At 66.9% G+C, this 53,788-nt stretch carries 56 protein-coding genes and 1 tRNA gene (1 of these 57 only partly in view); 28 read left to right on the plus strand and 29 right to left on the minus strand.

Going from position 1 to position 53,788, the window contains the following annotated elements:
• The 8 genes from HMPREF3014_RS20735 to HMPREF3014_RS20770 form a co-directional block, all read left to right on the plus strand.
• Positions 1 to 1,514: conjugative transfer ATPase (locus tag HMPREF3014_RS20735; RefSeq protein ID WP_070753844.1), on the plus strand; the 1,514-nt coding region annotated here is incomplete at its 5' end.
• A gap of 13 nt (positions 1,515 to 1,527) precedes the next feature.
• The gene (locus tag HMPREF3014_RS20740; RefSeq protein WP_031688392.1) at positions 1,528 to 2,274 is read left to right on the plus strand and encodes a DsbA family protein; all 747 of its coding nucleotides are present in this window, start codon (positions 1,528 to 1,530) and stop codon (positions 2,272 to 2,274) included.
• A gap of 194 nt (positions 2,275 to 2,468) precedes the next feature.
• Entirely contained in the window at positions 2,469 to 2,963 is a 495-nt protein-coding gene (radC, locus tag HMPREF3014_RS20745) for a RadC family protein (RefSeq protein WP_006409205.1), read from the plus strand.
• Between the two features lie 156 nt (positions 2,964 to 3,119).
• Positions 3,120 to 3,566, plus strand: a complete 447-nt coding sequence (locus HMPREF3014_RS20750; protein WP_031688390.1) for a TIGR03757 family integrating conjugative element protein — start codon at positions 3,120 to 3,122, stop codon at positions 3,564 to 3,566.
• Positions 3,563 to 4,513: a TIGR03756 family integrating conjugative element protein gene (locus tag HMPREF3014_RS20755; RefSeq protein ID WP_006411714.1), complete on the plus strand. Its 951-nt coding sequence runs from the start codon at positions 3,563 to 3,565 to the stop codon at positions 4,511 to 4,513. The genes HMPREF3014_RS20750 and HMPREF3014_RS20755 overlap by 4 nt, the downstream gene beginning before the upstream one ends.
• A gap of 9 nt (positions 4,514 to 4,522) precedes the next feature.
• On the plus strand, positions 4,523 to 5,926 hold the full coding sequence (locus HMPREF3014_RS20760) for an integrating conjugative element protein (RefSeq protein ID WP_034067815.1): 1,404 nt from the start codon (positions 4,523 to 4,525) through the stop codon (positions 5,924 to 5,926).
• Positions 5,923 to 6,276 carry a hypothetical protein gene (locus HMPREF3014_RS20765; protein WP_006411722.1) on the plus strand — a complete coding sequence of 118 codons (354 nt, stop codon included), beginning with the start codon at positions 5,923 to 5,925 and terminating at the stop codon, positions 6,274 to 6,276. The genes HMPREF3014_RS20760 and HMPREF3014_RS20765 overlap by 4 nt, the downstream gene beginning before the upstream one ends.
• 15 nt (positions 6,277 to 6,291) lie before the next feature.
• Positions 6,292 to 7,809 carry a conjugal transfer protein TraG N-terminal domain-containing protein gene (locus tag HMPREF3014_RS20770; RefSeq protein WP_006411720.1) on the plus strand — a complete coding sequence of 506 codons (1,518 nt, stop codon included), beginning with the start codon at positions 6,292 to 6,294 and terminating at the stop codon, positions 7,807 to 7,809.
• 5 nt (positions 7,810 to 7,814) lie between these two features.
• On the opposite strand, the gene HMPREF3014_RS20775 is transcribed toward HMPREF3014_RS20770, so the two are convergent.
• The 3 genes from HMPREF3014_RS20775 to HMPREF3014_RS20785 form a co-directional block, all read right to left on the minus strand.
• Positions 7,815 to 8,186: a DUF3742 family protein gene (locus tag HMPREF3014_RS20775; protein ID WP_006411717.1), complete on the minus strand. Its 372-nt coding sequence runs from the start codon at positions 8,184 to 8,186 to the stop codon at positions 7,815 to 7,817.
• 86 nt (positions 8,187 to 8,272) lie between these two features.
• A complete protein-coding gene (locus tag HMPREF3014_RS20780) occupies positions 8,273 to 8,737 on the minus strand; it encodes a type II toxin-antitoxin system YhaV family toxin (protein ID WP_006411718.1) in 465 nt (154 codons plus the stop codon).
• Positions 8,737 to 9,054, minus strand: a complete 318-nt coding sequence (locus HMPREF3014_RS20785; protein WP_003454724.1) for a type II toxin-antitoxin system PrlF family antitoxin — start codon at positions 9,052 to 9,054, stop codon at positions 8,737 to 8,739. Before HMPREF3014_RS20785 ends, HMPREF3014_RS20780 begins: the two co-directional genes overlap by 1 nt.
• 313 nt (positions 9,055 to 9,367) lie before the next feature.
• Between HMPREF3014_RS20785 and mobH the strand changes: the two genes are divergently transcribed.
• Entirely contained in the window at positions 9,368 to 11,215 is a 1,848-nt protein-coding gene (gene mobH, locus HMPREF3014_RS20790; protein WP_031688389.1) for a MobH family relaxase, read from the plus strand.
• A gap of 26 nt (positions 11,216 to 11,241) precedes the next feature.
• On the opposite strand, the gene HMPREF3014_RS20795 is transcribed toward mobH, so the two are convergent.
• Positions 11,242 to 11,547, minus strand: a complete 306-nt coding sequence (locus HMPREF3014_RS20795; RefSeq protein WP_031688388.1) for a helix-turn-helix domain-containing protein — start codon at positions 11,545 to 11,547, stop codon at positions 11,242 to 11,244.
• Between the two features lie 104 nt (positions 11,548 to 11,651).
• On the opposite strand from HMPREF3014_RS20795, the gene HMPREF3014_RS20800 reads away from it, so the two are divergent.
• Positions 11,652 to 12,278: a substrate-binding domain-containing protein gene (locus HMPREF3014_RS20800; RefSeq protein WP_006411712.1), complete on the plus strand. Its 627-nt coding sequence runs from the start codon at positions 11,652 to 11,654 to the stop codon at positions 12,276 to 12,278.
• A gap of 22 nt (positions 12,279 to 12,300) precedes the next feature.
• Here the strand turns inward: HMPREF3014_RS20800 and HMPREF3014_RS20805 are convergent, their stop codons facing one another.
• From HMPREF3014_RS20805 to HMPREF3014_RS20845, 9 genes are all read right to left on the minus strand, one after another.
• On the minus strand, positions 12,301 to 14,154 hold the full coding sequence (locus HMPREF3014_RS20805) for a tyrosine-type recombinase/integrase (protein ID WP_006411704.1): 1,854 nt from the start codon (positions 14,152 to 14,154) through the stop codon (positions 12,301 to 12,303).
• Positions 14,155 to 14,394: 240 nt separating this feature from the next.
• Positions 14,395 to 14,468, minus strand: a tRNA-Gly gene (locus HMPREF3014_RS20810).
• 130 nt (positions 14,469 to 14,598) lie between these two features.
• A complete protein-coding gene (gene phaG / locus HMPREF3014_RS20815; protein ID WP_003098365.1) occupies positions 14,599 to 15,501 on the minus strand; it encodes a (R)-3-hydroxydecanoyl-ACP:CoA transacylase in 903 nt (300 codons plus the stop codon).
• Positions 15,502 to 15,952: 451 nt separating this feature from the next.
• Entirely contained in the window at positions 15,953 to 16,690 is a 738-nt protein-coding gene (locus tag HMPREF3014_RS20820; RefSeq protein ID WP_003085453.1) for a murein L,D-transpeptidase catalytic domain family protein, read from the minus strand.
• A gap of 79 nt (positions 16,691 to 16,769) precedes the next feature.
• Positions 16,770 to 17,813, minus strand: coding sequence for a L,D-transpeptidase (locus HMPREF3014_RS20825; RefSeq protein ID WP_003098363.1), 1,044 nt, complete (start codon positions 17,811 to 17,813; stop codon positions 16,770 to 16,772).
• A 135-nt stretch (positions 17,814 to 17,948) separates the two neighbouring features.
• A complete protein-coding gene (locus tag HMPREF3014_RS20830) occupies positions 17,949 to 18,641 on the minus strand; it encodes a pseudouridine synthase (RefSeq protein WP_003098362.1) in 693 nt (230 codons plus the stop codon).
• The gene (locus tag HMPREF3014_RS20835) at positions 18,641 to 18,853 is read right to left on the minus strand and encodes a cysteine-rich CWC family protein (RefSeq protein WP_003098360.1); all 213 of its coding nucleotides are present in this window, start codon (positions 18,851 to 18,853) and stop codon (positions 18,641 to 18,643) included. Before HMPREF3014_RS20835 ends, HMPREF3014_RS20830 begins: the two co-directional genes overlap by 1 nt.
• Positions 18,854 to 18,933: 80 nt before the next feature.
• A complete protein-coding gene (locus HMPREF3014_RS20840; protein ID WP_003098357.1) occupies positions 18,934 to 19,749 on the minus strand; it encodes a DUF4824 family protein in 816 nt (271 codons plus the stop codon).
• Positions 19,746 to 20,822: a DUF2157 domain-containing protein gene (locus HMPREF3014_RS20845; protein WP_003098356.1), complete on the minus strand. Its 1,077-nt coding sequence runs from the start codon at positions 20,820 to 20,822 to the stop codon at positions 19,746 to 19,748. Before HMPREF3014_RS20845 ends, HMPREF3014_RS20840 begins: the two co-directional genes overlap by 4 nt.
• 232 nt (positions 20,823 to 21,054) lie before the next feature.
• Between HMPREF3014_RS20845 and HMPREF3014_RS20850 the strand changes: the two genes are divergently transcribed.
• From HMPREF3014_RS20850 to HMPREF3014_RS20865, 4 genes are all read left to right on the plus strand, one after another.
• Positions 21,055 to 21,234 carry a hypothetical protein gene (locus HMPREF3014_RS20850; protein ID WP_003098355.1) on the plus strand — a complete coding sequence of 60 codons (180 nt, stop codon included), beginning with the start codon at positions 21,055 to 21,057 and terminating at the stop codon, positions 21,232 to 21,234.
• A 95-nt stretch (positions 21,235 to 21,329) separates the two neighbouring features.
• Positions 21,330 to 21,785, plus strand: a complete 456-nt coding sequence (locus HMPREF3014_RS20855; RefSeq protein ID WP_003114164.1) for a hypothetical protein — start codon at positions 21,330 to 21,332, stop codon at positions 21,783 to 21,785.
• A 116-nt stretch (positions 21,786 to 21,901) separates the two neighbouring features.
• A complete protein-coding gene (locus tag HMPREF3014_RS20860; protein WP_003085479.1) occupies positions 21,902 to 22,147 on the plus strand; it encodes a DUF1145 domain-containing protein in 246 nt (81 codons plus the stop codon).
• 122 nt (positions 22,148 to 22,269) lie between these two features.
• The gene (locus HMPREF3014_RS20865; RefSeq protein ID WP_003098351.1) at positions 22,270 to 22,458 is read left to right on the plus strand and encodes a hypothetical protein; all 189 of its coding nucleotides are present in this window, start codon (positions 22,270 to 22,272) and stop codon (positions 22,456 to 22,458) included.
• Between the two features lie 3 nt (positions 22,459 to 22,461).
• Here the strand turns inward: HMPREF3014_RS20865 and HMPREF3014_RS20870 are convergent, their stop codons facing one another.
• Positions 22,462 to 23,376, minus strand: a complete 915-nt coding sequence (locus HMPREF3014_RS20870; RefSeq protein ID WP_003098349.1) for a LysR family transcriptional regulator — start codon at positions 23,374 to 23,376, stop codon at positions 22,462 to 22,464.
• Between the two features lie 102 nt (positions 23,377 to 23,478).
• On the opposite strand from HMPREF3014_RS20870, the gene HMPREF3014_RS20875 reads away from it, so the two are divergent.
• Positions 23,479 to 25,455, plus strand: coding sequence for an alkyl/aryl-sulfatase (locus HMPREF3014_RS20875; protein WP_003159576.1), 1,977 nt, complete (start codon positions 23,479 to 23,481; stop codon positions 25,453 to 25,455).
• A gap of 34 nt (positions 25,456 to 25,489) precedes the next feature.
• On the opposite strand, the gene HMPREF3014_RS20880 is transcribed toward HMPREF3014_RS20875, so the two are convergent.
• From HMPREF3014_RS20880 to HMPREF3014_RS20910, 7 genes are all read right to left on the minus strand, one after another.
• Positions 25,490 to 26,131 (minus strand): NAD(P)-dependent oxidoreductase, encoded by a 642-nt coding sequence (locus HMPREF3014_RS20880; RefSeq protein WP_003110820.1) that lies wholly within the window; start codon positions 26,129 to 26,131, stop codon positions 25,490 to 25,492.
• Between the two features lie 115 nt (positions 26,132 to 26,246).
• Positions 26,247 to 26,891 carry a potassium channel family protein gene (locus HMPREF3014_RS20885; RefSeq protein WP_003085490.1) on the minus strand — a complete coding sequence of 215 codons (645 nt, stop codon included), beginning with the start codon at positions 26,889 to 26,891 and terminating at the stop codon, positions 26,247 to 26,249.
• A 56-nt stretch (positions 26,892 to 26,947) separates the two neighbouring features.
• Entirely contained in the window at positions 26,948 to 27,844 is an 897-nt protein-coding gene (gene mmsB, locus HMPREF3014_RS20890) for a 3-hydroxyisobutyrate dehydrogenase (RefSeq protein ID WP_009875968.1), read from the minus strand.
• Positions 27,845 to 27,955: 111 nt separating this feature from the next.
• Positions 27,956 to 29,059, minus strand: a complete 1,104-nt coding sequence (locus HMPREF3014_RS20895) for an enoyl-CoA hydratase/isomerase family protein (protein ID WP_003114169.1) — start codon at positions 29,057 to 29,059, stop codon at positions 27,956 to 27,958.
• A gap of 58 nt (positions 29,060 to 29,117) precedes the next feature.
• Positions 29,118 to 29,936: an enoyl-CoA hydratase gene (locus tag HMPREF3014_RS20900; RefSeq protein ID WP_003085498.1), complete on the minus strand. Its 819-nt coding sequence runs from the start codon at positions 29,934 to 29,936 to the stop codon at positions 29,118 to 29,120.
• A gap of 65 nt (positions 29,937 to 30,001) precedes the next feature.
• Positions 30,002 to 31,165 (minus strand): isobutyryl-CoA dehydrogenase, encoded by a 1,164-nt coding sequence (locus HMPREF3014_RS20905; RefSeq protein ID WP_009875969.1) that lies wholly within the window; start codon positions 31,163 to 31,165, stop codon positions 30,002 to 30,004.
• An 11-nt stretch (positions 31,166 to 31,176) separates the two neighbouring features.
• A complete protein-coding gene (locus HMPREF3014_RS20910; RefSeq protein ID WP_003116510.1) occupies positions 31,177 to 32,685 on the minus strand; it encodes a CoA-acylating methylmalonate-semialdehyde dehydrogenase in 1,509 nt (502 codons plus the stop codon).
• A gap of 132 nt (positions 32,686 to 32,817) precedes the next feature.
• Between HMPREF3014_RS20910 and HMPREF3014_RS20915 the strand changes: the two genes are divergently transcribed.
• The 3 genes from HMPREF3014_RS20915 to ung all read left to right on the plus strand — a co-directional run bounded on the left by HMPREF3014_RS20915 (position 32,818) and on the right by ung (position 35,372).
• Entirely contained in the window at positions 32,818 to 33,699 is an 882-nt protein-coding gene (locus HMPREF3014_RS20915; protein WP_003106441.1) for an AraC family transcriptional regulator, read from the plus strand.
• Between the two features lie 56 nt (positions 33,700 to 33,755).
• Positions 33,756 to 34,577, plus strand: a complete 822-nt coding sequence (locus HMPREF3014_RS20920) for a VanW family protein (protein ID WP_003106439.1) — start codon at positions 33,756 to 33,758, stop codon at positions 34,575 to 34,577.
• 99 nt (positions 34,578 to 34,676) lie between these two features.
• Complete coding sequence (gene ung / locus HMPREF3014_RS20925; RefSeq protein ID WP_003106436.1) at positions 34,677 to 35,372, plus strand: uracil-DNA glycosylase; 696 nt, start codon at positions 34,677 to 34,679, stop codon at positions 35,370 to 35,372.
• A gap of 126 nt (positions 35,373 to 35,498) precedes the next feature.
• Here ung and HMPREF3014_RS20930 read toward each other — a convergent pair whose 3' ends face one another.
• The 5 genes from HMPREF3014_RS20930 to HMPREF3014_RS20950 are packed head-to-tail and all read right to left on the minus strand — an operon-like array spanning position 35,499 to position 40,872.
• Positions 35,499 to 36,536 (minus strand): AbrB family transcriptional regulator, encoded by a 1,038-nt coding sequence (locus HMPREF3014_RS20930; protein ID WP_003114172.1) that lies wholly within the window; start codon positions 36,534 to 36,536, stop codon positions 35,499 to 35,501.
• Positions 36,529 to 38,046 (minus strand): tripartite tricarboxylate transporter permease, encoded by a 1,518-nt coding sequence (locus tag HMPREF3014_RS20935; protein WP_003116509.1) that lies wholly within the window; start codon positions 38,044 to 38,046, stop codon positions 36,529 to 36,531. The genes HMPREF3014_RS20930 and HMPREF3014_RS20935 overlap by 8 nt, the downstream gene beginning before the upstream one ends.
• A gap of 10 nt (positions 38,047 to 38,056) precedes the next feature.
• The gene (locus tag HMPREF3014_RS20940; RefSeq protein WP_023087764.1) at positions 38,057 to 38,527 is read right to left on the minus strand and encodes a tripartite tricarboxylate transporter TctB family protein; all 471 of its coding nucleotides are present in this window, start codon (positions 38,525 to 38,527) and stop codon (positions 38,057 to 38,059) included.
• 48 nt (positions 38,528 to 38,575) lie between these two features.
• Positions 38,576 to 39,559 carry a tripartite tricarboxylate transporter substrate binding protein gene (locus tag HMPREF3014_RS20945; protein ID WP_003085519.1) on the minus strand — a complete coding sequence of 328 codons (984 nt, stop codon included), beginning with the start codon at positions 39,557 to 39,559 and terminating at the stop codon, positions 38,576 to 38,578.
• 29 nt (positions 39,560 to 39,588) lie between these two features.
• Positions 39,589 to 40,872 carry an OprD family porin gene (locus HMPREF3014_RS20950; protein WP_003116508.1) on the minus strand — a complete coding sequence of 428 codons (1,284 nt, stop codon included), beginning with the start codon at positions 40,870 to 40,872 and terminating at the stop codon, positions 39,589 to 39,591.
• 210 nt (positions 40,873 to 41,082) lie between these two features.
• Here HMPREF3014_RS20950 and HMPREF3014_RS20955 point away from each other — a divergent pair, with 210 nt between their 5' ends.
• Both HMPREF3014_RS20955 and HMPREF3014_RS20960 read left to right on the plus strand, forming a co-directional pair.
• On the plus strand, positions 41,083 to 41,754 hold the full coding sequence (locus HMPREF3014_RS20955; protein WP_034016779.1) for a response regulator: 672 nt from the start codon (positions 41,083 to 41,085) through the stop codon (positions 41,752 to 41,754).
• On the plus strand, positions 41,747 to 43,129 hold the full coding sequence (locus HMPREF3014_RS20960; RefSeq protein WP_010793854.1) for a sensor histidine kinase: 1,383 nt from the start codon (positions 41,747 to 41,749) through the stop codon (positions 43,127 to 43,129). Before HMPREF3014_RS20955 ends, HMPREF3014_RS20960 begins: the two co-directional genes overlap by 8 nt.
• A gap of 8 nt (positions 43,130 to 43,137) precedes the next feature.
• Here HMPREF3014_RS20960 and HMPREF3014_RS20965 read toward each other — a convergent pair whose 3' ends face one another.
• Together HMPREF3014_RS20965 and HMPREF3014_RS20970 are read right to left on the minus strand one after the other, a co-directional pair.
• Positions 43,138 to 43,974, minus strand: a complete 837-nt coding sequence (locus HMPREF3014_RS20965; protein WP_003085528.1) for an HDOD domain-containing protein — start codon at positions 43,972 to 43,974, stop codon at positions 43,138 to 43,140.
• A 100-nt stretch (positions 43,975 to 44,074) separates the two neighbouring features.
• Positions 44,075 to 45,019, minus strand: a complete 945-nt coding sequence (locus HMPREF3014_RS20970; RefSeq protein ID WP_003101947.1) for a CAF17-like 4Fe-4S cluster assembly/insertion protein YgfZ — start codon at positions 45,017 to 45,019, stop codon at positions 44,075 to 44,077.
• 272 nt (positions 45,020 to 45,291) lie between these two features.
• Between HMPREF3014_RS20970 and HMPREF3014_RS20975 the strand changes: the two genes are divergently transcribed.
• On the plus strand, positions 45,292 to 45,546 hold the full coding sequence (locus HMPREF3014_RS20975) for an FAD assembly factor SdhE (protein ID WP_003085532.1): 255 nt from the start codon (positions 45,292 to 45,294) through the stop codon (positions 45,544 to 45,546).
• Entirely contained in the window at positions 45,530 to 45,982 is a 453-nt protein-coding gene (locus HMPREF3014_RS20980; protein WP_003454678.1) for a protein YgfX, read from the plus strand. The genes HMPREF3014_RS20975 and HMPREF3014_RS20980 overlap by 17 nt, the downstream gene beginning before the upstream one ends.
• Here the strand turns inward: HMPREF3014_RS20980 and nadB are convergent.
• On the minus strand, positions 45,951 to 47,567 hold the full coding sequence (nadB, locus tag HMPREF3014_RS20985) for an L-aspartate oxidase (RefSeq protein WP_003101954.1): 1,617 nt from the start codon (positions 47,565 to 47,567) through the stop codon (positions 45,951 to 45,953). The genes HMPREF3014_RS20980 and nadB overlap by 32 nt on opposite strands.
• Positions 47,568 to 47,975: 408 nt before the next feature.
• Between nadB and rpoE the strand changes: the two genes are divergently transcribed.
• The 6 genes from rpoE to lepA form a co-directional block, all read left to right on the plus strand.
• Entirely contained in the window at positions 47,976 to 48,557 is a 582-nt protein-coding gene (gene rpoE, locus HMPREF3014_RS20990; RefSeq protein ID WP_003085543.1) for an RNA polymerase sigma factor RpoE/AlgU, read from the plus strand.
• A 31-nt stretch (positions 48,558 to 48,588) separates the two neighbouring features.
• Positions 48,589 to 49,173: an anti-sigma factor MucA gene (gene mucA / locus HMPREF3014_RS20995; RefSeq protein ID WP_003101958.1), complete on the plus strand. Its 585-nt coding sequence runs from the start codon at positions 48,589 to 48,591 to the stop codon at positions 49,171 to 49,173.
• An 8-nt stretch (positions 49,174 to 49,181) separates the two neighbouring features.
• On the plus strand, positions 49,182 to 50,132 hold the full coding sequence (gene mucB, locus HMPREF3014_RS21000; protein ID WP_003101960.1) for a sigma factor AlgU regulator MucB: 951 nt from the start codon (positions 49,182 to 49,184) through the stop codon (positions 50,130 to 50,132).
• Positions 50,129 to 50,584, plus strand: coding sequence for an alginate biosynthesis regulator MucC (mucC, locus tag HMPREF3014_RS21005; protein ID WP_003110245.1), 456 nt, complete (start codon positions 50,129 to 50,131; stop codon positions 50,582 to 50,584). The genes mucB and mucC overlap by 4 nt, the downstream gene beginning before the upstream one ends.
• A 39-nt stretch (positions 50,585 to 50,623) precedes the next feature.
• Positions 50,624 to 52,048, plus strand: coding sequence for a serine protease MucD (mucD, locus tag HMPREF3014_RS21010; protein WP_003101964.1), 1,425 nt, complete (start codon positions 50,624 to 50,626; stop codon positions 52,046 to 52,048).
• Positions 52,049 to 52,197: 149 nt separating this feature from the next.
• Positions 52,198 to 53,788 carry the 5' portion of a translation elongation factor 4 gene (lepA, locus tag HMPREF3014_RS21015; RefSeq protein ID WP_003085555.1) on the plus strand. The gene runs 209 nt beyond the window's last position, so the window shows 1,591 of its 1,800 coding nt (coding positions 1-1,591); its start codon is at positions 52,198 to 52,200; the stop codon falls past the right edge of the window.

Genomic DNA, 53,788 nt, shown 5'->3' on the forward strand with positions numbered 1-53,788 from the left:
CGCTCAACAGCTACCTGCGCTGGCTGCCGTGCGTGTTCGACCCGGCCGCCGACAAGCGCCAGTGGTACACGCAACTGATGTTCGCGCAGCATGCGGCGAACCTCGCGCCGGTGTGGGGCCGCAGCCAGGGAACCGGCAATCCGGGCATCACGTTCTTCAACCGCGGCGGCGGGCCGATCACCTTCGACCCGCTGAACCGGCTCGACCGGCAGATGAACGCGCACTTGTTCTTGTTCGGCCCCACGGGCTCGGGCAAGTCGGCCACGCTCAACAACATCCTGAATCAGGTGACGGCGATCTACCGGCCGCGCCTGTTCATCGTGGAGGCTGGCAACAGCTTCGGGCTGTTCGGCGACTTCGCCACGCGGCTCGGCCTCAAGGTGCATCGCGTGAAGCTCGCACCCGGCGCCGGCGTCAGCCTCGCGCCGTTCGCCGACGCGCACCGGCTCGTGGATACGCCCAGCCAGGTGCAGACGCTGGATGCCGATGCGCTGGACGAGGACCAGGAGCCCGCAGTGCAGGCGGCGAGCCGCAGCGAAGAAGTGGACGAACAGCGCGACGTGCTCGGCGAGCTGGAAATCACTGCGCGGCTGATGATCACCGGCGGCGAAGACAAGGAAGAAGCGCGCATGACGCGCGCCGACCGCAGCCTGATTCGCCAGTGCATCCTCGATGCGGCCCAGCGCTGCGTAGCCGAGCAGCGCACGGTGCTCACGCGCGACGTGCGCGATGCGCTGCGCGAGCGCGCCCGCGACACGTCACTGCCCGAAGTTCGGCGCGCGCGCCTGCTGGAGATGGCGGACGCGATGGATATGTTCTGCCAGGGCGTGGACGGCGAGATGTTCGACCGGCCCGGCACGCCGTGGCCCGAGGCCGACATCACCATCGTGGACCTCGCCACCTTCGCGCGCGAGGGCTACAACGCGCAGCTCTCCATCGCCTACATCTCGCTGATCAACACGGTCAACAACATCGCAGAGCGGGACCAGTTCCTGGGCCGCCCGATCATCAACGTGACGGACGAAGGCCACATCATCACAAAGAACCCGCTGCTCGCGCCCTACGTCGTGAAGATCACGAAGATGTGGCGCAAGCTTGGTGCCTGGTACTGGCTGGCGACGCAGAACATCGACGACCTGCCCAAGGCCGCCGAGCCCATGCTCAACATGATCGAGTGGTGGATCTGCCTCTCCATGCCGCCGGACGAGGTGGAGAAGATCGCGCGCTTCCGCGAGCTGAACGCGGCGCAGAAGGCGTTGATGCTGTCGGCCCGCAAGGAGGCGGGCAAGTTCACCGAGGGCGTGATCCTCTCCAAGAGCATGGAAGTACTGTTCCGTGCGGTGCCGCCCAGCCTCTACCTGGCGCTGGCTCAGACCGAACCGGAGGAGAAGGCCGAGCGTTTCCAGTTGATGCAGCAGTACGGCATCGGCGAACTGGATGCCGCTTTCAAGATCGCCGAGAAGATCGACCGCGCCCGCAGCATCGAGCCGCTAGCGCTCGATGCGCTGGCGTGACGGGGAGTCCACGATGCGCATCCCTCGCTTCGCGCCGCCCCGCACCGTCCTTGTCGCCGCGCTGCTGGTGGCCGCGGCCCTGACCACGGCCGCGTGGCTCGCCCTGCGGCCGCCGTCGCCGCCCGCCGAGCCCGCTTCTCCTTCGGCAGAAGCAACACTTACGCCGGCAACGGCACCAGCCGGCCCGCCCTGGCGCTATGGCCGCGCCGATGCGCGCTTCACGGTGGTCGAGTACGCCGACCTCGAATGCCCGTTCTGCCGCGCGTACTTCGCGGTGCTCAAGCGCTGGATCGACGCGCACCCGGAGGTGAGCTGGCAATGGCACCACCTACCGTTGCCGTTGCACGAGCCGGCCGCTTCCGCCGGTGCGCGCCTGGTGGAGTGCGTCGGCGAGGCCGGCGGCCAGGCCGCGTTCTGGCAGGCCGTCGAGTGGGTCTACATGCACACCCGGGGCAACGGCCAGGGCCTGCCCGAGGGTCTGCGCTATCCCGACCTCACGCCGGCCGCGCAGCAATGCCTCGACAGCGACCGCCCCGATGCGCTGATCCGCGCACAGTCGGCGAGCGCGGCGCAGGAGGGCATCAAGGTCACGCCCACGCTGCGCCTGCAGGATCGCCAGTCCGGCAAGACGCTGCTGCTGCACGGCCCGGTCGAAGGAGATGCCTTGCTGTCCGCGATCGACCTGCTGGCGGCCAGTGCAGCGGCCGAGCCCGCATCGAAGGAAATGCCTGCCGAGTCTCTCGGCGACATGCCCAGGTAGCCACGATCTTCAAGGCTACGACGCGGCCTGGCCGCGCTGATCGACCCCGTTCGCTTCGCATCCCTGGACGCGAACAGCCACTGCGCATGTGGTGGCGGATGCCCGCTCTTCTGCCGCTTGTTCTTCATCGTCCCCCGGAGGGTTTGTCCCTTCCGGGACAGGCGTCCTCCGACTTCATTCCGTGGAGGTTCGCCATGTCCTATGTCGTCGCCGACTCGCGTCCCGAGTCGCTCAGCCTGATCGCCGCCCAGCACGAAGACTGGATTATCCGCCAAGCCATCACCTTGCTGGAACAACGCATCTTCAAGGCCGGCCCGGTGCTGAACAGTCCCGCCGCCGTGCGCGACTACCTGCATCTGAAGCTGGTCGCGGAGCCCAACGAGGTCTTCGCTGTCGTGTTCCTCAACTGTCAGCACCAAGTTCTCGCCTACGAGCCGATGTTCAAGGGCACGGTCGATCAAACCTCGGTGTACCCACGGGTGCTGGTGCAGCGCGCCCTGGCCCTCAACGCCTCGGCGGTCATCCTGGCCCACCAGCATCCATCCGGCATGACCGTGCCTTCGGCCGCCGATCAGGCGCTGACCGACCGGCTCAAGGCCGCCCTGGCGATGGTCGATGTCCGGGTGGTGGATCACTTCATCGTCGGCAAGGGCACGCCGTACTCCTTCGCCGAATCCGGCCTGCTGTAGCGCCGCTGACCGTCTGGTCCCCGCGGGAGCCTCGGCTCCCGCTTTTCTTTCGCCTGTCTGCCCAAAGCGGAGCGCGCGCGGTGCGCATTCCTTGTCGCGGGTGGACTGCGTTCGGCGTTCGACTAGAGCCTTGCTCTCATTCCCAGGACGCCCGCCATGACGGCTCCCTTCTTGAAATCCATCCCGCGGCTGCGGGCCACGCGCACCGCCTGCGCGGGAGGGCTGCTGCTGTGTCTGCTCGGCCAGGACGCATCCGCGGCCGACGTGCTGGTCGTGACCGACAGCCGCCATCCCGTGCAGTCCGCATCCGGCGCGCGCGTGATCGAGCTGGACCTGCCCGAGCGCATCGAGGCGGAACTGGCCGCGGGCCTGCCAAACGACCCCAGCCGAGCAGCCGCGCTCGTGCAGCAGCGCTTGCGCGATGGCGGCCAGGCACTGCAGCGCCGCATCGGCAGCGCCTATCAGGGCGTCGCCGATGCCTGGGGCCTGGGTATCGCCAAGGTGCCTGCCGTGGTGGTCGATCGCCGCTACGTGGTCTACGGCGAGCCCGATGTCGCGCGTGCCGTGGCCCGCATCGAATCCCACCGGAGGGCACAGCCATGAACCGCCTGCTGTCGGCGTCGTCGCGCCGAGCCCGCCTTGCCATCGCTTCGGTGCTGCTCGGCGGCGCCGCTTCGACGTTCGCGCTGAACACGGCCACCATCGTGTCCTCGGCCCTGTCGCCCGACTGCCTGGAATACCGCGTCGTCGGCATCTGCTACTGGCTGTTCTGCACCTGGACGGGTTGCACGGTGCGCACCTCGGTGAAGGTGCGCCACTACGTGCCCGACGCCGTGGTATCGAGCTACAGCAACACCGGCGAGAACCCGTGGATCGAGGTGCGCGCCATGAGCATGCCCAACCCCACGGCGCAGGCCGGCGGCGACGGGACGACGAACCACGACAACGAGAACAGCCTGGCGAAGTTCAAGAACGCCGACGTGATCGGGCATCCCGGTGGTTCGGTGTTCAGCCAGTTCGCCAGCGCTTCCGGCTACGCGTGCCAGGGCGCAGGCGCGGCCTTCATGCCGTACCTGCTGAGCACGCTGGACACGCTGGCCTGGCGCTACAACGTGCCGGAGATGGTGTACCCCGAGGCGCTGATCCCCGGCATGCGCGAGATCGGCGGCCGCACGACGCTCAACCTGTGGGGCAACGTCTATCCGCGCGGCGGCTTCCTGCACCAGACCGACGACTACAAGAGCGGCGCCGTCGTCGTGCAGCGCGCGGGCGATGTGGTCACGCGGCGCATGCAGCCGCATGTCTACCAACCGCTGCTCGCGAGTTCGAGCGACGGCTACTGGCCGGCCGGCGCCCTCATGGAGAGCGATGCCTCCACGGGCAAGTGGCAGGAGCTGACGCCGACCCTCTCCAACTCCTGCGCGGTGTTCCCGCACAGCAATACGCGCGTGCAGGCCCAGCAAGGCGACTACGCCTGGGCGCTGTGGCGGCCCTATGCCTGCTGCCAGCGCCGCGGGCAGGTCTTCCTCGGCAGCGTCGATTTCCTCTGAGGTGTTCCCATGAAAGCGTCTCTCTCCCGTTTCGCACAGCGCGCCAGGCCCTACGCGCTCAGCATCGCGCTCGCCTGCGCCGTCACGGCCGCAGCAGGCGTCGCCTGGGCGCAGACCCGCATCACTCCCACCGGCGTCGGCGTGAGCGGCAGCGTCATCGGCGACGACGTGCTCTACAGCATCGGCGGCGGCCGGGCCGTGTCCATGGGCGGCGCCGGGAACATGCAGAGCATCGGCGTGGGCATCGGCTGGAACAGCAACCTGATCTGCGGCGACATGAGCATCACGACGACGCTGCAGAACCAGTTGAACGGCATCACCAATGGCTTTCAACAGATCATGAGCAACGTGATCCAGAGCGCGACCAGCGCGGTCGCCTCGCTGCCGGCGCTGATCATCCAGCGCGCCGATCCGGGCCTCTACAACCTGCTGACCAACGGCGTGCTGCAGGCTCGGCTCGATTTCGACCGCAGCAAGTTGACGTGCAAGGCAATGGCCAACCGGATGGCGGACATGGCCGGCGGCCAGGCCGGGTGGGATCAGCTCGCCGAAGGCTTCGCGCTGCGCGATGCGGTGAGCAGCACCGATGCGGTGTCCGCCGTCGAGCAGGCCGAATCGAACAAGGGCAACAACGGCGTGCCCTGGGTGGGCGGCGGCAACGCGGGCGGTTCGGGCCAGGGCTCGATCAAGGTGGTCGGCGACGTGATCCGCGCCGGCTACAACCTGCTCAACAGCCGCGGCGTTATGGACACGTCGTCCATCCCGCGCGCCTCCTGCGGCAACCGGCTGACCTGCCAAACCTGGTCCTCGCCGCAGGCCGCCGCCGACTTCGCAACCCGCGTGCTCGGCGAGCGCGAGCAACGCACCTGCGAGACCTGCACCAAGACGCAGACGACGCCCGGCGTCGGCCTCACGCCGGTAATCCAGGAAGAGTACGAGACCAAGCTGCAGGCACTGCAGGAGCTTGTGACGGGCGCGAAGCCGACGACGGTGGCGAACCTCGAAGCGGCCGGCAGCAACTCGCTGCCGATCACGCGCGGCGTGATCGAGGCGCTGCGCGACGAGCCCGATCAAGACCTGCTGGGCAAGCGCCTGGCGTCCGAGGCCGCGCTATCGAGCGTGCTGGAGAAGGCCCTGCTGTTGCAGCGCACGCTGCTGACTGGCAAGAAGGAGCCGAACGTCGCCGCCAACGAGCTGGCCGTGAAGGCGGTCGATCAGGAGAACACGGCGCTGGAGCAGGAGATCAACAACCTCAAGACCGAGCTGGAGCTGCGGCGCACGCTGGCCGCCAATTCGGCGATGGCGATCGTGCAGCGCCACGGCACTCGCGCTGCGGGCTCGCGCGGCATCTTCGAGGGCGACACGACGCGCGACCGGCTCAAGGAAGTGCAGAAGCCGCGGAGCGGGCCATGACCAGCCGGGCCTGGCTGCGGCCGGCATGGCTGCTCGGCCGCCGCGTCGGCATCGTGCTGCTGTGGGTGCTGCTGGTGGCGGGCATCGCGGTCGGTGTGAACGTCGTCGGCCTCCATGTCGTCGGCAGCATCGACGGCTGGGAGCAATGGCTGCGCGAGCACTCGGGCCACTTCCTCGTCTGGCGGCTACTGCTCTACGCAGCGACGGCCTACGGCTGGTGGTGGATGCGTCGGCGCCTGCGCGAACGTGAGCCGTCGGCCGAGACCCATCAGCGCCTGCTGCGCGTCGAGATCGCGGCCGTCGCCACCCTCGTGCTGCTCGAAGGCAGCCAGCTACTGCGCAATGGCTGAGCCCCGGAGAACGCCATGACGCTCAACACAACGGACTACCTGGAGTATTACCTGACCCTGGTCGGGTGGATCGTCAGCAACGGCATCTGGAGCATCCTCGTGGCCAGCGGCGTGTTCGCGCTGCCGTTCGTGGTCATGGTGGTGCAGGAATGGCTGCGCGCGCGGGCCGAAGGCGCGGACGAGGGCAACAAGGGCGTGCTGTCCTCGATGCGCATCGAGAACCGCGTGTGGGTGGCGATCGTCGTCATCCTGTTCGCCGGCATCCCCTTCATTCCGGTCGACCTCAGCACCATCAAGTTCGACACGACGCGCTCCGCGCAATGCCAGGTCAGCGTCCCGCAGCCCACCGACACGGGCTGGTCGAACGCCTACACCACGCTCAACAACCAGAGCGCGCTGGTGCCGGTGTGGTGGTTCTTCATGCACGCCATCTCGAAGGCGGTGACGGGCGGCGCGGTGGCGGCGATCCCCTGCGGGACGGATCTGCGTCAGATGCGCATGGACGTGGATGCCACGCGCATCGATGACCCGGTGCTGGCCCAGGAGGTCGGCGACTTCGTGCATGACTGCTACGGCCCCTCGCGCGCCAAGCTGTTCATGTCTCGGCCCACGCTCTCCGACGAGCAGATGAACGACGTGACCTGGATCGGTTCGAGCTACTTCCTGAACAACGCGGGCTTCTACGACACCTACCACTCCAACACGCCACGCACGGCTTGGCCCTACGACGCGACGCGCGATGCAGGGCTGGCCCAGGTGGATAGCGGCGGGGGCTACCCCACGTGCCGGCAGTGGTGGTCGGACGGCGGCAGCGGCCTGCGCGCGCGCCTGCTGGCCCAGGTCGATCCCGACCTGCTGACGCGCATCGGCCGCTGGGCGGGCTTCCTGTCGCAGAGCGAGGTAAACGACTCGGTGATCCGCGCCGTGGTCTCGCCGCGGCAGCAGAAGATGAACCAGGGCTCGGTCTACACCGACTACGGCGGGCAGATCGAGAAGACGCTGCCCAACGTCGTGACGCGCGGCGCCGGCGACCTCGGGCTGACCATGGGCTCGCTGGGCTTCTTCCCGGCGATGGACGTGGTGCGCCAGGCGCTGCCGATGGTGCTGTCGCTGCTCAAGATGGCGCTGGTGATCTGCATCCCGCTGGTGCTGGTCTTCGGCACCTATGAGCTGAAGGCGCTGGTCGCGGTGAGCTGCGTGCAGTTCGCGCTGTTCTTCGTGGACTTCTGGTTCCAGCTCGCGCGCTGGCTGGACAGCACGATCCTCGACGCGCTCTATGGCTGGGGGTTCGGCGCGAACCGGCCGCACAGCAACTTCGATCCGCTGATCGGCCTGAACAACGCCTTCGGAGACATGCTGCTGAACTTCGTCATGGCGACGATGTTCATCGTGCTGCCTACCTTCTGGGTGGCTGCGCTGGGCTGGGTAGGCGTGCGCGCCGGAACGGCAATTCAAGGGCTGGCGGCAGGAACCAGGGACGCCCAAGCTGCTGGCGGCAGGGGTGCGGGTGTCGCTATGAAAGCAGCGAAGTAACGCCTCTAGGCTTGCTCGTCTTCTGGATCGTGGGGGTCGATCCGGTAGTCGTCATGGGTGTAGAGGCCGTACCCGGCAGGGCCGTATCGCCATTCCGGCTTGTGTTCCTCGTCGTAGCTCCCATCGTCGTTGCGGACTACCCAGGCGCCGACCAGCGCGAACGCAAGCAACAGCGCCAGCCAGAACGCGGTGTAGAGCAGGACACCGATCGCAGCGAGCTTGACGGCCAGCAGCGCGGCCTTGGCAATGCCAGGCGCCCATCCCCGCGCGAGCAGCCAGCCCTGCGCCCGCCGATCCAGACGCGCGCAGCTTCGCCACGCCCGGCCCAGTGTCCGGCCGAGGCGTTCTGCGAAGGTGGTCTGTGCGGCGGTCTTCATGGTGGCTACCTCATGTTCATCCTGTCGTGTGGCTGTGATCCCTGTCCATATCGCGATTGAATCCTGTGCAGTTCTTCAACCGCGGCCTAGCCTTTGTCCGTTGCTCGCCAGTCGGCCTTGCTTGCGGCCACCAGCGCCGCCCAATCGTCCGGCGGGTTGCCGCGGCCCAACATCTTCTCGAACACCGCATAGGGATCGGACTTGCTGCCCGCCGACCGCAAGGTCTGCTCGTCGTTGACCCAGGCGAACACGATCGCCTTGGCCTTGGAGTCGTAGCGGAAGAACAGCCGGAACCGCCGCCCGATCTTCGCGCGCCGCCAGTGCCGGTAGGCCGGCCCCAAGGTGTTGCCCTGGCGGAATTCGTCGCGCGCGGGATCGCTCGGCACGGCATCCATGATCAACTGGCTCAACGCCCGGAACAGCTTGACGTTGCCGTTGCTCTCGAACCCCTGCGGGTCGTTCTGTTCGGCCCGTTCCGCGGCCGCGTGCAGCTTGCGCAACTGCTCGATCACGCCCTCGTGAAACAGCAGCGTCCAACCGTGCCGCTGCATCAGAGCGCCACTTCGCCTTCGATGTCTTCATCGAGGTTCACCGCGTGGTGCGCGTTGGCCAGCATGGCCCGCGCCAGATCGTCCGGCAGGGACTGGACGTGTCGCCCGGCCCGGATGTCCGCTTCCAGCAGCCCCAGGAAAGCGCCGATGGCCGGGTCTTCATGGTCGGCGTCGGCGCGGGTCACGACGACTTCGCCGCCGCGCAGGTCGAACGCCACCTTGCCGCCGGTGTCCACGCCCAGCGCCTGCCGGATGGACTTGGGCAGCGTGATCTGACCCTTGGAGGTCAGTGTCGCGACTTCGTGGATTTCGGGCATGGCGGCACTCCTGATGGCAATGCCTGAATGGTAAGGAAATTTCCTTACCTTGTCAATCTGGGTGTGCATGGTGCTCCGTCCGGTCGATGAAACGGCTCCATCGTAGGAGCGGCACAGCCAGCCTTCCCGTATCAATCCGACTTGGGCCAAACCCGCATTGGTTGTGGTCTGGCAGGCGTCGTTGCCCTATATCCAAAGGTTTCCGTAAAGGCCAAAGGGCTGGGGAAGGGGCAAGGGAATGGGGCCAAGGGGAAAGGCCCTACCCAAAAAGGCCAAAAGGCTCTCCCGACCGGCCCGCCGTCCGGGGTTCGCCATGCTCTCGCTGTTCCAACGCAAACGGGTGCCGCCCGCCGCCAGTGCGCCGACGCCCAAACCTTCCGCCGAGCCCGGCAAAGGGCTGATGCGGCCGGAGCCGGCCGCATCGCTGCTGGCGACACCCCGCCGGCAGAAGCTGCTGGAACACATCTGGCAGCGCACCTCGCTCTCGCGCCGGCAGTTCGCCACGCTGTACCTCGCCCCGCTGGAACGCTACGCCGAGTTGGTCCAGCAATTCCCCGCGTCGGAGGCCCATCACCACGCCTATCCGGGCGGCATGCTGGACCACGGCCTGGAGATCGTCGCCTACGCGCTCAAGCTGCGGCAGTCGCATCTGCTGCCCGCCGGCGCCACGCCGGAGGCGCAAGCCGCCCAGGCCGAGGCCTGGACGGCCGGCACCGCCTACGCGGCGCTGCTGCACGACATCGGCAAGATCGCGGTCGACCTGCACGTCGAGTACGCAGACGGCACGGTCTGGCACCCCTGGCACGGTCCGCTGCGGCGGCCGTACCGCTTCCGCTACCGCAGGGAGCGCGAATACCGGCTGCACAGCGCCGCCACCGGGCTGCTCTACGCCCGGCTGCTCGATCCGGGCATCTTCGACTGGCTCGCCGGCTATCCCGACCTCTGGGCCGCGCTGCTGTACGTGCTGGCCGGCCAGTACGAGCACGCCGGCATGCTCGGCGAACTGGTCGTGCAGGCGGACCAGGCATCGGTCGCCCAGGAACTCGGCGGCGATCCGAGCAAGGCCCTGGCAGCGCCCCGGCACGCACTGCAGCGCAAGCTGCTCGATGGCCTGCGCTACCTCCTGAAGGAAGAGTTCAAGCTGAACCAGCCCCAGGCCTCGGATGGCTGGCTGACCCAGGACGCGCTCTGGCTGGTGAGCAAGACCGTCTCGGACAAGCTGCGCGCGCATCTGCTGTCGCAGGGCATCGACGGCATCCCGGCCAGCAACACGGCGGTGTTCAACGTGCTGCAGGATCACGGCATCGCCTTGGCCACGCCGGACGGCAAGGCGATCTGGAAGGCCACCGTCACCAGCGATGCCGGCTGGTCGCACAGCTTCACCTTTCTGAAGCTGTCTCCGGCCATGGTCTGGGATGCGGCAGACCGGCCGGCACCGTTCGCGGGTCGCGTGCAGGCCGACGAGGAACAAGGGGCGCTGACGCCACAGGCACCGGCAGCCGAAGCGCCGGGCCTGGAAAGCGCCGATACCGTGCCACCGAGCACCGCGCCGACCGCGCCCGTGCCCGCCGGCAACGGCGTGGCTGCGCTGCTCGATCTGCTGAGTGACACGGCCCCACCCGTAGCACCGGAGCCCCCGAGCGACCCCGAGCCGGCCTCGCCACCGTCGCCTACGGTGCTGCCGCAGGTGAGCCCCGCGCCAACTCGGGATCGGCCGGAGCCTTCCGGCGAGCATTTCATGGCCTGGCTGCGTCAGGGCATCCAGACGCACAAGCTCATCATCAACGACGCCAAAGCCCTAGTGCACAGCGTCGCGGGAACGGCCTACCTGGTGAGCCCCGGCGTCTTCCAGCGCTACGCGCAGGAACATCTGCAAATCGCCGCACTGGCGAAACCGGAGAACCTGGAGGGATGGCAGTGGGTGCAGAAGCGTTTTGAGAAACTGAGTCTGCACCGCAAGCAAGCCAGCGGGCTGAACATCTGGACCTGCGAAGTCACGGGGCCGCGCAAATCCAGGCGACTGCACGGCTACCTGCTGAGCGCTCCCGAAGCGCTGTTCCAGGAAATGCCTCCGGACAATCCATACCTGCGCCTCCTCACCGAGGCCGTAAAGCGCGAAAATTCAGCCGCCGGTAATAAGAACGACAACGAACAGGGGTAGACAAGGGGCCACGGCGCGGGCCGGCTTCAGTCCGCAGACTTGGGCGGAGCCGTCTCTCCCAGCTTGGCTTCAGTCAGCGCCATCAAGTGGGCAGAACTGCATTTCAGCGCACGGGCGATTTTGAGAATGAGGGGGAGCGTGGGGACATGCTCGCCACGCTCGATCTTTCCCATGTGCGAACGCTCGATTCCTGACAGATGGGCCAGCGTTTCCTGGGCGATGCCTTGACTGGTTCTTTCTTCGCGCACGGAGGCCCCAAACGCGATGGCTGGTTCCGCTTCGTAGGTTGTTGTGCCGGTGGGCCGGCCTCTCTGAATCGAACGCTTTTGCATTGCCAAAAGCGTCGAGGATTGACACGATATAAACCACGTTAAACTTAACTCACGAGAAGCGACTTCATCGGTCGCCGCGAGTTCACTGCCTGGGGGAACTGGACGTGAAATCGAGCGATGCCTCCACTGAAATCCGGGTGGCTGTGCTCGGCGAGTGGGTGCCTTCACCGCTTGCCGACTTGCTGGCGTTACAGCGCGCCGAAGAGCCAGAGACCGCCACTGCTTTGATCGGATGCAGTGTCACGGCGCAGGCGCAGGAACTGCCGCACGATAACTTTGACCTAGCCCTGTCCACAGCCGCCTGGGAGTGGCCGGGCTGGGTGTGCGAACCGTTGTGGCATGACACGCTGGCGGTCGCCGTCGCCAAGCGCTCGCACCTGCTGTCTTACCGTGAAGTGCCTCGCCAAGAACTGCTCAAGCAGCCGTTGATCTGCGCGCAGTCAACGGCCGACGAGCCGTGGCACGCGGTGGCGCAGCGCCTGTTCGAGGACGAACTGCGGGGCCGCGAGCAGGTGGTCAGCACCTTCGACATGGCCATGACGCTCGTTGCAGCGGGCTACGGCATCGCCTTTGCCCCTGTCGCAAGGCTGGCCAGCTACCTGTGCCGAGGCATCGCCGCGCGGCCGCTGGCCGGCTCACCGGCCATCGTGATGGCCTATCTGCTGCGTCCCTGCACGTCCTTGACCGAGCCCCAGGAGCGATTCGCGCGCCGCGCCCGTTCCGTGTCCTGATGAGGGGCGCAGCGCAAGGCTACTATGCGAACCCCACCACCTTCTCCTGATCCCACTCGCTGGCCTTCACGCTCGTGACCACGGCCATGATGATCTTGTCGAGATTGTTGGCGGTGGCGCCCTCCAGGGCCGAGCGGCCGCGCAGCATCGCACGCGGCTGCAGCAGCGCGTGGTAAATCTGCCAAGGGTCCGCGCCCCGGCTCAGCTTCATGACGGACTGGACCAGCTCGTGTTTGAGCGGGTCGAGGTGCCAGTCCGGCACCCGCTGGCCGCGGTTGCCCAGGTTCAGTGCCAGCAGGTTGCCCGCCTTGATCTCGTAGCTGATCCACCGGCGCGACTTGCCCGCCATCTTGGCGAACTCGACGACCGGAAGGTTGTGCGGCGACTCGAAAACATCGACGAGTTCCATCCGCTTGCGTTGAACGTCGGACAGTGGCTGCTCCATCACCGAGCGCGGCGCCGTGACCGCCGGCAGCCGCTGCGCCGCGGCTGACACCAGCGGCATCGCATCGCCAGGCTTGGTCACGAGCAGGATCGGCGTCGTCGCCGCCCTGGGCGGTGCGCTGTCAGCGGGATCGCCCCCGATGGCGGGCACGCCTTCCAGGTGAATGGTGAGCGGCATGCTCGCCGCTTCGACCATGTTCTGCTCAAAGAGGTCGAGGCGGTCGGCCCAATCCTGCATCATGCGGCGGCGCTGCTCCACGTACTCGGCGTGGTTGTACGTGCTGCTGACCTTGTTGGGATCGACGTGGGAGAGTTGCGCGTCCACCCAGGCTTTCGGATAGCCGAACTCGTTGAGCGCGGTGGACATCGTGGCCCGGATGCCGTGCCCCGTCAGCAGGTCACGGTAGCCCATGCGCTTGAGCGCGCCGTTGAGCGTGTTCTCGCTCATGCGCTTCTTCAGGTCGTTGTCGTGCCGGAGCAGATAGCGCTGGGCCGGCTTGAACTCCTCCAGCATGTGCCGGACGATCTCGATGGCCTGCACCGACAGCGGCACGATGTACGGTGGAATGTCCTGCGGCCGCTGGCGCTTCCTGCGCATGTCCACCTGCAACTGCTTCACGACGTCGGGCGGGATGATCCACAACCCCTTGTCGAGGTCGAACTGATCGGGCGTCGCCAGCCGCAACTCGCCCGTGCGCACGCCGGTCAGGCACAGCAGCCGCAATCCAAGCTGGGTGCGCAGCCTGCCGCGGTACTTGCGCAGCCGCTGCAACAGCTTCGGCAGATCCTCCATGCGCAGGAACGGGTTGTGGTTCACGGGCGGCAACGGCACGGCGACCACATCGAGGTCGGACGCCGGGTTTTGCTCCAGCCCCGGCACGATCACCAGCGCGTAGCGGAACAAGTGGTTCAACCACGTCCTGACCTTCTCGGCAACGGAGAGCGCCTTGCGCTTCTCGATCTTGGCGATCACGTCCAAGAGGTCGGAGCGCTTGATCTCGTAGATCGAGCGCTTGCCCAGGTAGGGCAGTACATCCTTGTCGAAGACGCGCGGGAGGATGGAGTGCGTGGTCTGCCGGCCCTTCTTGAGGCTGAGCGCGCGATGGGCAAACCACTTCCTGTAGATGACCTCGAAGGTGTGCTCGCCGGCGAGCTTGACCGCGGCGCGCTTCTGCTTGCGGTGAACACGGGGATTGATGCCCTTGGCGACCAAGGCGCGCGCCTCGTCGCGCAGCGCGCGGGCTTCGAGCAGCGATACCTCGGGATAGGTGCCGAACGACATCCGCTTGGGCTCCTTGAGCCAGTAGTAGCGGAAGTGCCAAGTCTTACCTCCCGTCGCTGCAACAGCGAGGGAGAGGCCCAACGTGTCGGGGAGGGTGTAGTCCTTGCCGGTGGCTTTGGCGCGTCGAACGGCCAGGTCGGAAAGTGCCATGCTTCTAGCTCCTGAACGTGAGTCAGGAACTCGATGCTGGTCACATCACCTGCGCGCCTCTACAAACAATCCGGAAGCGGTCGTGCCCGCAAAAATGGACACAATCATGGACATAAAAGTCCTGGCTTCAGGCGGATTTCCGTGGACGACAGCAGAACATCAAAGAGAGAAAAAAACCGTTGCGTGACAACGACTTGCAAACTCTCTTGGATTTCAGCGGACCTCCGCAGAAAGATGCAGTGGAGCGGGCGAAGGGAATCGAACCCTCGTCATGAGCTTGGGAAGCTCAGGTAATGCCATTATACGACGCCCGCTCGGATGGGTTTTGCGGCCAGGGCGCCTTTTTACCAGATGCGCGGCGGCAGGTGAAGCCCGGGGCGGGGTTTTTGTTGATTTCGCTGGGTTTTTCCGCCAGGGGAGCGGGGCTCCCCGTGGCGGTGGCGGTTAGCTGGCGAGGGCGGCGAGGGGGACGCTGGCGCCGTTGGGCTGGGGGCGGTAGATCGGGTTGAGCGGCTGCGTGCGCTGCGGGCGGAGGAAGGCCAGCAGGGCGTCCTGGGTCTGTTGCCAGGCGGCCTTGTGCTCGACGTCGATGAAGTGGCCGGCATTGCGGATGGTGTGGAATTCCGCGCCGCGGATCAGTTGGCCGAACTGGCGGGCTTCGTGGGGCGTGGTGTAGATGTCCAGCTCGCCGTTCATGAACAGCACCGGGATCTCGATGCCGGCGAAGCTCTCGGTATAACTATCGGCGTTCAGGCGCAGCACTTCGCGGATATGGAAGTGCATCTGGTGGTATTCGTGCTCGTCCAGGCTGCTGACGTGGCGGAAGTTGTAGCGCTTGAACAACTGCGGCAGGTAGCGGCCGATGGTTTCGTTGACCAGGTTGCCGATCTGGGTGCGATCGCAGGCGGCGAGGTAGTCGAGGCCGCGATGCAGGTAGTCGAGCATGGCCGGGTTGAGCTGAGGCGAGAATGAGTTGACCACCGCCCTGCGGATCCGTCCGGGACGCTGCGCCAGGGCCAGCAGGGTGGCGACGCCGCCCCACGAGAACGACATCACTACCTCGGCACGGAAGCGTTCGATCAGTTCCAGCAGGATCCTGGCCTCGCATTCCTTGCTGATCGGCGTGTGGTTTTCGTTATGGGGTTTGGACTGGCCGGCATACGGCTGGTCGTAGAGCACCACGTTGTAATGCGGCTGCAGGTACTTCACGGTCTGGGCGAAGGACGCTGTGGTCGACAGCGAGCCGTTGACCAGGATGATGGTCTGCTGCGCCGCGGGGTTGCCGTAGAACTCGGTGTGAATCCTGTATTGCCCGTGGATCTCGATGATGGCTGTTTCCGGCCTCATGTCGCTTCCTCCTGGAATCGTTCGATGGGAACGCGGCGACCTGCTTGTCGCGGCGAATACAAAATGCTCATGGGCAGATGAAAGCGCCTCCCAATGACAGTTGAATGTCATTCGGATGGATTTGATAAACTTTTGATTTTCAACGACTTACAGGCAAATAGAGAGCGTCCGAAATCCTCTCGGATTTTGGCGAAGCGGCTATTGGCCGGGCAGGAAAGGCCGGCGCCGAAGCGCGGGCAGTCACGCGGGCTTTCTTGGAAGTCGTTTGTGACTGGTCAGTCACAACGTGAGCGTCAGTTAAGCAGCCGGCGTGCCGGACTGCAAGCCCTGTTTCGCTTTTGGATGGGGGAAGGGGGGCTGGAATCCGACGAAATGCCGCGAGGCAAGTACCGATGCTGCGATTTCGGGATGCCGGGAAGGAAAGGGACGGCGCGGCCGCCGCCCCGGCGGTTCATTTGAGCAGGCTGGCGATGACTTCCGGCGTACGCGCCGCACGTGCCACGGCGCAGCTCTGCGGGGCGAGGAAGCGCGAGGTCTCCAGCCACTTCGGCTGCGGATAGTAGGCGAACACGTAGCTGCCGCGCTTGAGGGTGTTGATCAGCCGGGCGGCCACGGCCGGGCGTACCGCAGGGCAGCCCTGGCTGCGGCCCAGGCGACCGAGCCCGGGAACCACCCTGGGATCGGCGTAGGCAGCGGAATGCATGACGATGGCGCGTTCTTCGCTCTTGTCGTTGAAGCCCGGCTCCAGGCCAACCAGGCGCAGCGACTGGCCGTGCTTGCCGGTATAGAGCTGGCCGGTCTGGAACAGCCCGATCGACGACTGGTAGCTGTTCGGCCGGTTGGAGAAGGAGGTGGCAAGGTCATCGCCGCTGTTCTTGCCGTGGGTCACCCACTCTTCGAAGAGCAGCTTGCGGGCCTTCAGGTCGAATACCCAGAGACGCTTGTCGCGCGACGGCCGCGAGTAGTCGATCACCGTCAGCAGGCCGTTGTCGCCGCCCTGGCTGGCACTCGCGCAAGCATAGGCGGTAAGGGCCAGTTCGAGGGTCGGCAGGCTGGCCTGGGGAGCGAGTTTCTGCAGGTCCTTGGCGGAGGGAAGTGGCATGGCGAATACCGGCCCGCTGGCCAGTGCGCAAAGGGTGGCGCCCGCCAGGCTCAGCCTGCGCAGGGCGGCACGGAGGAAGGTTGGCATACGAGCAGTATTCCCATCGGTTCAGTGTGGTTTTTACCGGATGAGAGGCATTGTGCTCGATTTTTGAACAACTTGCCGACTACTTTTTAAGCGATTTCGTCGGATTGTTCGGTGTTTCCGTGGCGATCACCGTGAAATCGGAGTCGCTGTGGGTGTCCCGGGTCGAGGCCCAGTCGGTGATCACCAGGGTGCTGCCGACGTCCATGGCACCGAGCATTTCGCGGACGAAGGTCGGGTCCATGCGGATCTTGCCCAGTTGCTCGGAGGGTGTCAGGCCCTGTCCCGGGTTGCTCACCTGGACCACCGACCAGCGCAGGTTCGGCGAGGTCTCGCTGATTTCTTCCGGGGTCGGCTTTTCCAGCAGCGAGAACACCGCCATGCCGGTTTGCGGGCGTGCCGGCAACTGCACCGGTGCGGTGCCGATGCGCTGGCCGCCGCGATAGACATAGGCGCGCTGGTCGGCGCGGCTGATCAGCACCGACAACGGACCGCGTTCCGCGCCGGGGTCGTTCCAGGCGATTTCTCCGGGCTCCACCGGCAGCGTCACCGGTCGCCCGTCCGCTACCGTCGGTGCCAGCAGGCCGGGGTGGTCGACTTCCTTCGGCGCGCTGCTGGCGTTGGAAATGATTACCGTGGTGGAGCTGAATCCGGTGATGCCGTAGAGCTTCTTGGCGAACGCCATGGGCAGGCGGATGCAGCCGTGGGAGGCGGGATAGCCGGGCAGGTTGCCGGCGTGCAGGGCGATGCCGTCCCAGGTCAGGCGCTGCATGTAGGGCATGGGCGCGCTGTTGTAGAGGTCGGACTTGTGGTCGACGCTCTTTTGCAGGATCGAGAACACTCCGGTCGGGGTCTCCCGGCCCTTCTTGCCGGAGCTGAGGGTGCTGACCCCGATGGCGATACCGTTGCGGTAGATGTAGGCCTTCTGTTCGGTGAGGCTGACCACGATGGTCACTGGTCCCTGCGGGGAAACCTCCGGGTACCAGAGGTACTCGCCGGGCTTCATGCTCTTCAGCCGCGCCTTGATGTCGGCCGGCGGCAAAGGCGCGTTCGCTGGGCTGGCGGGCGCCGCGTGGAGGCTGCCGACGGCGAAGGCCAGCAGCAGTACGGCAAGGGATCTTTTCATTGGCGCTTTCTCTTGCTCCATGCGGGAAAGGCTGTCGCTCCGACAGATGCCATTCAGCTTAGCGTCGCTCGCGACGGCCGGCCAAACCCCTGCGGTCCGGCCTCTTTCGGTGGACAGGCGGCGGGCGGCGGGGTTTCACACCGAACAGATTTCTTCAGCATTCAGGGGGCGCCAGGCACCCGGCGGCAACTGTGGGTCGAGACAAATATCGCCCATGCGCTCGCGGTGCAGGCGCAGCACCTTGTTGTCGAAGTGGCCGAACATGCGCTTGACCTGGTGATAGCGGCCTTCGTGCAGGGTCAGGCGGGCGCAGCGTGGGCCGATCGGTTCGAGCTGCGCGGGGAGGGTGACCAGGTCTTCGAAGCGGAAGTGGAGGCCGGCGGCGAAGGCATCCACGTAGCGTTGGTCGATGGGCGCCTCGGTTTCCACGTAGTAGACCTTGTCGCGCCGGCTGCCCGGCAGGGTCAGGCGGCGCGACCACTGGCCATCGTTGGTCAGCAGCATCAGGCCGGTGGTGTTGTAGTCGAGACGACCGCCAATGTGCAGGTCGTCGCGCAGGTCTTCCGGGAACAGGTCGAGGACGGTCGGGTGTTGCGGGTCGCGGGTGGCGCTGACGCAGCCCATCGGTTTGTGCAGCATGTAGTAGCGCGCCGGCTTGCCAGCCTGGAGCAGCCGCTCGTCCAGTTCCACCCGGCTGAACACCCGCACCTCGTGGGTGCCGTCGCGCACCACCTGGCCGTCCACGCGCAAGCGTCCACCGGCGATCAGCATCTGCGCGTCGCGGCGGCTGAGTTCGGGCAGGTTGGCGAGGAAGCGGTCCAGGCGCATCAGTCGTCGGCGTCGGGCGGCAGCAGTTGCGCGCAGCGTGGGCAGAGGCAGGCGCGGCGGCGCAGCTCGGCGGGAATCCGCTCCAGCACGGCCGCATCGATCTCCGTGGTGAAGCACCAGCAAGCCTGGGTGGCGCTAGCGGGATAGGCCAGGGTGCAGCGGTTGGATTGCTGGCACAGCGGGCAGCGGCCTGGATCGATTTCGCTGTTCATGGCGCGGTGGATGGCTGGCGGGTGCCCAGGGTGCAGGGCCCGGCGCGCGGATGCAAGCATCGTGCGCCAGGCGGGGCGTTTCAGCGGCGAACGGCGTTGGTGATCCAGGGCTCCAGGCGCTGGCCGAAGCTGAGGTGCAGTTCCAGCGGCGCTAGCCGGTAGTTTTGTTCGTCGACCTTGGCGAATACCGCGTGCCATTGTCGTGGCACGTTGATCGCGGCGAGGTCGGTACGGCTGATGTAGCCGCCGACCAGCGTCCTGCCTCCGTCGACCGCGGACCAGGGACGCACCCGGCCCTTGACGATGGCGTAGCGCTGGCGCTCGGGGTAGCGCTGGCGCAGGGCGGCCAGGTCGAGGCCGGCGTCGACGATGAACAGTCGACTGGCCTCTCCCTGCTCATGCTTCAGTTGGTGGCGAGCGGCTTCCATCTGGCTGGACAGCATTTCGTCCTTGGGCAGGGCCTTGCTGCGGGCGCTGGCCTCGGCCAGGCGCTCCTCGGCCAGGCGTACTTCGCGGCGATAGGCCGGGCCGTCGAGCTCCAGGACCAGCAGCACCTGTTTTTCCTGTTGGCGGCGGTAGCGCCGTACGCTCTCTTCGTCGAGCGCGTCCGGGATGCTGAAACCGAGGGCGCGCATCTGCTCGGGCGGCAGCGGGGGAGCGAGGTCACTGGGCGGCTCGCTGCTCGGCGAGCGAAGCTCCAGGCGCAGTTCGACGCCACTGTTCTCTTCGCTCCAGAAACCGTAGGACCAGTTGCGCTGGAGCTCGCGCTGGCTGAGCACCAGCTTGCTTTCGGCCTCGCCGGACCGGTTCCAGGCGACGCCACCGAGGGCGGCCAGGTTCGCCGCCAGCAGCAGGAGGCTGCCGGCGATCAGGGCGTTGCGACGGTTGCGATTCATGCGTCAGTCCTCGCGGCGATGCCCAGGGGCGTGCGCAGGCGGCGCAGGACCAGCAGGATCAGCAGGGCGCTGAGGCCGAGCACCAGGAAGAACAGGTACTTCGGCATCGCTTCCCACCACCAGTCGAAGAACTTGGTGTAGAGGAAGATGACGAAGAAGGTGATCCCGGTATTGCTCACGTCCGCCCAGTTGCGTCGCGCGCCGAGCCAGATCACAAGGGCGGCGGCGACGAAGCCGGCGACCTGGTAGAGCCCCTCGATGAGCGCCGACGGTAACGCCAGGTAGCTGCCTGAGCCCCAGTTGGCCAGCACCAGCATCGGCAGGAACAGGCCGAGCAGGGCGAACACCCGGTAGATCACGGCGAAGCCGCTGAAGTTGCGCTGCTCGAAGCACAGCGGCACGGCGAAGATCAGCGCGGCGGCGGGGAAGAAGTTCTCCGGTCGCTCGCCTACGCTCAGCCAGTAGCCGCCGCCCCAGGTACCGACGCGCGCGGCGATGAAACCCATCACGCAGAGGATCGCCGCCGCCAGCAGCAGGCGGGCGTTGCACAGGTAGGCCAGGAGCAGGGCGTAGAGCGCCCAGGGCACCAGCGCCAGGTCGCTGGGGGTGACGTTGAATATCTGCCCGAGCATGGTCAGGTCGAGGACGAAGCAGGCGAACGCGACCATCGCCGCCAGCTTGCTGAAGTAGCCCGAGGCGTCCTTGGCCTGGACCCAGAGCGTGGCGAAGAACGCGGCGAAGGCGCTGCCGATCAGGATCGCCACCTGGGCGACGGTGGGGAACAGGCCCCAGAAGCGATAGAACAGCAGGAACACGCTGGCGGCGAAGGCCAGGGCGCCGAAGAACGAGGCTACCCGCATGCCCAGCGAAAGTTGCTGGCTGCGCAGGTCGTGGTCGATGTCGAAACGGTCGCGGTAGCTGTCCAGCAGGGCCAGGTGATAGTCGGCGAGTTGCCGGGCCTGGGCCGGTTCGAGGCGGAACGCCTGCTCCTGGTCGAGGCGTTGCAGCTCGCGCTGGAACACCAGGATGTCGTTGGCGCGCTGCTGTGCCTGGGCGCGGTCGATGGGTTGCATGCATGCTCCTTGAGCGGTTCCGGCGGGGCCGGCAGTCCTTGGTCCGCGCACTCTACCGAGAAACGCCGGCTGCGGTCACGTTCTGGAGGCCCGTGTCGTTGGTCGGATTCAGGGAATTTCCGTTTTTTCCTTCGGTCTCTATTGCAGCCGGGTTGCAACCGCCGCAACCGGCTTCCCGCTCCATCGGGATCTTGTCCAGGCGTGGTTCGGCTGCGTTCTGCGATGAAGGAGAATGCTGATGGTCATGCGATTGTTCGGGCTGCTACTGGCGGCCTTCCTGATGAGCGGTTGCAGCGTTCGGGTGCCGGGCGCCTACGTCGAACTGGATCCGTTCGACGATGGCTACTACGGCTACGATCGCGGCGGCCCGCCCCATTGTCCTCCGGGCCACGCCAAGAAAGGCTGGTGCTGAGCCCACTTCCATTTCCCGAGTCTTCACGTCGTATGCGCGCCTCGCGGCGTCGCCGGTCGTCCGGCCGGTCGGCAGCGGGGCCGCAGGAGGCTGCCATGTGGCGCACATTCCTGAGAGTCCCGCTTCTTCTGCTTCTCGCCAGCCTGGGTGGCTGCGCGGTGTATGACTACGACTACGATGACGGCGATTGGCGCCACTATCGCGGCCAGCCCTACGGCTACGCCTACGAAGTGCCGCGCTATCGCGTGTATGACGATGGCTGGCGCAGCGAACGGCGCTACTACTCGACGCGCTACTACGACCAACGCTACTACCCGGCGCCACGCCGCTACGATGGCCACCGCGACTACCGGCGCGAGCAATATCGCTACCAGCAGCGCTACCACGAATCGCGCCCGGCCCATCGTGGCGAGCGGCATCCGGGCAACTGGCAGCGCGGCGGCCAGCCGCAATGGCGCGGGCATTCTCCGCAACGCTGGCAACAACACGGTCGGCAGGATCGTCCGGGACACCAGGGCCAGCAGGGCGGGACACCTCGCTGGCGCAACTGAGGTGCGCAAGGAAAGGCGGCGCCTGCGGGCGCCGTCGTGCTTTCCAGTCGAAAGTGCGGACCCTCTTGGCGCATTTGCTCGGCACACTCTGCCGATACCGAAACGAGGAGGTTCCCATGAGTCATTTTCTGTCGTTCGCCAAGGGCGCCCTGGCGATGTTCTGGCTCGTCGCGCTGGTCAACCTGGCCTACCCGCTGGGCGAGTTGCATCGACCGATCCTGCTGTTGTCCGGCGTGCTGGTGCTGGTCCATGCCGCCGAGATCCTGCTGCTCAACGGGCGTCTCAAGGCGCGCCCGGCACCTTGGCTGGAGCGCCTCCAGGTGCTGCTGTTCGGCGTCCTGCACCTGCGTAGCCTCGGCTGATTTACCCAGGCTTTACTCTCGCCGCGGGCACCGTCCGCGCGCCGCGCAGTCCGATGTGCAGGTTCCGGAACAGGCAATCCTCCCGCATCCGCAGGAGAGGCCGGAACCGCACAGGAGGCGCCATGCGTCGTTTGCTTTCCCTGCTGATCCTCGTCCTGCCGCTGTCGGCCTGCGTGGTCTACGACCGCAACGACCACCGGCATCGTCCCGACTACCGCTACGAGCGCTATCACGACCGCGACCGTGACAACCGCGGGCGCGACTGGAACCGTTCCTGGCAGGAGCGCCGCGACGACGCTCGCTGGCGCTGAGCCTCAGGTGGCGGCGAAGCGCCGGTCCTGTTCCAGCACCCGCTCGACGAACACTGCCGCGGCCGGCGACAGGCTGCGGCCGGCGCGGCTGACCAGACCGTAGGCGGAGCCCTTGGCGCGGGCGGGCTCGGAGCCGGCGGGCCAGGGCAGCAGCGCCAGGCGGCCGGCCTCGACGTCGGCGGCAACCACGTCCCAGGGCGCCAGGCTGATCAGCTCGCTGGAGCCGACCAGGCCCTTGAGCATCAGCACGTCGTCGCACTGTATGCCGAGCGGTTCTTCGCGTTGCAGCAGGCGCGCCAGGTCGCCGCGGACTGCCTCGGGCAGGCGCGGGCCGGCCAGCGGGTAGTCGGCCAGTTGCTCGGCGCTCGGCCTCACCAGACGCAGCAACGGATGGCCGGGGCGGCAGAAGAGTACGCCGGGATACTCGCGTAGCGGGTGGATGCGCAACTGCGGATCGCCTTGCAGCTCGCGGATATCGGCGACGAAGAGTTCGACAGCGTCATCCAGCAGGCGCTGGCGTAGGGTCTGCCAGTCTTCGATGAGCAGTACGACGCGCACGCGTGGGTGGGCGCTGGAGAAACCGGCCAGTGCCTCGGGCAACAGCCGTGCGGCGGGGAAGGGACCGCCGCCCAGGCGTAGCTCGCCGCTGTCGAGATTGGCCAACTGGCTCACCGCGTTGTGCAGTGCGCGATGCCCGGCCAGCAGGCGCCGAGCGTGTTCCAGCACCAGCCGGCCGTGGGCCGTGAGGGCCACGCCGCGGCTGCCGCGCTCCACCAGGGTGCAACCCAACTGTCCCTCCAGCGCCTGGATGCTGCGTGACAGCGCCGGCTGGCTGAGATTCACCGCTTCGGCGGCGCGGGCATAGTGGCCGTGCTCGGCGAGGGCGACGAAGTGGCGGAACTGGCGTAGATCGCTCATGCGGACTCCGCATCGAATGTGGACCTGGAATGCATTGGAATTATTGCCGTGCCGCTCGGCATAGTGCCAGCCGAAGCCCACAACAATAAAACGGAGTATCCGATGAGCCGTCTGCTTGCACTCCTGGCGCTCGCCCCGCTGCTCGCCGGCGCCGCCGAAACCACCGCGCCAAAACCGCCCAGTGCCTTCACCGTCGAGGCCCAGCGGCGGGTCGAAGCGGAATTGCCCTTCGCCGACCGCGCCGACTTCGAGCGCGCCGACCGCGGCCTGATCCGGCGCCCGGAGCGGTTACTCATCCGCAACCCCGACGGCAGCGTCGCCTGGCAGCTCGGTGGCTACGACTTCCTCCTCGACGGCAAGCCTCGCGACAGCATCAATCCCAGCCTGCAACGCCAGGCCCTGCTCAATCTCAAGTACGGCTTGTTCGAGGTTGCCGAGGGTATCTACCAGGTGCGCGGCTTCGACCTGGCCAACATCACCTTCATCCGCGGCGACAGCGGCTGGATCGTGGTCGACACCCTGACCACCCCGGCCACCGCCAGGGCGGCCTACGAACTGGTCAGCCGCGAGCTGGGCGAGAGGCCGATCCGTACGGTGATCTACAGCCACGCCCACGCCGATCACTTTGGAGGCGTGCGCGGTCTGGTAGAGCCACAGCAGGTCGCCAGCGGCGCGGTGCAGATCATCGCTCCGGCCGGCTTCATGGAGGCGGCGATCAAGGAGAACGTCCTGGCCGGCAACGCCATGATGCGCCGCGCCACCTACCAGTACGGCACGCAACTGCCCAAGGGGCCGCAGGGGCAGGTCGACATGGCCATCGGCAAGGGATTGGCGCGCGGACCGCTGAGCCTGCTGGCGCCGACCCGCCTGATCGAAGGCGAGGGCGAGGACCTGGTGCTGGACGGCGTGCCGTTCACCTTCCAGAACACGCCGGGTACCGAATCGCCGGCGGAGATGAACATCTGGCTGCCGCGGCAGAAGGCCCTGCTGATGGCCGAAAACGTGGTCGGCACCCTGCACAACCTGTACACCCTGCGCGGTGCCGAGGTACGTGATGCGCTGGGCTGGAGCAAGTACATCAACCAGGCGCTGCATCGTTTCGGCAGGCAGGCCGAGGTGATGTTCGCAGTGCACAACTGGCCGCGCTGGGGCAACGCGGAGATCGTCGAGGTGCTGGAGAAGCAGCGTGACCTGTACGGCTTCCTGCACGACCAGACCCTGCACCTGGCCAACCAGGGCGTGACCATCGGCCAGGTGCACAACCGCCTGCGCCTGCCGCCCAGCCTCGACCAGGAATGGTACGACCGCGGCTACCACGGCTCGGTCAGCCATAACGCACGGGCCGTGCTGAACCGCTACCTGGGCTACTACGACGGCAACCCGGCGAGCCTCGACCCGCTCAGCCCGGAGGACTCGGCGGGCCGCTACGTGGAATACATGGGCGGCGCCGAGCGCCTGCTGGAGCAAGCGCGGGCGTCGTACGCCAGGGGCGAGTACCGCTGGGTGGTCGAGGTGGTCAACAGGCTGGTCTTCGCCGAGCCGGATAACCGGGCCGCGCGCGAGCTGCAGGCCGACGCCCTGGAGCAGCTCGGCTACCAGGCGGAGAACGCCGGCTGGCGCAACAGCTACCTCAGCGCCGCCTACGAACTGCGCCACGGCGTACCGCGCGACCAGCCGACGATGAAGGCCGGCAGCGCCGATGCCCTGGCGGCGATGGACACCGGCCTGCTGTTCGACTATCTCGGCGTGCGCCTGGACGCCGGCGCTGCGGAGGGCAAGGCGCTGAGCATCAACCTGCGCCTGCCGGACATCGGTGAGAACTACCTGCTGGAACTGAAGAACTCGCACCTGAACAACCTGCGCGGCGTGCAGAGCGAGGACGCCGGGCAGACCGTGAGCATCGACCGCGCCGATCTCAACCGGCTGCTGCTCAAAGAGGTATCGGCGGTACGCCTGGTCTTCGAGGGCAAGCTGAAGAGTTCCGGCAATCCGCTGTTGCTGGGGCAACTGTTCGGCATGCTCGGCGACTTCGACTTCTGGTTCGATATCGTCACGCCGGCGGCGAAGTCCGAAGGCTGACGACGAAGGCGCCCGAGAGGGGCGCCTGGTCTTTTCAGTAGGCCACGGTGAAGCGCTGGCGATGATGACGGGGCTGCTCGGCCTCGTCGAGCATGGCTACCGCCAGGTCTTCCAGGGAAATCCGGCTCTCGCCCTTGGCGTCGAACAGAACCTGGTCGCCGCCGAGGCGGAACTTGCCGCTGCGCTGGCCGGGTTCGAGGAGCATCGCCGGGCTGAGGAACACCCAGTCCAGTCGTTGCTCGCCGCGCAGTTGGTCGAGGGCGTCGGCGGCGCCGAGGGCGCCCTGCTTCCACTGCTCGGGGAATTCCGGGCTGTCCACCAGGCGCTGGCCGGGGGCGATCTCCAGGCTCCCGGCGCCGCCGAGAACCAGCAGGCGCGGCACGCCGGAGCGTTTCACGCCGTCGAGAATGGCCTGGCTGCCGGCGGCGTGGCGGGCGCGGAGGTCGGCGCTACCCCAGCCGCCGTTGAAAGCGCTGATGACCACCTCGTGGCCTGCCACGGCGCTGGCCACCTGGGCCGGGTCGCTGACGTCCGCCTGCACTACGCAGAGGCCGTCGCGCGCCGCCAGCTTGCTCGGGTCGCGGACCAGGGCGGTCACCGCGTGGCCGCGTTGCAGGGCTTCGTTGAGGAAATAGTGGCCGACGTGGCCGGTGGCGCCGATCAGGGCGATTTTCATGCTGCACCTTCCGTTCGAGAAATGCCGCAGAGCGGCGTCGATCAGCATCATCCGCCCTGCGCTCGCCGGGATAAACCGCTGCGCGGGGGATGCACTCGTTAGCTCAGCTTAATAATCAGACCTCCTCGCTGTCGCTCATCAGGGTCAGGCTGCGGGCCACGGCGAGGGCGATGAACAGGACCCCGATCACTCCTTCGCTGCCGGCCAGCAGGCGCGCCAGCGGGTTGATCGCCTGGATGTCGCCGTAGCCCACGGTGGTCAGGGTCACCAGGCTGTAGTAGACGAAGGTATCCAGGCCGAGTGCGCCATGGCTGGCGATGAAGCTGGCCGGCTGCATCTGTTCGACCATGTAGTAGGCGAGAGCGAAGGCCAGCGCCATCTGCAGGTAGAGTGCGCAGAGTCCGTAGAGCAGCTCGTGGGTCACCGGGCGCTCCTGGGTGACGCGGCGGAACAGCGCGGCGAACAGGGTCAGGTACAGCAGGATCAGGCTCAGCCCGCGCAGCAGGCCGGGCGGCAGGCTGGAGTAGGGACTGCTGAAGTCCGCAGTGGTGTACAGGGCCAGGCTGAACAGGCCGAAGAAGGCCGTCAGGTAGACCAGCGGACTGCGTCTGCGCAAAGTGTTCATCCCGGCCAGCACCAGCAGCAGGAGGCTGCCGAGCACCCGTGGCTTGGTGCTCGACGGCAGGCCGAGGATCGCCGTGAACAGCACGGTGGAAAAGAACAGCAGGCGGAAACGGTAACGCAGCAGCAGGGCGTTCAAGGCGGGCTCCTCGCATCGTCGAATCGACCAGCCTGGGCGCGGACCCGCCTGCCTGTCTATTGGCCTTGGGTCGGATCGAACAATTTCTGCACCACGGAAAAGTCCCGCTCCGCATAGCCCTGCTTCAGCAGCAGACGGTACAGGCTCAGCGCCAGGCTGCCCATCGGCGTGCTGCTGGCGCTGGCCTGGGCGGCTTCCTGGGCCAGCCCGAGGTCCTTGGCCATCAACTGGGCCATGAAGCCGCCGCGGTAGTCGCGCGACGCCGGAGCGTTCTCCATAACCCCCGGCCAGGGGTTGTAGACTTCCAGCGCCCAGTTGCCACCGGAGCTGCGGCGCATGATCTCGGCCAGCACCTTCGCGTCGAGGCCGTTGGCCACGCCCAGGGCCATGGCTTCTGCGGTACCGATCATCAGCACCGCGAGGAGCTGGTTGTTGCACACCTTGGCCACCTGGCCGGCGCCGTCGGGGCCGGCATGGAAGATGTTCCGACCCATGGCCTCGAACAGCGGCCGGGCCTTCTCCAGGGCTTCGGCGTCGCCGCCGACCATGAAGGTCAGGGTGCCGGCTGCCGCGCCGGCAGTGCCGCCGGACACCGGCGCGTCGAGCATCGCCAGGCCGCGCTCGCGGGCGGCGGCGTGGACCTTGCGCGCCGAGGTCGGAGCGATGGTCGAGCATTCCAGCACCAGGGTGCCGGGGGCGATGTGCGCGAGCAGGCCATCGTCGTCGAGGTACAGGCCTTCGACGTGCTGGCTGGCCGGCAGCATGCTGATGACCACGTCGGCGCCCTGCACCGCGTCGCGGGCGCTGCGGGCGGCGCTGGCGCCGGCGGCGACCAGGCCGTCGACGGCGCTCTGCACCAGGTCGAAGACGTTCAGCAGGTAGCCGGCCTTGAGCAGGTTGGTGGCCATCGGCGCGCCCATGTGGCCGAGGCCGATGAAGGCGATCTGTTTCATGGAGCTCCTCCTGTGGCGGCCGCGAGGCCTCTTGGGGATGCTGTGAAACAGCTTAGACGCTATGGACGTGGCGGGCCCGCGCCCTCCTTCGGCAGAGGGCGGCGCGGCGGATCAGAGCCCCGCCAGCGGATGCTCGCCCTCCCAGGTCGGCTCGAAGTGCGCCTCGATCACCGCCTGCGGGATCGATTCCACCTGCGGCCAATGCCAGTTCGGTGCGTTGTCGCGATCGATCAGCCTTGCGCGTACCCCCTCGGCGAAGTCCGGATGGCGCGTGCAGTTCAGGCTCATGGCGTATTCCAGGCGGAACACCTCGGCCAGCGACAGGTAGCGCGCACGCTCGATCTGCTGCCAGACCAGATGCGCGGTCATCGGGCAGCCCTCGGCCAGGGTCTTCGCGCCACGCGCAAGCAGCGGGTCGGCGTCGTCGCGCAGCGCCACCAGCGCCTGCCAGGCGCTCGCCAGGTCCGGCTGGTCGAGCAGTGCGTCCAGGCGCGGCCGGCGCGGGAGCAACTGGGCCTCCGGCAGTTCGCCGCGGGCCTCGTGTTCGAGGGCGCGAAGCAGGCTGTGAAGTTGCACTTGGGGCGACTCGTTCCAGTTCATCTGCACCAGGCCGGCGAGCAGGGCGTCCTGCTGGTCGTCGAGAAGGAAGCGGTCGGCCAGGTCGAGGTCGAGAGCGTCGCGGGCGTTCATCTGCGCCGCGCTCAGGCCGAGGAACAGGCCGAGCCTGCCGGGCAGGCGGGCGAGGAACCAGCTGGCGCCGACGTCTGGGTACAGGCCGATGCCGATCTCCGGCATCGCCAGGCGGCTGGACGGGGTGACGATGCGAATCCCGGCACCCTGCATCAGCCCCATGCCGCCACCCATCACATAGCCGTGGGCCCAGCAGATGAAGGGTTTCGGGTAGGTATGGATGCGGTAGTCGAGGCGGTATTCATCGGCGAAGAAGCGTCGCGCCAGGGCCGGTACCTCGCCGGGTTGCTCGCGGCAGGCGTCCACTAGCTTGCGCACGTCGCCGCCGGCGCAAAAGGCCTTGGCGCCGTTGCCGCGCAACAGCACGCAGGCGATGCCGGCGTCCTCGGCCCAGGCGTCGAGTTTCGCCGCCAGGGCCTCGATCATCGGCAGGGACAGGGCGTTCAGACTCTTTTCCGCATCCAGGGTGGCAATGCCGATGCGGAAGCCATGCAGGCTCGGGCGTTCTTCGAAAAGCACGTTCATGTCGGGGCTCTCGGCTCGGGCGGGCTGTGGCGCAGCCCGCCGGGTTCGATGGGAAGGCTCAGCAGTTGCGCCACTTGGGATCGCGCTTCTCGAGGAAGGCGTTGACCCCTTCGCGGGTGTCCTGGGCGTCGAACAGATCGACGAAGCGCTCGCGCTCCTCCGGCAGCCAGGTGTTCGGCGCGCGTTCGCGGGCACCCTGGATCAGCGGCTTGATGGTGCGGATCGCCACCGGGCTCTGGCGTGCCACCTTGGCCGCCAGCAGCAGGGCGGCGCCGCGCGCCTCGCCGCTGTCCACCACCTGTTCGACCAGGCCGATGCGCAGGGCGGTTTCCGCATCCACCCGCTCGTTGCAGAGGATCATCCGCTTGGCCCAGCCTTCGCCCACCAGCCAGGGCAGCGCCTGGGTCCCGCCGGCGCAGGGCAGCAGGCCCACCGCGGCCTCCGGCAGGGCCATCTGCGCCTGGCGCTCGGCGATGCGGATGTCGCAGGCGAGGGCGCACTCCAGCCCGCCGCCCATGGCGTAGCCGTTGATCGCCGCGATCGACACCCCGCGGAAATCGCGCAGCGCCTCGAAGGCTTCGCCGAAGCGGCGGGCCATCTCGCGAGCGCGGGCCTTGTCGCCGTCGGCGAACATGTTCAGGTCGGCGCCGGCGGAGAAGAACTTTGGCCCCTGGCCGGTCACTACCAGGGCGTAGATATCGTCGTCGCGGTTGAGGTGCTCGATCAGTTGGCGGAGGCCGATCAGCGAGTCGCGGTCCCAGGTGTTGGCCGGCGGGTGGTTGATGGTGATCAGCGCGGTGTGCCCGTGCTTTTCCACGGTGAGCTTGTGGGTCAGGTCGAAGGAGGAAGCCTTGTAGGGTTCGACGGCAGTGTTCATGAAGTCCCTCACTGGATCATGGGCCGGGGCGTCCCGGCACTATCGGATGCGATGGTTCGCGGCGTTCACAGCAGGCGATCGAGCATGCCGCCCTGCTCCAGCAGGCGGCGGGCGGCGATCACCCGCATGATTTCGTTGGTGCCTTCGAGGATCTGGTGCACGCGGGTGTCGCGTACCCAGCGCTCCAGCGGATAATCGTTGAGATAGCCGTAGCCGCCGTGCAGTTGCAAGGCCTCGTTGCAGACATCGAAGCAGCGGTCGGTGGCGAAGCGCTTGGCCATTGCGCAGTACAGGGTCGCCTCGGCGTCGCCGCGGTCCAGCCGGTGGGCGCCGAGGCGGACCATCTGGCGGCTGGCGGTGAGTTCGGTGAGCATGTCGGCGAGCTTGAACTGCAAGGCCTGGAAGGTCGCCAGCGGCTTGCCGAACTGCTCGCGCTCCTCGACGTAGCGCATCGACTGCTCCAGCGCCGCCTGGGCGGCGCCCAGGGAACAACTGGCGATGTTCAGGCGGCCGCCGTCGAGGCCTTTCATGGCATAGACGAAGCCCTGGCCCTCCGGGCCGATGCGGTTGCCGGCGGGGATGCGCACGCCTTCGAAGGTGATGGTGCGGGTCGGCTGCGCGCGCCAGCCCATCTTGTCCTCGTTGCGGCCGTAGCGGATGCCGGGCGCGTCGGCCGGTACCAGGAAGCAGGAGATGCCCCTGGCGCCGTCCTCGCCGGTGCGCGCCATAACGATCAGCACCTGGGTGCTGCCGGCGCCGGAAATGAAGCACTTGCTGCCGTCCAGCACGTATTCGTCGCCCTCGCGGCGGGCGCGGGTGCGCAGGCGCGCGGCGTCGGAGCCGGCATCGGGCTCGGTCAGGCAATAGGAGGCGAGCGACTCGCCGCCGATCAGGCCGGGCAGCCAGGCCTCCTTCAGCGCCGCGTCGCCGAACGAGGCGAGCATCCAGGCGGCCATGTTGTGGATGCTGATGTAGGCGGTAGTGGCCACGCAGCCGGCGGCCAGTTGCTCGAAGATCAGCGAAGTGGACAGCCGCGACAGGCCCAGGCCGCCGTCTTCCTCGGCGATGTACAGGCCGAGGTAGCCCTGTTCGGCGGCGGCGCGGATGACTTCCACCGGGAAGTGATGGTCGCGGTCCCAGTCGGCCGCCTTCGGCGCCAGTTCGTGGCGGGCGAAGGCGCGGGCGCTCTCCACCAGCAGGCGTTGTTCTTCGGTGAGGTCGAAATCCATAGGTCCTCGGGTCACTTGAGATGGATGGTCATGTTCGGGCCGGCCGACGATTCGTCGGTCGTCGGTTCATCGTCGAACCAGCGGCTGGTGACGGTCTTGGTCTCGGTATAGAAGCGCACCGCCTGCTTGCCGTAGGCGTGCAGGTCGCCGTAGAAGGAACCCTTCCAGCCGGTGAAGGAGAAGAACGGCAGCGGTACCGGGATCGGTACGTTGATACCCACCTGGCCGACCTGCACCGCGTGCTGGTAGCGCCGAGCGGCGCCGCCGGAGCGGGTGAACAGGCTTGTTCCATTGCCATAGGGGTTGGCGTTGACCAGGGCGATGGCCTCTTCCAGGCTTTCCACCTCCAGGCAGGCCAGCACCGGGCCGAAGATTTCCTCGCGGTACAGGCCCATCTTCGGCGTCACTGCGCGGAACAGGGTGGGACCGAGCCAGTTGCCGTTGGGATAGCCTTCGACCTGGCACTGCGAGCCGTCGAGCAGGCACTCGGCGCCTTCCGCCTTGCCTTCGGCGATCAGGCGCAGCACGCGCTGGCGCGCCTGCGGGCTGATCAGCGGACCATAGGCGGCGTCCGGGTCCTGCCAGTGGCCGGGGCGCAGGGCGGCCATCCGCTCGGCCAGTTCGGGAATCCACTCGCGCGCCGCGCCGACGAACACCGCCGCGCTGATCGCCATGCAGCGCTGGCCGGCGGCGCCGCAACTGGCGCCGACCAGGTTGCCGAGAACCTGGGCCTTGTTCGCGTCGGGGAGGATCACCATGTGGTTCTTCGCCCCGGCGAAGGCCTGCACCCGCTTCAGGTGCGCGGTGCCGGTGCGGTACACGTGCTGGCCGACGGCGACCGAGCCGACGAAGGAAATCGCCCGGATGTCCGGGTGGGTGAGGAGGGCATCGACCTGCTCGCGGCCGCCATGGATCACCTGCAGCACGCCCTTCGGCGCGCCGGCCTCGAGGAACAGCTCGGCGAGGCGGTTGGGTGTCAGCGGATCCTGTTCGGAGGGCTTGAGGACGAAGGTGTTGCCGCAGGCGATGGCCAGCGGGAACATCCACAGCGGGATCATCGCCGGGAAATTGAACGGGGTGATCCCGGCGCACACGCCGAGGGGCTGGATCCAACTGGCGGTGTCGATCTCGCGGGCGACGTTTTCCACCGTCTCGCCCATCATCAGGCTGGCCACGTTGGCGGCGTGTTCGACCACCTCGATGCCGCGCCACACGTCGCCCTTGGCATCGGCGAGGTTCTTGCCGGTCTCCCGGGCCAGCAGTTCGCCGAGTTCGTCGTGGTGTTCCTTGAGCAGGTGCTGGTAGCGCAGCATCAACCGCGCTCGCTCGGGAGCCGGGACTTCGCGCCAGGTCTCGAAGGCGCGCTGGGCGCTGGCGATGGCCTGCTCGATCTCGTCGGCGGTGGCCTTCGGCGCCAGCGCGAGGACGTCCTGGGTCGCCGGATCGGTGACTTCGACCAGCTCGCGGGAACGGCTGCCGCGCCATTCGCCGTCGATCAGCTGGGGGATTGCCTTGGCCATCGTCGCCTCCGCTTCCCGGTGGACCGGGATGTTGTTTTGAGTCGTTATAGCCGGCCGCAAGCCGCCTGTGGATTGACGATCTTGCGCAAGGGATGGACGATCTTGGGATTCAGACTACCGAGTCGCGTCGCCGTGAAGCGTTCCGTACAGACCTCCGCCTGGCCCCTGCCCAACCAGGGTGTGCGTTTCATCACGCCGCCCCGCCTGCGTCGCGCCCTGGCCCGCCATCCGCTCGGCCAGGCCTGCTACCCGCTGGCCCTCGGTTACTATCCGGAGGCGCATGGCCACCACATGCAGCGGCGCGCGCCGGACGACAACCTGTTGATCTACTGCCGGGCCGGACGCGGCTGGCTGGAGTGTGCCGGCGAGCGCGTCGAGGTCGGCGGCGGCGACCTGCTGGTCCTGCCCAAGGGCCGGGAACATGCCTACGGCGCCGACTCGCAGCGGCCCTGGAGCATCTACTGGGTACATTTCGAAGGCGGACTGGCGGAGGATTTCCTGCGTCCGCTGGGCAGCGCCCCGCGCCTGCGCCTGGGCATGCAGCCGCGCCTGCTGGCGGAGTTCGATGCGCTGCTGGCGCTGCGTCGCCAGGGCCTCAGCCTGCCGCACTTCATCCATGCCGCGCACCTGTTGCAGGGCCTGCTCACTTCGCTGGCGGTGCGTCCGGCGCGGGCCAGCCTGAAATCCGGACGGGTGCTGGACATCGACGCGGTGCAGGCGCTGATGCGCGCGCACCTGCACGACAGCCTCAACCTCGACGAGCTGGCGGCGCAGTTCAAGCTGTCGCGCTTCCATTTCGCCAAGACCTATCGCGCCCTGACCGGCCAGGCGCCGATCCAGGATTTCATCCAGATGAAGATGGCCCATGCCTGCCGCCTGCTCGACGAGGGCGCGCTGGAGGTGCGGCAGATCGCCGAGCAGCTCGGCTACGCCGATCCCTATTACTTCTCGCGGCTGTTCCGCAAGGTGGTGGGCATGGCGCCCAGTCACTACCGGGCGCTGCACCAGGGCTAGTGCTCCGGGCATAATGCTGCATCCTGCCCGTGGGCCGAGACCGACAAGGATCGTCGATGCGCAAACCCCTATCGCTCTACCACCCCTGGCTCTACTGGCTGCGGGTCTGGCAACGACGTCTCTGGCGGCACTGCCGCTGGCGTCTTGGCGGCCGTCGCTACGTGCGGTTGCCATCGATCGACGAGCGCCTGCCGTACCGCTACATCAAGCACACCTCGAAGTTGATCCGCCGCCTCGGCGACAGCGACCTCGCCCTGCAACGCAACAAGGTGGTCAACCTGCGCCTGGCGGTGGACTGCATGAACGGCGTGAGCATCGGCCCCGGCGAGTACTTCTCGTTCTGCCGGCTGGTCGGTCGGCCCAGCGCCCGGCGTGGCTTCGTCGAAGGTATGGAGTTGTCCTTCGGCGAGGCGCGCAGCGGAATCGGCGGCGGCATCTGCCAACTGAGCAACCTGATCCACTGGATGGCCCTGCATTCCCCGCTGCGCGTGGTGGAGCGGGCCAACCACAGCTTCGACCCGTTTCCCGACGAGGGACGGATCCTGCCGTTCGGCTCGGGCGCGGCGATCTTCTACAACTTCATCGACCTGGTGCTGCACAATCCGACGGCGGATACCTTCCAGCTGCGCTTCCATATCGCCGCCCACCAACTGGAAGGCGAACTGCTGTGCAGCGCGCCGCGCCCTGTGCGCTACCACGTCTATGAGAGGGCCCAGCGCTTTGTCCGCGACGGCGATGCGGTGCTGAGGCTCAACGAGATCTGGCGCGACATCCGGGAAAAGGGCCAGGCCGGCACCCTGCTGGCCAGCGAGTGCCTGTACCGCAACCGGGTGCGCGTGAAGTATCCGGTGGAAGAGGCCCGCCTGTCCCGAGATTGACAAGCGCGGCGGGCTTTTCTACGGTTCCGCGGCCACAGGCTGTCGGCGACCTTCTGAAAAAGGCCGGACGACTTTTTCAGTACCGAGACAGGGGGTTCCATGACCGATAACGACGACCGCATCAAGCTCGAGGCGAGTTGGAAGGAAGCGCTGCGCGAGGAATTCGACAAGCCCTACATGAAGCAACTGGGCGAGTTCCTGCGCCAGGAGAAGGCCGCCGGCAAGGTGATCTTTCCGCCCGGGCCATTGATCTTCAACGCGCTGAACACCACGCCGCTGGAGAACGTCAAGGTGGTGATCATCGGCCAGGATCCCTACCACGGACCAGGCCAGGCCCACGGCCTGTGCTTCTCGGTGCAGCCCGGCGTGCCGACGCCGCCGTCCTTGCAGAACATCTACAAGGAACTCAACCGCGACCTGAACATCCCGATTCCCAACAACGGCTACCTGCAGCGCTGGGCGGAGCAGGGCGTGCTGTTGCTCAATACCTCCCTGACCGTCGAGCAGGCCAAGGCCGGCTCCCACGCCAATGCCGGCTGGCAGCCGTTCACCGACCGCGTCATCGAGGTGGTCAACGAGCGTTGCGAGCGCCTGGTGTTCCTGCTCTGGGGCAGCCACGCGCAGAGCAAGCAGAAGCTGATCGACCCGCAGCGCCACCTGATTCTCAAGTCGGCGCACCCGTCGCCGTTGTCGGCCTACCGCGGTTTCCTCGGCAACGGCCACTTCAGCCGCACCAACAAGTTCCTCGAGCAGAACGGCAAGACGCCTATCGACTGGTCGCTGCCGGACCTCTGAAGGCCGCTGTCGCCCAGCTCTTCACATGGTGGGCGCCGCTGTGTGCCTCTGACCGCGCCCGGAAAAAAAAGCCCGCACGAGGCGGGCTGGAAAACGCCACACATCCAGTGTGGCGGCGTGGCTCGATCAGCCGGCGCGCTTCCTCCAGTAGCGGAAGCACGGCTCGGCGAGGAACAGCACCAGCAATAGCCTCAGTACCTGCAAGGCGGTGACCAGCGGCACCGAGAGCTGCAAGGCTTCGGCGGTCAGGCTCAGCTCGGCGATGCCGCCGGGCATCATGCCGAGCATCAGCGACTGGTGGTCGAGGGTGGTCAGCCAGCCGAGCAACTCGGCGGCGAGCGCCGCGGCGAACATCATCCACAGCGTGCAGACCAGGGTACGACTGACGAAGGCTGGAGCGCTGCGGAAGAAACTGCGGTTGAAATGGCAACCCAGGGCGCTGCCGATCAGCCACTGGCCGACGCCGCTGGAACCGGCCGGCAGGCCGATATGCAGGTCGAAGCCGAGGCTGACGCCGGCCGCCAGCAACAGCGGGCCGAGCAGCCAGGGATTGGGTTGGCGCAACTTCTGCCAGCCCAGCGCGACCAGCGCCCCGGCCGGGAACAGCAGGGCCAGCCAGTGCCAGTCCACCGGCGCGGCCTGGTGCGGGCCTGGCTGGCCGCCGCCGAGCAGGTACTGGAACGCCGCCGGCACCAGCAGCACTACCAGCAACAGGCGCAGGCTCTGCGCTGCGGCGACGCGGCTGAGCACCGCGCCGTGGCGCTGCCCGAGGTTGACCATCTCGCTGGCACCACCGGGCATGCTGGCGAAGAACGCGGTGGCGCGGTCCTCGCCGCTGCGGCGCATGAAGGCGATCGCCAGCACGCTGGAAAGCGTGGTGGCCACGGCGCCGAAGACGATGATCACGCTATGCGCCAGCACTTGCTCGATCACTGCCGGGGTGAAGTGCAGGCCGATGCCGATGCCGACGATCCATTGCCCGCACTTGCGTGCCCCCGGCACTTCGGCCAGCGGCAGGTCGGCCAGGCAACGCACCAGCATCACCGCAAGCAGCGAGCCGATCATCCACGGCAGCGGCCAGCCGACCAGGCTTGCCAGCCAGCCGCCAAGGGCGCCCACCAGCGGCGTCGCCCAGTACAGCCTCCAGGTGACGCGCTCAGGCATCGGCCAGCCCTGTCGCGCGACGGGCCACGCGGCGGCGCCAGGCGCGGACCAGCGGCAACAGCAGCATTACCACCACCAGCGCCCAGGTCACCAGGCTGATCGGGCTCGACCAGAGGATGCCCAGTTCACCGTTGGAGATCGACAGCGCGCGGCGCAGGTTCTGCTCCATCAGTCCACCGAGGATGAAGCCCAGCAGCAGCGGCGAGAGCGGGAAGTCGAGCTTGCGCAGGATATAGCCGATCACGCCGATGCCGACCATCAGGAACAGGTCGAAGGTGGTCGCATGCACGCCGTACACGCCGATCCCGGTGATGATCGCGATGGCCGGCACCAGGGCCCAGTTCGGCACCGCGAGGATGCGGGTGAATACGCGGACCATCGGCACGTTGAGGATGATCAGCATGACGTTGGCGATGAACAGCGAGGCGATCAGGCCCCAGACGATGTCCGGTTGCTGCTGGAACAGCAGCGGGCCGGGAGTGATGTTGTACAGGGTCAGGGCGCCGATCATCACCGCAGTGGTACCCGAGCCGGGCACGCCGAGGGTCAGCATCGGCACCATGGCGCCGCAGGCGGAGGCGCCGATGGCGGTCTCGGGAGCGGCCAGGCCGCGCATGTCGCCCTTGCCGAACTCGCCCTTGGCACCGGCCAGCTTCTTCTCGGTCATATAGGCCACCGCGCTTGCCAGGGTCGCGCCGGCGCCGGGCAGTACGCCCATGACGAAACCGAGCAGACCGCAGCGCAGGTTGACCAGGAATACGCTGGCGGCCTCCTTGAAGTTGAACAGCATGCGTCCGGTGGCTTTCACCGCCTCCTGGCCGTGGTGGGTCTTCTCCAGCAGCAGGAGGATCTCGCTGACCGAGAACAGGCCCAGCACCAGGACCACGAACTGGATGCCGTCGGCGAGGTGGATGCTGTCCCCGGTGAAGCGGTACACGCCGCTGTTGGCGTCGATCCCGACGCTCGACAGGAACAGCCCGAGCAGCGCCGCCAGCAGGGTCTTCAGCGGGCGGTCGCCGGCCATCCCGCCGAGGCAGACGATGGCGAACACCATCAGCACGAAATATTCCGCCGGACCGAAGGCGATCGCCCACTTGGCCAGCAGCGGGGCGAACAGGACCATCCCGCAGGTGGCGATGAAAGCGCCAATGAACGAACTCCAGGCCGACAGCGACAGGGCCACGCCGGCCAGGCCCTTGCGTGCCATCGGGTAGCCGTCGAGGGTGGTCATCACGGTCGAGGCTTCGCCGGGGATGTTGAGCAGGATCGAGCTGATCCGCCCGCCGTATTCGCAGCCCAGGTATACGGCGGCGAGCAGGATCAGCGCGGTTTCCGGCGGCAGGCCGAGGGCGAAGGCCACCGGGATCAGCAGTGCCACGCCGTTGATCGGACCGAGGCCTGGCAGCAGGCCTACGATGGTGCCGATCAGGGTGCCGATCAGCGCGGTGATCAGGTTGGTCGGCGTCATCGCGACGCCGAAGCCCTGGCCGAGGTAGTTCAAGGTTTCCATCACGAAGTCCTCACAGCGGCAGGAAGTCGAGAACGCCCAGCGGCAGCGGGACGTCCAGGGCGCGGTCGAACAGCCAGTAGAGGCCGATCCCGAGCAGGCTCGCGGTGACCACCGCAGGGATTGGCCGGGCGCCGTAGAGAATGGCCATGCAGGAGCCGACCAGGGCGGCGCTGAGCATGAAGCCGAGCGTTTCGAACAGGCCGGCGAACACCAGCAGCAGGGCGATGCAGGCGAGCACCTTGAGCAGCACGGCGCCGCCCAGCGGTTGTTCGTCCTCGGCGTGGCGGATCGGCGTCGGCCGCGCGATCAGCCACGCCAGGCCGGCGCCCATCAGCGCCAGGCAGAGCAGCGGGTAGGCGCGCGGGCCGACCGGTTCGTAGGAAAACGGCGCCTGGTAACGCCAGCCGGCGACCGCCAGGCCGACGCAGGCGAGCAGCCAGAGCCCGGCGAACAGGCGCTGGTACAGGTTGGAACGGGTCATGGGACGATCCTCGTGGCGCGGCCGGGGTCCGGCCGCGCGCGGGCTGGCTTACTGGATCAGGCCGAAGTCCTTGGCCAGTTGCTTGTACTGCTGGACCTGCTGCTTCACGTAGCCGTCGAGTTCCTCGCCGGTCATGGCGAAGGGGAACAGCTCGCGCTGGTCGCGCAGCTTGGCGAAGTCCTCGGAGGCCAGCAGTTGGTCGAAGGCGTTCTTCCACCAGGCGTAGTCTTCGTCGCTGACCTTCGGCCCGAGGTAGAACCCGCGAACCACCGGCCAGACGATGTCGTAGCCCTGTTCCTTGGCGGTGGGGATGTTGGCCATCGCCGCCTCCGGCAGGCGTTCTTCGGAGAACACCGCGAGCAGGCGCATGTCGCCGCTCAGGATGTGCGGCATGGAGTCGGAAATGTCGGTGCTGCCGACCTGGATGTGCCCGCCGAGCAGCGCGGTGGCGATCTCGCCGCCGCCTTCCAGGGCCACGTAGCGCAGGTCGCGCGGATTGATCCCGGCGGCCTTGGCGATCAGCGCGGTCTGCATCCAGTCCTGGCTGCCGACGGTGCCGCCGGAGCCGATCACCACCTTGCTCGGGTCGGCCTTGAGCGCCTTCACCAGGTCGTCGAGGTTCTTGTAGGGCGAGTCGGTGCGCACCGCGATGGCGCCGTAGCTGGTGCCGATGGCGGCCAGCCATTTCACCGCGTTCTCGTCGAAGCGGCCGAACTTGCCCTGGGCCAGGTTCAGCAGCGAGCCGCTGGAGAAGGCGGTGATGGTGCCGGCGTCGCCCGGGCGTTGGGCGACCACCGCGTTATAGGCGACCGCGCCGACGCCGCCGGGCATGTAGGTGACGCGCATCGGCTTGCTCAGCAGCTTGGCCTCGACCAGGGCGCTCTGGGCCAGCTTGCAGGTGAGGTCGAAACCGCCGCCGGGGGACGCCGGGGCGATGCATTCGGGACGCTTGGGTTCGGCCACGGCGGCGCCGGCCAGCAGCAGGCCGGCGGCAACCAAGGCGAGGGGACGAAAAGACAGTTTCATCATCATCGGTGCTCCTGTGGAGTTCTTGTTCTGGCTTACCAGATCGGCAGGGTATAGCTGACGATCAGGCGGTTCTCATCGATGTCGCGGGTGAAATTGGAACGGAAGGTCGCGTTGCGCCAGCGGATTCCGAGGTTCTTCAGCGCGCCGCTCTGGAACACGTACTGCAGTTCGGTGTTGCGTTCCCATTCGCGGCCTTCGCCGCGCTGCCCGGCGAGTTCGACATTGTCGCCCTTGACGTAGCGGGTCATGAAGGTCAGGCCGGGAATGCCGAGGCCGACGAAGTCGTAGTCGTAGCGCAGTTGCCAGGAACGCTCCTTGGGGCCGGCGAAGTCGTTGACCTGGACGAAGTTGACCAGGTACGGGTTGCTGCCTTCCAGGTAGGGGAAGGCGTCGTCGCCGTTCATTCGCTGCCAGGCCGCACCGAAGGCATGGTTGCCAAGGCTGTAGGTGAACATGCCGTTGAGCGACTTGTTGTCGATGCCGCCGGCCTTGGCCGAGCCGCTGTCGGTGCTGCGGGCGAAGCGCAGGTCGCTGGTCAGTTCGCCGGGACCGATCGGCCAGCTGTGCAGCAGGCCGACGAAGTGCTGGCGGTAGACGTCCTGCAGGTTGCTGTAGTGATAGCTGGCGGTGAGTTGGTCGGTGAGCTTGTAGTCCAGTCCGCCGAGGTCGAAGTGATCGGCGCTGACCCCGGCGAAGCGGCCGTTCTTGTCGTTCAGCGCGAGGTCCTCGGAGTCGCTGGAGTCGCGGATCTTGGTCTTTTCCAGGCGCCCGGCGGTGAAGCCGAGGTCCTTTATCTCCTTCGAGGTGAGCAGCGCGCCTTCGAATATCTGCGGGAAGATCCGCCCGTTGTTCGGTTGTACCGATGGCAGCTTCGGAATCAGCGTGCCGACCTTCAGCTCGCTCTGCGAGACCTTGACCTTGGCGGTCAGGCCCAGTTTCGAGTAGGTGTCCGGCGCGCGGCCGTCGGAATCCTTCGGCAGCAGTCCGGTACCGCTGCGGCCGCGGCCGGAGTCGAGCTTGACGCCGAGCATGCCCATGGCGTCGAGGCCGAAGCCGACGGTGCCCTGGGTGTAGCCGGACTGCAGGTTGAGGATGAAGCCTTGCGCCCACTCCTCGCGCTTGGACTGGCCGGGGCCGTCGCGGAAGTCGCGGTTCATGTAGAAGTTGCGGGTTTCCAGGCTGGCCTTGCTGTCTTCGAGGAAGCCGGCGGCGTTGCCCAGGGGCGCGATGCCGGCGAGCACGACGGCGGTGGTGGTCAGGGTGGTGCTGCGGGACGAACGTACAGACCTTGCGGCCTGCGGCAGGGAAGTCGACATGCAGTGGTCTCCGATTCTTGTTCTTGTACGCCGAGCACCACGCTGCAGGGCGTTTTGGCGGACGATCTGCGCCGTCCATCGACTGATCCTAAGACGCCAAGCTTTCGCCAGGCTTTCAGCAATCCCCGGTGGCAGAGAAGCCATTTACCGGAGGGTTTTCCCCGGTACACTTCGCCTCTTGTGCCCTCATCCGGTGGTGGAGAACCGTCCATGCGCATCCTTCTGGTGGAAGATCATCCGCAGCTCGCCGAAAGCGTGGTCCAGGCGCTCAAGGGCGCCGGCTGGACGGTAGACCTGCTGCAGGACGGGGTGGCCGCCGACCTGGCCCTGGCCAGCGAGGAGTACGCCCTGACGATCCTCGACGTCGGCCTGCCGCGGATGGACGGCTTCGAGGTGCTGGCGCGCCTGCGCGGGCGCGGCAAGACCCTGCCGGTGCTGATGCTGACTGCGCGCGGCGAGGTGAAGGACCGGGTGCACGGCCTCAATCTCGGCGCCGACGACTACCTGGCAAAGCCTTTCGAACTGTCCGAGCTGGAGGCGCGGGTCAAGGCCCTGCTGCGCCGCAGCGTGCTCGGTGGCGAACAGTTGCAGCGCTGCGGCGCCCTGGTCTACGACCTCGGCACCCGGCGCTTCAGCCTCGACGAGCAGCCGCTGACCCTGACCTCGCGGGAACAGGCGGTGCTGGAAGCGATGATCGCCCGTCCGGGGCGGGTGATGAGCAAGGAGCAACTGGCCGCCCAGGTCTTCGGCCTGGACGAGGAGGCCAGCGCCGACGCCATCGAGATCTACGTCCACCGCCTGCGCAAGAAGCTGGAAGGCGGCGCCGTGCGCATCGTCACCTTCCGCGGCCTCGGCTACCTGCTGGAGGCGCAGGGTGACTGATGCCGGCAGCCTGCGCGGAAGGCTGCTGCTGTGGCTGGCCCTGCTCCTGCTGCTGGTGCTCCTGGCGAGCGGCCTGAGCGCCTACTGGAACGGTCGCGAGGTGGCCGACACCGCCTACGACCGGACCTTGCTGGCCTCGGCGCGGGCGATCGCCGACGGGCTCTACGAGAAGGACGGCACCCTGCGCGCCGACGTCCCCTACGTGGCACTGGATACCTTCGCCTACGACAGCGCCGGGCGGATCTTCTACCAGGTCAACGACATCCACGGACGGATGATCTCCGGCTACGAGAATCTTCCGGCGGCACCCGCCGATACCCTGCGCACCGACGACTACCCGGCCCTGGCCAAGTTCTACGACGGCGTCTACCAGGGCGTCGACGTACGCGTGGTGAGCCTGCTGCAACCGGTCAGCGAACCGAGCATGAGCGGCATGGCGGAGATCCGCGTGGCGGAGACCGAAGGCGCCCGCGAGCGCATGGCGCGCAGCCTGATGACCGATACCCTGCTGCGCCTGGGCGTCCTCGGCGTCGGCGCGCTGGTGCTGGTGTGGCTGGCGGTGAGCGCCGCGCTGCGTCCGCTGGATCGCCTGCGCCGCGAGGTGGAAGAGCGCCAGCCGGACGACCTGCGGCCGTTGCCGATGCTAGAGGTCCAGCATGAATTGCGGCCGCTGGTGGAGTCGCTGAACCACTTCACCCAGCGCCTGCGCAGCCTGTTCGAGCGGCAGTCGCACTTCATCGCCGATGCCGCCCACGAGTTGCGCACGCCGCTGGCGGCGCTCAAGGCGCGCCTGGAACTGGGCCTGCGCGAGCAGGAGCCGGAAGCCTGGCGTTCGACCCTGGAGACCACGGCGAAGAACACCGACCGCCTGATCCACCTGGCCAACCAGCTGCTCTCCCTGGCGCGCATCGAAAGCGGCGCCCAGGCCATTGCCGAGGGCGGCGCCGAGCGTATCGACCTGACCGCCCTGGCCCGGGAACTGGGCCTGGCGCTGGCGCCGCTGGCCTATGCGCGGGGAGCCTCGCTGGCGCTGGAAAGCGCCGGGCCGGTGTGGATCCAGGGTGAACCGACGCTGCTCAACGAATTGCTCAGCAACCTGCTGGACAACGCGCTGGCGCACACCCCGCAGGGCGGCAACGTGATCCTCAGGGTGCTGGAGGGGGGCGTGCTGGAAGTGGAAGACGATGGTCCGGGAATTCCCGCCGCCGACCGCGAGCGGGTCTTCCAGCGCTTCTACCGGCGCGGCGACAGCCCCGGCAGCGGCCTGGGGCTGGCGATCGTCGGCGAGGTCTGCCGGGCGCACCGGGCGCAGATCCAGCTCGACCAGGGCGAACTGGGCGGCTTGCTGGTGCGGGTGCGCTTCCCGGCGGAGTAGGGCGGGGTCTATTGCAGCATGCTGGTGGCGGCTTCCAGGGCGCTGGAGAGGTCCTCGTCTTCCTTCATGTCGACGGTCGGCTCGAGGCCGAGCTTGGCGAACGCCGGGATCTGGCTCCAGTCCAGGCGGGTATAGGGATGCTCGCTGCCAAGGTAGCTCTGCAGGGTGGCGACCTGGACCAGGTCGGTATAGTCCGCGCGCGGCGAGTTGCGGGTGAAGTCCAGGTGCTGGCGCGGGACCTCGGCGATCGGCGCGGGGAAATCCCAGGCCTTGAGGATGCGCTCGCCGATCAGCGGATGGATGCGCTCGATCACATGGCTCAGGCTGATGGAGTCCGACAGCAGCTCGTTGTGATCCTCGGCGTAGGTGAGGATCGGCAGCACGCCGATCTGGTGCACCAGCCCGGCCAGGGTCGCCTGGTCCGGCGCCAGGCGGGTGTAGTGACGGGCCAGCACGTGGCAGATGCCGGCGATCTCGGTGCTCTTGTTCCAGACTTCGCGCATCTTGCGGTCGACCACGTCGGTGGTGGCCTGGAACATCTGCTCCATGGCCAGGCCGGTGGCCAGGTTGCAGGTGTAGTTGATGCCCAGCCGGCTGATCGCCATCTGCAGGTCGGTGATTTCCTTCGGGCTGCGCAGCAGCGGACTGTTCACCACGCGGATGATGCGCGCGGTCAGCGCCGCGTCGTTGCCGATCACCTTGCTCAGGGCCTGGATGCTGACATCCGGGTCTTCCGCCGCCTCACGGACCTGCAGGGCCACCTCGGGCAGGGTCGGCAGCACCAGTTCATCCTGATCGATGGCGCGGATCAGGTCCTGTTGGACTTTGTCGGCAAGCTTGCTCATGGCATTTCCTTTGAAAACGCAATGGCCGGAGCACGCTCTACGTGCACCGGCCATGGGAATACTGGCGGGCCGTCCGCGGACGGCGAGGCACAGTTTACGGTCAGCGCTGGATTTCGCGGTCGCTGTCCAGCGTGTAAGGCAGATTGAGGAGGACGAGCGGCGCTCCTTCGGCGCTTCCGAGGCTGATCCGGCCGTCGGCGACGGCGTCGTCCTGCAGCACGGCGAGCAATTCCACGCTGTTCTCCGGCGTACGGGCGGCCAGTACCACTTCGCCGACGCTGGTGGAATGTACTGGCGAGAACAGCCCGGTGCCGGGCGCCGGCACCTCGTCTGCGTCCAGCGCCAGGCGATACAGGCGGCGCTTGAGGCGGCCGAGATACTGCATGCGGGCGACGATTTCCTGGCCGGTATAGCAGCCCTTCTTGAAGCTGACCCCGCCGACCGCCTGCAGGTTGATCATCTGTGGGATGAACAGCTCGCGGGTAGCGCCGAACACCTGGCCGATGCCTGCGCGCACCTGGCCGAGCAGCCAATCGTCGAGCGGCGCCTCGCGGCTGTGCTCGCGGAGCGTGGCAAGCACCGCCTCGGCGCGCTGCGCCGGAACCCATAGCTCGACGCGGGCGTCGCCCAGGGCGACGGCGAGCAGGTCGCCGTGGCGGGCGATCCTGCCGCTCTCCGCCGGGGTGTCTATCCCCAGGGCGCGCAGTGCCTCGCTGGCGTCGCGCAAGCCTATGCGGAGCCAGGCTGCGCTCTCGTCGGCAAGGCTGGCCTTGGAGAATACGGCGTATTTCTTCAGGTCCGCCAACTGGGCCTCGAGCAGCTCGCCGGCCATCGCCAGCAGCAGGCCGTCGCCCTCGGGCAGGATGCGGAAGCTCGATAGCAGGCGGCCCTTGATGTTGCAGCGGCCGCCGAGGCTGGAGGTCTCGTCGTTGAGGTAGGCGAGGTTGCAGGTCAGCTGGCCCTGGAGGAACTTGGCGGCGTCAGGGCCGCGGACGGCGAGGATGCCTTCATGGACTAGCGGGGTGTGGAAAGCGGGGTCGGCCATTGCGATGCTGCGCGGTCAGTCAGTCAGGACCGTCATCATAGAACTCGGTCCGAGGCTTGTCAGCGGGCAAGAATGCCTGGCGCATCCGCCTTGGCGGTTGTCGGACACTTCCGAGGCCGCCGTCGGCATGGGCCTGCGTCCCGCGCGGATACCCTTGGTTTGCCGGGCAATACGACCAAGGGCGGACGCCGGCGGAGCGACGCCTCGTCATCGGGCCGCGCCATTCGAGCGCAACCGCCCTATAATGCCGGGCGTTTTCGAGGAGCCCGAACATGGCAGATGAAACCGAACTGAAACGACTCTACTGGCACAGCCGTCGCGGCATGCTGGAACTGGATGTGCTGCTGGTGCCTTTCGTGCAGGAGGTTTACCCGGGCCTGGACGCCGAGGACCAGGCGCGCTTCCGCAAGCTGCTGGAGTGCGAGGACCAGGACATGTTCGGTTGGTTCATGCAGCGCGGCGAGCCGGAAGACGCCGACCTGCGGCGGATGGTGCGGATGATCCTGGACCGTGTCCAGCCGGATTGAGCCGTTCGAATGCCGCTGGCGGGTCTCTCCGATCCTGCTGGCGGCGAGCCTGGCACTGTGGGCCCTGGCGCTGCTGTCGATCCTGCTGGCGGCGCTGCCGGTCTGGCTGAAGCCGCCGCTTGCGCTGGTCTGCCTGGCCTACGGTGCCTGGGGGCTGTACCGCCAGGTACTGCTGCGCGGCTCGCGGGCCTTCCGCGGCTTGCGCCATGACGAGCGGGGCTGGCAGCTGTGGAGCGCCGGAAGCGGCTGGCAAGCGGTGCAATTGCGCCCTGACAGCCTGGCGTTGCCCTGGCTGATCGTACTGCGCGTGCGCCTGCCGGGCCGCTGGCGCATCCTTGGCTGCTGTATCCCGGCCGATGCATTGGGCGCCGACAGCCATCGGCGCCTGCGTGTCCGCCTGCGCTTCAGTCGCCGTAGATGGGCGGCACCAGGATAGTGTCGCGGGCTTCGGGCAGCAGGTCCGGATAATCCAGCGTGTAGTGCAGGCCCCGGCTTTCGCGGCGCTGCATGGCCGAGCGGATGATCAGTTCGGCGACCAGTGCCAGGTTGCGCAACTCGATCAGGTCGCGGCTGACCTTGTAGTTGCTGTAGAACTCGTCGATCTCGCTGAGCAGCAGGCGTACCCGGTGCTGGGCGCGCTGCAGGCGCTTGTTGGTGCGCACGATACCGACGTAGTCCCACATGAAACGCCGCAGTTCGTCCCAGTTGTGCGCGATGATCACGTCCTCGTCGGAGTCGGTGACCTGGCTGGCGTCCCAGCTCGGCAGGCTTTCCGGCACGGGCGTGCCGGGCAGGCGCTGGAGCATGTCGGCGGCGGCAGAGCGGGCATAGACGAAGCATTCCAGCAGCGAATTGCTGGCCATGCGGTTGGCGCCGTGCAGGCCGGTGAAGGTGGTTTCGCCGATGGCGTAGAGGCCCGGCACGTCGGTATGCCCGTGCTGGTCGACGAGCACGCCGCCGCAGGTATAGTGAGCGGCCGGCACTACCGGGATCGGTTGCTGGGTAATGTCGATGCCGAAGTCCAGGCAGCGCTCGTAGACGGTGGGGAAGTGCGCCTTGATGAACTCGGCCGGCTTGTGGCTGATGTCCAGGTAGACGCAGTCGATCCCCAGACGCTTCATTTCATGGTCGATGGCGCGGGCCACGATATCCCGGGGCGCCAGCTCGCCACGCGGGTCGAAGCGCGGCATGAAACGCTCGCCATTGGGCAGGCGGAGCAGGGCGCCTTCGCCGCGCAATGCCTCGGTGATGAGGAAACTCTTGGCCTGCGGGTGGTACAGGCAGGTCGGGTGGAACTGGTTGAACTCCAGGTTGCCGACCCGGCAGCCGGCGCGCCAGGCCATGGCGATGCCGTCGCCGGAGTTGCCGTCGGGATTGCTGGTATAAAGGTAGACCTTGCTCGCGCCACCGGAGGCCAGCACGGTGAAGCGGGCACGGAAGGTATCGACTTCGCCGCTTTCCCGATTCAGCACGTAGGCGCCCAGGCAGCGCTTGCTCGGCAGGCCTAGCTTGCGCTCGGTGATCAGGTCGACCGCCACCCGCTGCGACAGCAACTCGATGTTCGGTCGCCGCCGGGCCTGGGCCAGCAAGGTATTGAAGATCGCGGCGCCGGTGGCGTCGGCGGCATGGATGATGCGCCGGTGGCTGTGCCCGCCTTCGCGGGTCAGGTGGTATTCGAAGCTGCCTTCCTCGTGGTTGTGCTGCTCGTCGCGGGTGAAGGGCACCCCCTGTTCGATCAGCCACTGGATCGCTTCGCGGCTATGCTCCACGGTGAAGCGCACCGCATCCTCGCGGCACAGGCCGCCACCGGCGACCAGGGTGTCCTCGACGTGGGATTCCACGGTGTCGGTATCGTCCAGCACGGCGGCCACGCCGCCCTGGGCCCAGTAGGTCGAGCCCTGCGACAGTTCGCCCTTGCTGAGGACGGCGATGCGCAGGTGTTCCGGAAGGGTCAAGGCCAGACTCAGGCCGGCGGCGCCGCTGCCGATGACCAGTACATCGTGTTGATAATGTTGGCTCATGCCCGCATTTCCCCGTGGTGGAGCCCTAGTATATAGAAGGGCCTGGCGGCACAATAGCGCACCCCCGCTGCCGGTCCGGCGGATGAGCTGCGGGCCTGTCATCGGCAGGCGTCATCAGAGCGGGGCGATGTAGTGCTGGAACTTTCTTAGACGCATCGGTTCCAAAGCAGGATGCCTGAAGACCTCGTCCGGTTGGCCTACCCAGCGGCACAGAGGCCGGGCCCTGAGCCCGATGCAATCCATTTTCGCGGGGCCCGGACACGATGTCCGGGGCCGCACGTCACGAGCGAGGAAAAAACTCGTGACGCATGCTTGGAGGGGAGAACTTTTGCAAGAAGCCCGAGTCTATCTTGGCAAGACGATTCGCTGGGACGCTCGAAGCTCCTCCAGGTTCGAAGAGGAGCTTTCATGCTAACCCAGGAACAGGATCAGCAACTGGTTGAACGGGTACAGCGCGGAGACAAGCGGGCTTTCGATCTGCTGGTACTGAAATACCAGCACAAGATACTGGGATTGATCGTGCGGTTCGTGCACGACGCCCAGGAAGCCCAGGACGTAGCGCAGGAAGCCTTCATCAAGGCATACCGTGCGCTCGGCAATTTCCGCGGCGATAGTGCTTTTTATACCTGGCTGTATCGGATCGCCATCAACACCGCGAAGAACCACCTGGTCGCTCGCGGGCGTCGGCCACCGGACAGCGATGTGACCGCAGAGGATGCGGAGTTCTTCGAGGGCGACCACGCCCTGAAGGACATCGAGTCGCCGGAACGGGCGATGTTGCGGGATGAGATCGAGGCCACCGTGCACCAGACCATCCAGCAGTTGCCCGAGGATTTGCGCACGGCCCTGACCCTGCGCGAGTTCGAAGGTTTGAGTTACGAAGATATCGCCACCGTGATGCAGTGTCCGGTGGGGACGGTACGGTCGCGGATCTTCCGCGCTCGTGAAGCAATCGACAAAGCTCTGCAGCCTTTGTTGCGAGAAGCCTGACACAGCGGCAAATGCCAAGAGAGGTATCGCTATGAGTCGTGAAGCCCTGCAGGAAACTCTGTCCGCTGTGATGGATAACGAAGCGGATGAACTCGAGTTGCGGCGGGTGCTCGCAGCTTGCGGCGAGGATGCCGAGCTGCGTTCCACCTGGTCGCGTTACCAGTTGGCGCGGTCCGTCATGCACCGCGAGCCTACCCTGCCGAAGCTGGATATCGCTGCGGCGGTCTCTGCTGCCCTGGCCGACGAGGCCGCTCCGCCGAAAGCGGAGAAGGGACCGTGGCGGATGGTCGGTCGCCTGGCGGTCGCTGCCTCGGTGACCCTGGCGGTGCTGGCCGGCGTGCGTCTGTACAACCAGAACGACGCCCTGCCGCAGATGGCGCAACAGGGGACCACCCCGCAGATCGCCCTGCCTCAGGTGAAAGGCCCGGCCGTGCTGGCCGGCTACAGCGAAGAGCAGGGGGCGCCGCAGGTGATCACCAACTCCTCGTCCAGCGATACCCGCTGGCATGAGCAGCGTCTGCCGATCTACCTGCGTCAGCACGTGCAACAATCCGCCGTCAGTGGTACAGAGAGCGCGCTGCCCTACGCTCGGGCAGCCAGCCTGGAAAACCGCTGAGGAGAGACATGCGCACCACCTCCCTGTTGCTTTTGCTTGGCAGCCTGATGGCGGTTCCCGCCACTCAGGCTGCCGACGCTTCCGACTGGCTGAATCGTCTCGCCGAGGCCGATCGCCAGAACAGTTTCCAAGGCACCTTCGTCTACGAGCGCAATGGCAGCTTCTCCACCCATGAGATCTGGCATCGCGTGGAGAGCGATGGTGCGGTTCGCGAGCGCCTGCTCCAGCTCGACGGCGCGCGCCAGGAAGTGGTCCGGGTCGACGGGCGCACCCAGTGCATCAGCGGCGGCCTTGCCGACCAACTGGCCGATGCCCAGCTGTGGCCGGTGCGCAAGTTCGATCCCTCCCAGCTGGCTTCCTGGTACGACCTGCGCCTGGTCGGCGAATCCCGTGTCGCCGGCCGCCCGGCAGTGGTCCTTGCGGTGACTCCGCGCGACCAGCATCGCTACGGCTTCGAGCTGCACCTGGACCGCGACACCGGCCTGCCGTTGAAGTCGCTGCTGCTGAACGAGAAGGGGCAGTTGCTCGAGCGCTTCCAGTTCACCCAGTTGAATACCGGCGCGGCACCTGCCGAAGACCAGTTGCAGGCGGGCGCCGAATGCCAGGTCGTCGGCCCGGCCAAGGCCGACGGCGAGAAGACCGTGGCCTGGCGCTCGGAATGGCTGCCGCCAGGTTTCACCCTGACCCGCAGTTTCATGCGTCGCAGTCCGGTCACCCCCGATCCGGTCGCCTGCCTGACCTATGGCGATGGCCTGGCACGATTCTCGGTGTTCATCGAGCCGCTGCACGGTGCCATGGTTGGCGACGCGCGCAGCCAGCTCGGCCCGACCGTGGTGGTTTCCAAGCGCCTGCAGACCGATGACGGCGGCCAGATGGTGACCGTCGTCGGCGAAGTGCCGCTGGGCACCGCCGAGCGGGTGGCGCTGTCCATCCGGCCCGAGGCCGCCGCCCAGAAATGATCGAGGAGCAGGGGCGAGTGGTGGCGACCGAGCCGGGAGCGGTATGGGTCGAGACCGTGCGCCGCAGTACCTGCTCGTCCTGCTCGGCCAATGCCGGTTGCGGCCAGGGGCTGATGCAGCGCCTGGGCGTCGGCGCGGGGCGTGCCCGGGTGCGCGCGTTGAGCGACCTGAGCCTGCGGGTCGGCGATGCGGTCGTCCTAGGAATTCATGAAGACCTGTTGTTGCGCGCCTCCGTCCTCTTCTATCTTTTCCCTCTGCTCGGGTTTTTCGTGGCAGCATTGCTGGCGACCCGGGCGGGCCTTGTCGAACCTCTGATCATCGTGTCCGGGCTGGCGGGTTTGCTGGCGGCCTGGCTATTGGTGCGTCGGCATGCTCGTCGTCATGCCGATGATCCAGCCTCGCAGCCGGTGGTTCTGCGAGCGCTGATTTCCGGGCCGTCCGATTCGGCCTGAGTCTTTCTCTTCCCTCGAACATCACGGGAGCTGTAGTCGATGCATACCCTAAAACGCTGTATGGCTGCGATGGTGGCCTTGCTGGCCTTGAGCCTGGCGATGACGGCCCGGGCAGAACTGCCGGACTTCACGCCTTTGGTCGAACAGGCGTCGCCGGCGGTGGTGAATATCAGTACGCGGCAGAAGCTGCCGGATCGCGCCATGGCGCGCGGGCAGCTGTCGATCCCCGACCTCGAAGGGCTGCCGCCGATGTTCCGCGACTTCCTCGAGCGCAGCATCCCGCAGGTTCCGCGCAATCCGCGCGGCCAGCAGCGCGAGGCGCAATCGCTGGGTTCCGGCTTCATCATCTCCAACGACGGCTACATCCTCACCAACAATCACGTCGTGGCCGATGCCGACGAGATCCTGGTGCGCCTGTCCGACCGTAGCGAGCACAAGGCCAAGCTGGTCGGCGCGGACCCGCGCAGCGACGTGGCGGTGCTGAAGATCGAGGCGAAGAACCTGCCGACCCTGAAACTGGGCGATTCGAACAAGCTGAAAGTGGGCGAATGGGTCCTGGCCATCGGTTCGCCGTTCGGCTTCGATCACTCGGTCACCGCCGGTATCGTCAGTGCCAAGGGTCGTAGCCTGCCGAACGAGAGCTACGTACCCTTCATCCAGACCGACGTGGCGATCAACCCGGGTAACTCCGGCGGTCCGCTGCTGAACCTGCAGGGCGAAGTGGTCGGCATCAACTCGCAGATCTTCACCCGTTCCGGCGGCTTCATGGGTCTGTCCTTCGCCATTCCGATCGATGTCGCGCTGAACGTCGCCGACCAGTTGAAGAAAGCCGGCAAGGTCAGTCGCGGCTGGCTGGGCGTGGTGATCCAGGAAGTGAACAAGGATCTCGCCGAGTCCTTCGGCCTCGACAAGCCGTCCGGCGCGCTGGTGGCGCAACTGGTGGAAGACGGCCCGGCGGCCAAGGGTGGCCTGCAGGTGGGCGATGTGATCCTCAGCCTGAACGGCCAGTCGATCAACGAGTCCGCCGACCTGCCGCACCTGGTGGGCAACATGAAGCCGGGCGACAAGATCAACCTGGACGTGATTCGCAACGGCCAGCGCAAGTCCCTGAGCATGGCGGTAGGCAGCCTTCCGGACGACGACGAGGAAATCGCCTCGATGGGCGCTCCGGGCGCCGAGCGCAGCAGCAACCGCCTGGGCGTGACCGTCGCCGACCTGACCGCCGAGCAGCGCAAGAGCCTGGATATCCAGGGCGGCGTGGTGATCAAGGAAGTCCAGGACGGTCCGGCCGCGGTCATCGGCCTGCGTCCGGGCGATGTCATCACCCACCTGGACAACAAGGCGGTGACCTCGACCAAGGTCTTCGCCGACGTGGCCAAGGCCCTGCCGAAGAACCGTTCGGTTTCGATGCGGGTGCTGCGCCAGGGACGCGCCAGCTTCATTACCTTCAAGCTGGCCGAATAAGCCGGCTGGCGAAAAAAGGGCGGTTTCCACCGCCCTTTTTCATGCCCGTCAATCCGTTACCTGCGTGACGCCTTGCCCGAGCATCAGGTAAACTCCCCGGCTATTTTTCGGCGGATTGCCGCCCTTGCCCTTTTCGAGTGTGTTGAGCCGTGAGCGACCTGAGCCATATCCGCAATTTCTCCATCATTGCCCATATCGACCATGGCAAGTCGACGCTGGCCGATCGCTTCATCCAGATGTGCGGCGGCCTCTCCGATCGCGAAATGGAGGCCCAGGTCCTGGACTCCATGGACCTGGAGCGCGAGCGCGGGATCACCATCAAGGCCCACAGCGTGACCCTGCACTACAAGGCGCAGGACGGTAAGACCTACCAGCTCAACTTCATCGATACCCCCGGCCACGTCGACTTCACCTACGAAGTCAGCCGCTCGCTGGCCGCCTGCGAGGGCGCGCTGCTGGTAGTGGACGCCGGCCAGGGCGTCGAGGCGCAGTCCGTCGCCAACTGCTACACCGCCATCGAGCAGGGGCTGGAAGTGATGCCCGTGCTGAACAAGATGGACCTGCCCCAGGCCGAGCCGGAGCGGGTGAAAGAGGAAATCGAGAGCATCATCGGCATCGACGCCACCGACGCCGTGGCCTGCAGCGCCAAGAGCGGGATGGGCGTGCTGGAGGTGCTGGAGCGCCTGGTGACCGCCATCCCCGCCCCGGAAGGCGAGATCGAGGCGCCGCTGCAGGCGCTGATCATCGACTCCTGGTTCGACAACTACCTCGGCGTGGTCTCGCTGGTACGGGTGAAGAACGGCCGGGTGAAGAAGGGCGACAAGATCCTGGTGAAGTCCACCGGCAAGGTCCACCAGGTGGACAGCGTCGGGGTATTCACTCCGAAGCACACCGAGACCGTCGACCTGAAGGCGGGCGAGGTGGGCTTCATCATCGCCGGTATCAAGGATATCCACGGCGCGCCGGTGGGCGATACACTGACCCTGAACAACACGCCGGACGTCGAGGTCCTGCCGGGCTTCAAGCGGGTCAAGCCGCAGGTCTACGCGGGCCTGTTCCCGGTCAGCTCGGACGATTTCGAGGACTTCCGCGACGCCCTGCAGAAACTGACCCTCAACGACTCGTCGCTGCAATACGAGCCGGAAAGCTCCGAAGCCCTGGGCTTCGGCTTCCGTTGCGGCTTCCTCGGCATGCTGCACATGGAGATCATCCAGGAGCGCCTGGAGCGCGAATACGACCTGGACCTGATCACCACCGCGCCCACGGTGGTCTTCGAGATCGTGCAGAAGAACGGCGAGATCATCTACGTCGACAACCCGTCCAAGCTCCCGGACCTGGCGTCGATCCAGGAAATGCGCGAACCGATCTGCCGCGCCACCATCCTGGTGCCCAAGGACCACCTGGGCAACGTGATCACCCTGTGCATCGAGAAGCGCGGCGTGCAGCGCGACATGCACTTCCTCAGCGGCCAGGTGCAGGTGGTCTACGACCTGCCGATGAACGAGGTGGTGCTCGACTTCTTCGATCGCCTCAAGTCCACCAGCCGCGGCTATGCTTCCCTGGACTACAGCTTCGATCGTTTCGAGCCGTCCAACCTGGTTCGTCTCGACGTGCTGATCAATGGCGAGAAGGTCGACGCCCTCGCCCTGATCGTCCACCGCGACAACGCCCCCTACAAGGGCCGCCAGCTGGTGGAGAAAATGAAGGAACTGATCCCGCGGCAGATGTTCGACGTGGCGA

The sequence above is a fragment of the Pseudomonas sp. HMSC065H01 genome (assembly GCF_001815235.1).
In the GTDB taxonomy this organism is placed as follows: Bacteria; Pseudomonadota; Gammaproteobacteria; order Pseudomonadales; family Pseudomonadaceae; genus Pseudomonas; species Pseudomonas aeruginosa.

What these genes read in the sequence shown, in the direction of transcription:
- HMPREF3014_RS20935 (WP_003116509.1), bottom strand. Translation starts at nt 38,046, where the DNA reads ATGGAAACCTTGAACTACCTCGGCCAGGGCTTCGGCGTCGCGATGACG.
- HMPREF3014_RS20955 (WP_034016779.1), top strand. Translation starts at nt 41,083, where the DNA reads ATGCGCATCCTTCTGGTGGAAGATCATCCGCAGCTCGCCGAAAGCGTG.
- HMPREF3014_RS20835 (WP_003098360.1), bottom strand. Translation starts at nt 18,853, where the DNA reads ATGAACAGCGAAATCGATCCAGGCCGCTGCCCGCTGTGCCAGCAATCC.
- HMPREF3014_RS20870 (WP_003098349.1), bottom strand. Translation starts at nt 23,376, where the DNA reads ATGAGCGATCTACGCCAGTTCCGCCACTTCGTCGCCCTCGCCGAGCAC.
- HMPREF3014_RS20780 (WP_006411718.1), bottom strand. Translation starts at nt 8,737, where the DNA reads ATGCAGCGGCACGGTTGGACGCTGCTGTTTCACGAGGGCGTGATCGAG.
- HMPREF3014_RS20950 (WP_003116508.1), bottom strand. Translation starts at nt 40,872, where the DNA reads ATGTCGACTTCCCTGCCGCAGGCCGCAAGGTCTGTACGTTCGTCCCGC.
- mmsB (WP_009875968.1), bottom strand. Translation starts at nt 27,844, where the DNA reads ATGAAACAGATCGCCTTCATCGGCCTCGGCCACATGGGCGCGCCGATG.
- HMPREF3014_RS20750 (WP_031688390.1), top strand. Translation starts at nt 3,120, where the DNA reads ATGACGGCTCCCTTCTTGAAATCCATCCCGCGGCTGCGGGCCACGCGC.
- HMPREF3014_RS20900 (WP_003085498.1), bottom strand. Translation starts at nt 29,936, where the DNA reads ATGAACACTGCCGTCGAACCCTACAAGGCTTCCTCCTTCGACCTGACC.
- mucB (WP_003101960.1), top strand. Translation starts at nt 49,182, where the DNA reads ATGCGCACCACCTCCCTGTTGCTTTTGCTTGGCAGCCTGATGGCGGTT.
- HMPREF3014_RS20795 (WP_031688388.1), bottom strand. Translation starts at nt 11,547, where the DNA reads ATGCAAAAGCGTTCGATTCAGAGAGGCCGGCCCACCGGCACAACAACC.
- HMPREF3014_RS20895 (WP_003114169.1), bottom strand. Translation starts at nt 29,059, where the DNA reads ATGAACGTGCTTTTCGAAGAACGCCCGAGCCTGCATGGCTTCCGCATC.
- HMPREF3014_RS20755 (WP_006411714.1), top strand. Translation starts at nt 3,563, where the DNA reads ATGAACCGCCTGCTGTCGGCGTCGTCGCGCCGAGCCCGCCTTGCCATC.
- HMPREF3014_RS20875 (WP_003159576.1), top strand. Translation starts at nt 23,479, where the DNA reads ATGAGCCGTCTGCTTGCACTCCTGGCGCTCGCCCCGCTGCTCGCCGGC.
- HMPREF3014_RS20865 (WP_003098351.1), top strand. Translation starts at nt 22,270, where the DNA reads ATGCGTCGTTTGCTTTCCCTGCTGATCCTCGTCCTGCCGCTGTCGGCC.
- HMPREF3014_RS20850 (WP_003098355.1), top strand. Translation starts at nt 21,055, where the DNA reads ATGCTGATGGTCATGCGATTGTTCGGGCTGCTACTGGCGGCCTTCCTG.
- HMPREF3014_RS20855 (WP_003114164.1), top strand. Translation starts at nt 21,330, where the DNA reads ATGTGGCGCACATTCCTGAGAGTCCCGCTTCTTCTGCTTCTCGCCAGC.
- HMPREF3014_RS20965 (WP_003085528.1), bottom strand. Translation starts at nt 43,974, where the DNA reads ATGAGCAAGCTTGCCGACAAAGTCCAACAGGACCTGATCCGCGCCATC.
- HMPREF3014_RS20910 (WP_003116510.1), bottom strand. Translation starts at nt 32,685, where the DNA reads ATGGCCAAGGCAATCCCCCAGCTGATCGACGGCGAATGGCGCGGCAGC.
- ung (WP_003106436.1), top strand. Translation starts at nt 34,677, where the DNA reads ATGACCGATAACGACGACCGCATCAAGCTCGAGGCGAGTTGGAAGGAA.
- HMPREF3014_RS20775 (WP_006411717.1), bottom strand. Translation starts at nt 8,186, where the DNA reads ATGAAGACCGCCGCACAGACCACCTTCGCAGAACGCCTCGGCCGGACA.
- HMPREF3014_RS20805 (WP_006411704.1), bottom strand. Translation starts at nt 14,154, where the DNA reads ATGGCACTTTCCGACCTGGCCGTTCGACGCGCCAAAGCCACCGGCAAG.
- HMPREF3014_RS20785 (WP_003454724.1), bottom strand. Translation starts at nt 9,054, where the DNA reads ATGCCCGAAATCCACGAAGTCGCGACACTGACCTCCAAGGGTCAGATC.
- HMPREF3014_RS20820 (WP_003085453.1), bottom strand. Translation starts at nt 16,690, where the DNA reads ATGCCAACCTTCCTCCGTGCCGCCCTGCGCAGGCTGAGCCTGGCGGGC.
- mucD (WP_003101964.1), top strand. Translation starts at nt 50,624, where the DNA reads ATGCATACCCTAAAACGCTGTATGGCTGCGATGGTGGCCTTGCTGGCC.
- HMPREF3014_RS20940 (WP_023087764.1), bottom strand. Translation starts at nt 38,527, where the DNA reads ATGACCCGTTCCAACCTGTACCAGCGCCTGTTCGCCGGGCTCTGGCTG.
- HMPREF3014_RS20825 (WP_003098363.1), bottom strand. Translation starts at nt 17,813, where the DNA reads ATGAAAAGATCCCTTGCCGTACTGCTGCTGGCCTTCGCCGTCGGCAGC.
- rpoE (WP_003085543.1), top strand. Translation starts at nt 47,976, where the DNA reads ATGCTAACCCAGGAACAGGATCAGCAACTGGTTGAACGGGTACAGCGC.
- HMPREF3014_RS20920 (WP_003106439.1), top strand. Translation starts at nt 33,756, where the DNA reads ATGCGCAAACCCCTATCGCTCTACCACCCCTGGCTCTACTGGCTGCGG.
- HMPREF3014_RS20905 (WP_009875969.1), bottom strand. Translation starts at nt 31,165, where the DNA reads ATGGATTTCGACCTCACCGAAGAACAACGCCTGCTGGTGGAGAGCGCC.
- phaG (WP_003098365.1), bottom strand. Translation starts at nt 15,501, where the DNA reads ATGAGGCCGGAAACAGCCATCATCGAGATCCACGGGCAATACAGGATT.
- HMPREF3014_RS20930 (WP_003114172.1), bottom strand. Translation starts at nt 36,536, where the DNA reads ATGCCTGAGCGCGTCACCTGGAGGCTGTACTGGGCGACGCCGCTGGTG.
- HMPREF3014_RS20845 (WP_003098356.1), bottom strand. Translation starts at nt 20,822, where the DNA reads ATGCAACCCATCGACCGCGCCCAGGCACAGCAGCGCGCCAACGACATC.
- HMPREF3014_RS20740 (WP_031688392.1), top strand. Translation starts at nt 1,528, where the DNA reads ATGCGCATCCCTCGCTTCGCGCCGCCCCGCACCGTCCTTGTCGCCGCG.
- HMPREF3014_RS20765 (WP_006411722.1), top strand. Translation starts at nt 5,923, where the DNA reads ATGACCAGCCGGGCCTGGCTGCGGCCGGCATGGCTGCTCGGCCGCCGC.
- mobH (WP_031688389.1), top strand. Translation starts at nt 9,368, where the DNA reads ATGCTCTCGCTGTTCCAACGCAAACGGGTGCCGCCCGCCGCCAGTGCG.
- nadB (WP_003101954.1), bottom strand. Translation starts at nt 47,567, where the DNA reads ATGAGCCAACATTATCAACACGATGTACTGGTCATCGGCAGCGGCGCC.
- HMPREF3014_RS20830 (WP_003098362.1), bottom strand. Translation starts at nt 18,641, where the DNA reads ATGCGCCTGGACCGCTTCCTCGCCAACCTGCCCGAACTCAGCCGCCGC.
- HMPREF3014_RS20770 (WP_006411720.1), top strand. Translation starts at nt 6,292, where the DNA reads ATGACGCTCAACACAACGGACTACCTGGAGTATTACCTGACCCTGGTC.
- HMPREF3014_RS20860 (WP_003085479.1), top strand. Translation starts at nt 21,902, where the DNA reads ATGAGTCATTTTCTGTCGTTCGCCAAGGGCGCCCTGGCGATGTTCTGG.
- HMPREF3014_RS20760 (WP_034067815.1), top strand. Translation starts at nt 4,523, where the DNA reads ATGAAAGCGTCTCTCTCCCGTTTCGCACAGCGCGCCAGGCCCTACGCG.
- radC (WP_006409205.1), top strand. Translation starts at nt 2,469, where the DNA reads ATGTCCTATGTCGTCGCCGACTCGCGTCCCGAGTCGCTCAGCCTGATC.
- HMPREF3014_RS20840 (WP_003098357.1), bottom strand. Translation starts at nt 19,749, where the DNA reads ATGAATCGCAACCGTCGCAACGCCCTGATCGCCGGCAGCCTCCTGCTG.
- mucA (WP_003101958.1), top strand. Translation starts at nt 48,589, where the DNA reads ATGAGTCGTGAAGCCCTGCAGGAAACTCTGTCCGCTGTGATGGATAAC.
- HMPREF3014_RS20880 (WP_003110820.1), bottom strand. Translation starts at nt 26,131, where the DNA reads ATGAAAATCGCCCTGATCGGCGCCACCGGCCACGTCGGCCACTATTTC.
- HMPREF3014_RS20970 (WP_003101947.1), bottom strand. Translation starts at nt 45,019, where the DNA reads ATGGCCGACCCCGCTTTCCACACCCCGCTAGTCCATGAAGGCATCCTC.
- mucC (WP_003110245.1), top strand. Translation starts at nt 50,129, where the DNA reads ATGATCGAGGAGCAGGGGCGAGTGGTGGCGACCGAGCCGGGAGCGGTA.
- HMPREF3014_RS20975 (WP_003085532.1), top strand. Translation starts at nt 45,292, where the DNA reads ATGGCAGATGAAACCGAACTGAAACGACTCTACTGGCACAGCCGTCGC.
- HMPREF3014_RS20945 (WP_003085519.1), bottom strand. Translation starts at nt 39,559, where the DNA reads ATGATGATGAAACTGTCTTTTCGTCCCCTCGCCTTGGTTGCCGCCGGC.